This window comes from Sulfurimonas sp. (assembly GCF_034005705.1).
Classification (GTDB): Bacteria; Campylobacterota; Campylobacteria; order Campylobacterales; family Sulfurimonadaceae; genus Sulfurimonas.
Window position 1 is genome coordinate 1 of record NZ_JAVEUF010000003.1, and the last position, 56,514, is coordinate 56,514.

66 protein-coding genes (1 of these 66 only partly in view) are annotated in these 56,514 nt (G+C 40.0%); 34 read left to right on the forward strand and 32 right to left on the reverse strand.

All coding sequences use genetic code 11. The features are described 5' to 3' along the window. The 14 genes from atpD to RBR61_RS02710 all read left to right on the forward strand — a co-directional run. Nucleotides 1–1,148 (forward strand): F0F1 ATP synthase subunit beta (gene atpD / locus RBR61_RS02645; protein WP_320341958.1); only part of this gene is annotated, 1,148 nt, incomplete at its 5' end. A 16-nt stretch (nt 1,149–1,164) separates the two neighbouring features. After that, nucleotides 1,165–1,557, forward strand: coding sequence for an ATP synthase F1 subunit epsilon (atpC, locus tag RBR61_RS02650; RefSeq protein WP_320341959.1), 393 nt, complete (start codon nt 1,165–1,167; stop codon nt 1,555–1,557). Nucleotides 1,558–1,560: 3 nt separating this feature from the next. Beyond that, the gene (locus RBR61_RS02655) at nt 1,561–2,127 is read left to right on the forward strand and encodes a MotA/TolQ/ExbB proton channel family protein (RefSeq protein WP_320341960.1); all 567 of its coding nucleotides are present in this window, start codon (nt 1,561–1,563) and stop codon (nt 2,125–2,127) included. 2 nt (nt 2,128–2,129) lie between these two features. Then, complete coding sequence (locus RBR61_RS02660; protein ID WP_137013522.1) at nt 2,130–2,522, forward strand: biopolymer transporter ExbD; 393 nt, start codon at nt 2,130–2,132, stop codon at nt 2,520–2,522. Further along, nucleotides 2,515–3,282: a TonB C-terminal domain-containing protein gene (locus tag RBR61_RS02665; protein ID WP_320341961.1), complete on the forward strand. Its 768-nt coding sequence runs from the start codon at nt 2,515–2,517 to the stop codon at nt 3,280–3,282. Before RBR61_RS02660 ends, RBR61_RS02665 begins: the two co-directional genes overlap by 8 nt. A gap of 3 nt (nt 3,283–3,285) precedes the next feature. Next, entirely contained in the window at nt 3,286–4,536 is a 1,251-nt protein-coding gene (tolB, locus tag RBR61_RS02670) for a Tol-Pal system protein TolB (RefSeq protein ID WP_320341962.1), read from the forward strand. Nucleotides 4,537–4,608: 72 nt separating this feature from the next. Further along, the gene (locus tag RBR61_RS02675; protein ID WP_320341963.1) at nt 4,609–5,184 is read left to right on the forward strand and encodes an OmpA family protein; all 576 of its coding nucleotides are present in this window, start codon (nt 4,609–4,611) and stop codon (nt 5,182–5,184) included. A 6-nt stretch (nt 5,185–5,190) separates the two neighbouring features. Beyond that, a complete protein-coding gene (locus RBR61_RS02680; RefSeq protein WP_320341964.1) occupies nt 5,191–6,141 on the forward strand; it encodes a tetratricopeptide repeat protein in 951 nt (316 codons plus the stop codon). A gap of 57 nt (nt 6,142–6,198) precedes the next feature. Continuing rightward, nucleotides 6,199–6,711, forward strand: coding sequence for a peptidylprolyl isomerase (locus RBR61_RS02685; protein WP_320341965.1), 513 nt, complete (start codon nt 6,199–6,201; stop codon nt 6,709–6,711). Continuing rightward, nucleotides 6,686–7,465, forward strand: coding sequence for a helix-turn-helix domain-containing protein (locus RBR61_RS02690; RefSeq protein ID WP_320341966.1), 780 nt, complete (start codon nt 6,686–6,688; stop codon nt 7,463–7,465). Before RBR61_RS02685 ends, RBR61_RS02690 begins: the two co-directional genes overlap by 26 nt. Next, on the forward strand, nt 7,462–8,400 hold the full coding sequence (gene fabD / locus RBR61_RS02695) for an ACP S-malonyltransferase (RefSeq protein WP_320341967.1): 939 nt from the start codon (nt 7,462–7,464) through the stop codon (nt 8,398–8,400). Before RBR61_RS02690 ends, fabD begins: the two co-directional genes overlap by 4 nt. Then, entirely contained in the window at nt 8,381–9,118 is a 738-nt protein-coding gene (locus tag RBR61_RS02700) for a nitrilase-related carbon-nitrogen hydrolase (protein ID WP_320341968.1), read from the forward strand. Before fabD ends, RBR61_RS02700 begins: the two co-directional genes overlap by 20 nt. A gap of 8 nt (nt 9,119–9,126) precedes the next feature. After that, nucleotides 9,127–9,828 (forward strand): 5'-methylthioadenosine/adenosylhomocysteine nucleosidase, encoded by a 702-nt coding sequence (locus tag RBR61_RS02705; RefSeq protein WP_320341969.1) that lies wholly within the window; start codon nt 9,127–9,129, stop codon nt 9,826–9,828. Between the two features lie 7 nt (nt 9,829–9,835). Beyond that, entirely contained in the window at nt 9,836–10,567 is a 732-nt protein-coding gene (locus RBR61_RS02710; RefSeq protein ID WP_320341970.1) for an ATP-binding protein, read from the forward strand. Here the strand turns inward: RBR61_RS02710 and RBR61_RS02715 are convergent. Continuing rightward, complete coding sequence (locus tag RBR61_RS02715; RefSeq protein ID WP_320341971.1) at nt 10,557–11,048, reverse strand: hypothetical protein; 492 nt, start codon at nt 11,046–11,048, stop codon at nt 10,557–10,559. The two genes, RBR61_RS02710 and RBR61_RS02715, sit on opposite strands and share 11 nt — an antisense overlap. A 152-nt stretch (nt 11,049–11,200) precedes the next feature. On the opposite strand from RBR61_RS02715, the gene RBR61_RS02720 reads away from it, so the two are divergent. Further along, complete coding sequence (locus RBR61_RS02720; protein ID WP_320341972.1) at nt 11,201–11,911, forward strand: YebC/PmpR family DNA-binding transcriptional regulator; 711 nt, start codon at nt 11,201–11,203, stop codon at nt 11,909–11,911. 38 nt (nt 11,912–11,949) lie between these two features. Here RBR61_RS02720 and RBR61_RS02725 read toward each other — a convergent pair whose 3' ends face one another. The 18 genes from RBR61_RS02725 to RBR61_RS02810 form a co-directional block, all read right to left on the reverse strand. Then, nucleotides 11,950–13,194 (reverse strand): type II secretion system F family protein, encoded by a 1,245-nt coding sequence (locus RBR61_RS02725; RefSeq protein WP_320341973.1) that lies wholly within the window; start codon nt 13,192–13,194, stop codon nt 11,950–11,952. Continuing rightward, nucleotides 13,194–14,927 carry a GspE/PulE family protein gene (locus RBR61_RS02730; RefSeq protein ID WP_320341974.1) on the reverse strand — a complete coding sequence of 578 codons (1,734 nt, stop codon included), beginning with the start codon at nt 14,925–14,927 and terminating at the stop codon, nt 13,194–13,196. Before RBR61_RS02730 ends, RBR61_RS02725 begins: the two co-directional genes overlap by 1 nt. Nucleotides 14,928–14,935: 8 nt before the next feature. Then, entirely contained in the window at nt 14,936–15,481 is a 546-nt protein-coding gene (locus tag RBR61_RS02735; RefSeq protein WP_320341975.1) for a hypothetical protein, read from the reverse strand. Beyond that, nucleotides 15,478–16,368: a CDC27 family protein gene (locus RBR61_RS02740; RefSeq protein WP_320341976.1), complete on the reverse strand. Its 891-nt coding sequence runs from the start codon at nt 16,366–16,368 to the stop codon at nt 15,478–15,480. The genes RBR61_RS02735 and RBR61_RS02740 overlap by 4 nt, the downstream gene beginning before the upstream one ends. After that, nucleotides 16,361–17,176, reverse strand: a complete 816-nt coding sequence (locus RBR61_RS02745) for an ATP-binding protein (protein WP_320341977.1) — start codon at nt 17,174–17,176, stop codon at nt 16,361–16,363. Before RBR61_RS02745 ends, RBR61_RS02740 begins: the two co-directional genes overlap by 8 nt. Beyond that, on the reverse strand, nt 17,173–18,756 hold the full coding sequence (gene mshL / locus RBR61_RS02750; protein WP_320341978.1) for a pilus (MSHA type) biogenesis protein MshL: 1,584 nt from the start codon (nt 18,754–18,756) through the stop codon (nt 17,173–17,175). Before mshL ends, RBR61_RS02745 begins: the two co-directional genes overlap by 4 nt. A 9-nt stretch (nt 18,757–18,765) precedes the next feature. Continuing rightward, complete coding sequence (locus RBR61_RS02755) at nt 18,766–19,248, reverse strand: hypothetical protein (protein ID WP_320341979.1); 483 nt, start codon at nt 19,246–19,248, stop codon at nt 18,766–18,768. Further along, complete coding sequence (gene pilO, locus RBR61_RS02760) at nt 19,248–19,886, reverse strand: type 4a pilus biogenesis protein PilO (RefSeq protein ID WP_320341980.1); 639 nt, start codon at nt 19,884–19,886, stop codon at nt 19,248–19,250. The genes RBR61_RS02755 and pilO overlap by 1 nt, the downstream gene beginning before the upstream one ends. Next, nucleotides 19,883–21,439, reverse strand: coding sequence for a hypothetical protein (locus tag RBR61_RS02765; protein ID WP_320341981.1), 1,557 nt, complete (start codon nt 21,437–21,439; stop codon nt 19,883–19,885). Before RBR61_RS02765 ends, pilO begins: the two co-directional genes overlap by 4 nt. Next, the gene (locus RBR61_RS02770; protein WP_320341982.1) at nt 21,432–22,748 is read right to left on the reverse strand and encodes a M99 family carboxypeptidase catalytic domain-containing protein; all 1,317 of its coding nucleotides are present in this window, start codon (nt 22,746–22,748) and stop codon (nt 21,432–21,434) included. The genes RBR61_RS02765 and RBR61_RS02770 overlap by 8 nt, the downstream gene beginning before the upstream one ends. 12 nt (nt 22,749–22,760) lie before the next feature. Further along, a complete protein-coding gene (locus RBR61_RS02775) occupies nt 22,761–23,726 on the reverse strand; it encodes a L,D-transpeptidase family protein (protein ID WP_320341983.1) in 966 nt (321 codons plus the stop codon). Beyond that, nucleotides 23,723–24,601 (reverse strand): GTPase Era, encoded by an 879-nt coding sequence (gene era, locus RBR61_RS02780; RefSeq protein ID WP_320341984.1) that lies wholly within the window; start codon nt 24,599–24,601, stop codon nt 23,723–23,725. Before era ends, RBR61_RS02775 begins: the two co-directional genes overlap by 4 nt. A gap of 8 nt (nt 24,602–24,609) precedes the next feature. Then, entirely contained in the window at nt 24,610–25,938 is a 1,329-nt protein-coding gene (gene hslU, locus RBR61_RS02785; RefSeq protein ID WP_320341985.1) for an HslU--HslV peptidase ATPase subunit, read from the reverse strand. Beyond that, entirely contained in the window at nt 25,935–26,480 is a 546-nt protein-coding gene (gene hslV, locus RBR61_RS02790) for an ATP-dependent protease subunit HslV (protein ID WP_320341986.1), read from the reverse strand. The genes hslU and hslV overlap by 4 nt, the downstream gene beginning before the upstream one ends. Continuing rightward, on the reverse strand, nt 26,480–26,926 hold the full coding sequence (gene rplI, locus RBR61_RS02795) for a 50S ribosomal protein L9 (RefSeq protein ID WP_320341987.1): 447 nt from the start codon (nt 26,924–26,926) through the stop codon (nt 26,480–26,482). The genes hslV and rplI overlap by 1 nt, the downstream gene beginning before the upstream one ends. An 8-nt stretch (nt 26,927–26,934) precedes the next feature. Continuing rightward, nucleotides 26,935–27,672: a ferredoxin-thioredoxin reductase catalytic domain-containing protein gene (locus RBR61_RS02800; RefSeq protein ID WP_320341988.1), complete on the reverse strand. Its 738-nt coding sequence runs from the start codon at nt 27,670–27,672 to the stop codon at nt 26,935–26,937. An 18-nt stretch (nt 27,673–27,690) separates the two neighbouring features. Continuing rightward, on the reverse strand, nt 27,691–28,926 hold the full coding sequence (locus tag RBR61_RS02805) for an argininosuccinate synthase (RefSeq protein WP_320341989.1): 1,236 nt from the start codon (nt 28,924–28,926) through the stop codon (nt 27,691–27,693). A 140-nt stretch (nt 28,927–29,066) separates the two neighbouring features. Then, a complete protein-coding gene (locus RBR61_RS02810; RefSeq protein WP_320341990.1) occupies nt 29,067–29,453 on the reverse strand; it encodes a flagellar protein FlaG in 387 nt (128 codons plus the stop codon). Between the two features lie 125 nt (nt 29,454–29,578). Here RBR61_RS02810 and RBR61_RS02815 point away from each other — a divergent pair, with 125 nt between their 5' ends. Together RBR61_RS02815 and RBR61_RS02820 are read left to right on the forward strand one after the other, a co-directional pair. Next, nucleotides 29,579–30,784 (forward strand): MFS transporter, encoded by a 1,206-nt coding sequence (locus RBR61_RS02815; RefSeq protein WP_320341991.1) that lies wholly within the window; start codon nt 29,579–29,581, stop codon nt 30,782–30,784. A gap of 5 nt (nt 30,785–30,789) precedes the next feature. Further along, nucleotides 30,790–31,644, forward strand: a complete 855-nt coding sequence (locus RBR61_RS02820) for a DUF808 domain-containing protein (RefSeq protein WP_320341992.1) — start codon at nt 30,790–30,792, stop codon at nt 31,642–31,644. Here RBR61_RS02820 and RBR61_RS02825 read toward each other — a convergent pair. Genes RBR61_RS02825 through RBR61_RS02855 form a run of 7 tightly spaced genes read right to left on the reverse strand, consistent with a single transcriptional unit; the run spans nt 31,631 to nt 38,016 of the window. After that, nucleotides 31,631–31,957, reverse strand: a complete 327-nt coding sequence (locus RBR61_RS02825) for a hypothetical protein (RefSeq protein ID WP_320341993.1) — start codon at nt 31,955–31,957, stop codon at nt 31,631–31,633. The two genes, RBR61_RS02820 and RBR61_RS02825, sit on opposite strands and share 14 nt — an antisense overlap. After that, the gene (locus RBR61_RS02830) at nt 31,951–33,099 is read right to left on the reverse strand and encodes a HAMP domain-containing sensor histidine kinase (RefSeq protein ID WP_320341994.1); all 1,149 of its coding nucleotides are present in this window, start codon (nt 33,097–33,099) and stop codon (nt 31,951–31,953) included. Before RBR61_RS02830 ends, RBR61_RS02825 begins: the two co-directional genes overlap by 7 nt. Continuing rightward, the gene (locus RBR61_RS02835) at nt 33,092–33,748 is read right to left on the reverse strand and encodes a response regulator transcription factor (protein ID WP_320341995.1); all 657 of its coding nucleotides are present in this window, start codon (nt 33,746–33,748) and stop codon (nt 33,092–33,094) included. The genes RBR61_RS02830 and RBR61_RS02835 overlap by 8 nt, the downstream gene beginning before the upstream one ends. Before the next feature lie 18 nt (nt 33,749–33,766). Continuing rightward, entirely contained in the window at nt 33,767–34,480 is a 714-nt protein-coding gene (locus tag RBR61_RS02840; protein ID WP_320341996.1) for an ABC transporter ATP-binding protein, read from the reverse strand. Between the two features lies 1 nt (nt 34,481). Next, complete coding sequence (locus tag RBR61_RS02845; RefSeq protein ID WP_320341997.1) at nt 34,482–35,627, reverse strand: ABC transporter permease; 1,146 nt, start codon at nt 35,625–35,627, stop codon at nt 34,482–34,484. Beyond that, a complete protein-coding gene (locus tag RBR61_RS02850; protein ID WP_320341998.1) occupies nt 35,624–36,769 on the reverse strand; it encodes an efflux RND transporter periplasmic adaptor subunit in 1,146 nt (381 codons plus the stop codon). The genes RBR61_RS02845 and RBR61_RS02850 overlap by 4 nt, the downstream gene beginning before the upstream one ends. Further along, nucleotides 36,766–38,016, reverse strand: coding sequence for a TolC family protein (locus tag RBR61_RS02855; RefSeq protein ID WP_320341999.1), 1,251 nt, complete (start codon nt 38,014–38,016; stop codon nt 36,766–36,768). Before RBR61_RS02855 ends, RBR61_RS02850 begins: the two co-directional genes overlap by 4 nt. A gap of 161 nt (nt 38,017–38,177) precedes the next feature. Here RBR61_RS02855 and RBR61_RS02860 point away from each other — a divergent pair, with 161 nt between their 5' ends. Both RBR61_RS02860 and RBR61_RS02865 read left to right on the forward strand, forming a co-directional pair. Continuing rightward, nucleotides 38,178–38,459, forward strand: a complete 282-nt coding sequence (locus RBR61_RS02860; protein ID WP_320342000.1) for a hypothetical protein — start codon at nt 38,178–38,180, stop codon at nt 38,457–38,459. Nucleotides 38,460–38,479: 20 nt separating this feature from the next. Continuing rightward, nucleotides 38,480–39,772 (forward strand): MATE family efflux transporter, encoded by a 1,293-nt coding sequence (locus tag RBR61_RS02865; protein ID WP_320342001.1) that lies wholly within the window; start codon nt 38,480–38,482, stop codon nt 39,770–39,772. 12 nt (nt 39,773–39,784) lie between these two features. On the opposite strand, the gene RBR61_RS02870 is transcribed toward RBR61_RS02865, so the two are convergent. Next, a complete protein-coding gene (locus tag RBR61_RS02870) occupies nt 39,785–40,066 on the reverse strand; it encodes a hypothetical protein (protein ID WP_320342002.1) in 282 nt (93 codons plus the stop codon). 134 nt (nt 40,067–40,200) lie between these two features. Between RBR61_RS02870 and RBR61_RS02875 the strand changes: the two genes are divergently transcribed. Further along, a complete protein-coding gene (locus RBR61_RS02875) occupies nt 40,201–42,408 on the forward strand; it encodes an EAL domain-containing protein (RefSeq protein WP_320342003.1) in 2,208 nt (735 codons plus the stop codon). Here the strand turns inward: RBR61_RS02875 and RBR61_RS02880 are convergent. The 5 genes from RBR61_RS02880 to RBR61_RS02900 all read right to left on the reverse strand — a co-directional run bounded on the left by RBR61_RS02880 (nt 42,365) and on the right by RBR61_RS02900 (nt 47,129). Next, the gene (locus tag RBR61_RS02880) at nt 42,365–43,612 is read right to left on the reverse strand and encodes an NnrS family protein (RefSeq protein WP_320342004.1); all 1,248 of its coding nucleotides are present in this window, start codon (nt 43,610–43,612) and stop codon (nt 42,365–42,367) included. The genes RBR61_RS02875 and RBR61_RS02880 overlap by 44 nt on opposite strands. Continuing rightward, nucleotides 43,612–44,349 carry an ATP-binding cassette domain-containing protein gene (locus RBR61_RS02885; protein WP_320342005.1) on the reverse strand — a complete coding sequence of 246 codons (738 nt, stop codon included), beginning with the start codon at nt 44,347–44,349 and terminating at the stop codon, nt 43,612–43,614. Before RBR61_RS02885 ends, RBR61_RS02880 begins: the two co-directional genes overlap by 1 nt. Next, on the reverse strand, nt 44,337–45,119 hold the full coding sequence (locus tag RBR61_RS02890) for an ABC transporter permease (protein ID WP_320342006.1): 783 nt from the start codon (nt 45,117–45,119) through the stop codon (nt 44,337–44,339). The genes RBR61_RS02885 and RBR61_RS02890 overlap by 13 nt, the downstream gene beginning before the upstream one ends. Nucleotides 45,120–45,122: 3 nt before the next feature. After that, nucleotides 45,123–46,109, reverse strand: coding sequence for a PhnD/SsuA/transferrin family substrate-binding protein (locus tag RBR61_RS02895; protein WP_320342007.1), 987 nt, complete (start codon nt 46,107–46,109; stop codon nt 45,123–45,125). 72 nt (nt 46,110–46,181) lie between these two features. Beyond that, nucleotides 46,182–47,129 (reverse strand): transporter, encoded by a 948-nt coding sequence (locus RBR61_RS02900; protein WP_320342008.1) that lies wholly within the window; start codon nt 47,127–47,129, stop codon nt 46,182–46,184. A 133-nt stretch (nt 47,130–47,262) separates the two neighbouring features. Between RBR61_RS02900 and ligA the strand changes: the two genes are divergently transcribed. The 14 genes from ligA to gatB all read left to right on the forward strand — a co-directional run. Then, complete coding sequence (gene ligA / locus RBR61_RS02905) at nt 47,263–49,221, forward strand: NAD-dependent DNA ligase LigA (protein ID WP_320342009.1); 1,959 nt, start codon at nt 47,263–47,265, stop codon at nt 49,219–49,221. Then, entirely contained in the window at nt 49,208–49,930 is a 723-nt protein-coding gene (locus RBR61_RS02910; protein ID WP_320342010.1) for a TlyA family RNA methyltransferase, read from the forward strand. Before ligA ends, RBR61_RS02910 begins: the two co-directional genes overlap by 14 nt. Further along, nucleotides 49,927–50,496 carry a class I SAM-dependent methyltransferase gene (locus RBR61_RS02915; RefSeq protein WP_320342011.1) on the forward strand — a complete coding sequence of 190 codons (570 nt, stop codon included), beginning with the start codon at nt 49,927–49,929 and terminating at the stop codon, nt 50,494–50,496. The genes RBR61_RS02910 and RBR61_RS02915 overlap by 4 nt, the downstream gene beginning before the upstream one ends. A gap of 119 nt (nt 50,497–50,615) precedes the next feature. After that, entirely contained in the window at nt 50,616–51,185 is a 570-nt protein-coding gene (locus RBR61_RS02920; protein WP_320342012.1) for a hypothetical protein, read from the forward strand. Nucleotides 51,186–51,403: 218 nt separating this feature from the next. After that, on the forward strand, nt 51,404–51,634 hold the full coding sequence (locus tag RBR61_RS02925) for an addiction module protein (RefSeq protein ID WP_320342013.1): 231 nt from the start codon (nt 51,404–51,406) through the stop codon (nt 51,632–51,634). A gap of 3 nt (nt 51,635–51,637) precedes the next feature. Continuing rightward, nucleotides 51,638–51,928 (forward strand): type II toxin-antitoxin system RelE/ParE family toxin, encoded by a 291-nt coding sequence (locus RBR61_RS02930; protein WP_320342014.1) that lies wholly within the window; start codon nt 51,638–51,640, stop codon nt 51,926–51,928. A gap of 15 nt (nt 51,929–51,943) precedes the next feature. Further along, nucleotides 51,944–52,207, forward strand: a complete 264-nt coding sequence (locus RBR61_RS02935; RefSeq protein ID WP_320342015.1) for a hypothetical protein — start codon at nt 51,944–51,946, stop codon at nt 52,205–52,207. A 111-nt stretch (nt 52,208–52,318) separates the two neighbouring features. After that, nucleotides 52,319–52,576, forward strand: a complete 258-nt coding sequence (locus RBR61_RS02940; RefSeq protein WP_320342016.1) for a hypothetical protein — start codon at nt 52,319–52,321, stop codon at nt 52,574–52,576. Next, a complete protein-coding gene (locus RBR61_RS02945) occupies nt 52,573–53,394 on the forward strand; it encodes a bifunctional riboflavin kinase/FAD synthetase (protein WP_320342017.1) in 822 nt (273 codons plus the stop codon). The genes RBR61_RS02940 and RBR61_RS02945 overlap by 4 nt, the downstream gene beginning before the upstream one ends. 5 nt (nt 53,395–53,399) lie before the next feature. Continuing rightward, nucleotides 53,400–54,434, forward strand: a complete 1,035-nt coding sequence (locus tag RBR61_RS02950; protein ID WP_320342155.1) for a tRNA pseudouridine(13) synthase TruD — start codon at nt 53,400–53,402, stop codon at nt 54,432–54,434. 79 nt (nt 54,435–54,513) lie between these two features. Further along, entirely contained in the window at nt 54,514–55,188 is a 675-nt protein-coding gene (locus RBR61_RS02955; protein WP_320342018.1) for a F0F1 ATP synthase subunit A, read from the forward strand. Nucleotides 55,189–55,201: 13 nt separating this feature from the next. Beyond that, nucleotides 55,202–55,465 carry a hypothetical protein gene (locus tag RBR61_RS02960; RefSeq protein WP_320342019.1) on the forward strand — a complete coding sequence of 88 codons (264 nt, stop codon included), beginning with the start codon at nt 55,202–55,204 and terminating at the stop codon, nt 55,463–55,465. A 5-nt stretch (nt 55,466–55,470) separates the two neighbouring features. Continuing rightward, entirely contained in the window at nt 55,471–55,863 is a 393-nt protein-coding gene (locus RBR61_RS02965) for a hypothetical protein (protein WP_320342020.1), read from the forward strand. A 97-nt stretch (nt 55,864–55,960) separates the two neighbouring features. Then, a protein-coding gene (gene gatB, locus RBR61_RS02970; RefSeq protein ID WP_320342021.1) for an Asp-tRNA(Asn)/Glu-tRNA(Gln) amidotransferase subunit GatB crosses the window boundary here: on the forward strand, nt 55,961–56,514 show its beginning. It continues 871 nt past the right edge of the window; the window shows 554 of its 1,425 coding nt (coding positions 1–554); its start codon is at nt 55,961–55,963; its stop codon lies off the right edge, out of view.

Consider the following 56,514-nt stretch of genomic DNA (forward strand, 5'->3'; position numbering starts at 1 on the left):
GTGAAAAAGTACTTGGACGTATCTTCAACGTTATCGGTGAGACTATAGATGAAGGTGAGCAGGTAACTGACGCTCCTATGTGGTCAATTCACCGTCAGCCGCCTGCACTGGTTGAGCAGTCGACTACAACAGAGATGTTTGAGACAGGTATTAAAGTTGTTGACCTTTTAGCGCCTTACTCTAAGGGTGGTAAAGTTGGATTGTTCGGTGGTGCCGGTGTTGGTAAAACAGTTATCATCATGGAGCTTATCCACAACGTTGCAATGGGTCATGACGGTCTATCTGTATTCGCAGGTGTCGGTGAGAGAACACGTGAAGGTAATGACCTTTACCACGAGATGAAGGACTCGAACGTACTTGACAAAGTTGCACTGTGCTATGGTCAGATGAGTGAGCCTCCGGGAGCACGTAACCGTATCGCTTTAACAGGTCTTACAATGGCTGAGTACTTCAGAGATGAAAAAGGTCTTGACGTATTGATGTTCATCGACAACATCTTCCGTTTCGCACAGTCTGGTTCAGAGATGTCTGCTCTTCTTGGTCGTATTCCATCAGCTGTTGGTTACCAACCGACATTGGCTCGTGAGATGGGTGCCCTTCAAGATCGTATTACATCTACTAAGAACGGTTCGATCACATCTGTTCAAGCTGTTTACGTTCCTGCGGATGACTTGACCGACCCGGCTCCGGCTTCCGTTTTTGCTCACTTGGATGCGACAACGGTTCTTAACCGTAAAATTGCTGAAAAAGGTATCTACCCTGCTGTTGATCCACTGGATTCATCTTCAAGATTACTTGATCCGCAAATCTTAGGTGAAGAGCACTACAGTGTAGCTCGCGGTGTACAGCAGACACTTCAGAAATATAAAGATTTGCAAGATATTATTGCGATTCTTGGTATGGATGAACTTAGCGAAGATGATAAAAATGTTGTTGAACGTGCTCGTAAGATAGAGAAGTTCTTGTCACAACCGTTCTTCGTTGCTGAAGTATTTACAGGTTCTCCGGGTAAATATGTTTCTTTAGATGACACTATTAAAGGATTTAAAATGATTCTTAATGGTGAATGTGACCACATGCCGGAAGGTTCTTTCTACATGGTTGGTGGTATAGATGAGGCGATTGAAAAAGCTGAAAAAATGAAGTAATTCATAAAGGACTGACATGGATAAGTTTAAACTTGAAATCCTGACTCCTAACGGCGTTATCTACAACGATGAAGCTGTTAGCGTGACTCTTCCCGGTGAAGAGGGCGAGTTTGGAGTTCTAGCACAACACTCTTGTTTGACCACACTGCTTGAAGCGGGTGTGATCGATATAGAGAAAGAGGATAAATCAGTCGAATCAATTCTTATTAATTGGGGCGTAGTTCAAGTTGATGAGGAAAAAGTTATTGTTTTGGTCGAGGGTGCCGTAGCAATTCGCGGAGAGACAGAGAGTGCTGTTTCTAAAGCGCTTGAAGATGCTAAGGAACTTATTGAATCTATTAAGGATAACAATCCTGCAATTGCTACCGTTACTGCAAGGCTTGAGTCTGCAGCGCAAAATTTACTCTAGATTATGATTAACGAAATAATTGATTTTTATATAAAAAGCCACCCTGTAACACTCGCTGTCTTGGCGATCTTGGCACTATACTTTATAGTGCTCAACTGGGTGTTCTTCTACCGATATTTTTCTCTAAACAGTTGGCATGAAATTGAGAGTCGCTCCTTAGAGTCTCTTCTTATGGGTGCAACAACTGTAGATACACAATCTTTTTTAAGCAATTTTTTAAAAACAAGCTCAAACAGTTCAAGAGATATTTTAACACTTGCCGCATCAGCAGCAACAAAAGATGCAACAAAGGGCCTTTCTGTATTATCGGTATTTGCTTCTACAACTCCTTTTATTGGACTATTCGGTACCGTTGTCTCAATATTGGATACGTTTACTCATATAGGGCAGAGCAGCGGGGGAATGTCCGTTATTGCAAGCGGAGTCTCTGATGCACTGGTTGCAACAGCAGCGGGTATTTTCGTTGCAATATTTGCTTATACGTACCATCAGATACTAAAGAGAAAATCATTTGAGCTAATTAGCTTTATAGAGATGCAAAGCGATGCAATAATAGCTAGAAAAGTGTAAAAATGGCTTATAACTGGGATGAAAAACCTGAACTAAATATTACGCCGTTAGTGGATGTAATGTTGGTTCTATTGGCTATTATGATGGTTATAGCGCCAAATATGATCTATGAGGAGAAGATTAATCTTCCTCAGAGCTCAAAAACAAAATCACTCTCTAAAATACCACCTGTTCATATTACGATAGATAAAGATTTGAATCTTAAGGTCAATAAAGACAACTACCAGCTAAATGCGTTTTTGGATAATTTTTTTCTATACTCAAAGAAGCTTGACTTAAAGGCAACTGTGCTTATCAGTGCTGATAAAAGTTTGGACTACGGTGTTGTTATGTCTGTTCTGGCTGCTGTCAAACAAGCCGGTTTTACAGAGGTATCATTAGCTACTAATGGATAATAAAAACTCCTACTTCTATGTTAGCGGTGCTATATCGCTCTCTCTCTTTCTATTTTTCTCTATCCTCTTTTTGCTATTTATAACTTCATCAAAAGAGATAAAGAGCTTTGCTATGAAAAAAGAGAACTATATATCCATATCTATGGATGTTCCCAAGATAGAATCCAGTGCCAAAAAAACTAAAGAGGCTCCTGTAAAAAAAGAGCAGGAGATAGAGCCTGTCGTAAAAGAAGAATCAAAACCGAATAGTACAACAGAGGTTCAAAAAAAAGTAAGAAGTGTTGAAGAACTATTTAGTGATGTTTGGACACAGGATATCAAAAAAACACAAGAGGTCAAAAAACCGCAAACCGACAAGAGGGTTTTAGACGAGATCCAAAGAAAGATCCAAAAAGCAGATGCAAACAGAGCCGAATCCATCTCTCAGAAAATCCAGAGCTTGGATACGCCAAAAACAGATGATGAGAGTTCAAAGAGCTCGACGGCAACAGAGGTTAATGAATATTTGGCTAAAATTCAAGCTTTGGTATATGAGCAGTTTTATCCTCCGAAAAACTCACAAGGCAACGCAGTAACTGCTGTTATAGAGCTTAGTGCAATGGGTAAGGTAATAGATTTTAGAATTCTTGCCTATTCGGACAATGAAGCTCTAAACAGAGAGTGCGATAAGATAAAAGATAGGCTCAGCGGTATACTTTTTCCAAAAAACCCTGACAATAGTTCGGGAAGATATAAAATAACACTAATTTCCAAGGAGTAATGTTTGAGATTTTTGATTTCATTTTTTATTACACTCACTTTTATGTTTGCAAGTGATGCCACTATAGAGGTCATAAAAAAGGTTGATTCACTTCCATCCCTGGCAATTGAGGATTCATCTGTTAGTTATGATGAGACTTTTAGAAACAGATTTTTTAAATCTTTGGTAGCCGATTTAAACGTTCTCTCTATATTCAATGTAGACAGATATCATCGTAAAGTAAGTTATGACGAAAGCACTGTGTTGGTAGAGAATAAAGATATGAACTACGTGCTTAGATACAAACTGAGCGAAGATGACAGCCGCGCACTTAATCTAGAGCTTAAGTTGATAAGTCAAGACAAAGTGATATTTAACAAAAACTATAAAGTCGGCAACACTAACGTATATATGTTTGTATCTCACACCATCGCGTATGATATAAACAAGTTTATGGGTGAAGCGCCTGTGGAGTGGATGAAGAGAAAAGTTATCTTCTCAAGAATGGTAGATGCTCAAAAAAGCGAGCTGGTGATCGCAGATTATACCCTTACATATCAGCATGTTGTTGTTAAAGGCGGCTTTAATATATTTCCAAAGTGGGCGAATAAAGAGCAGAGTGCATTTTATTACAGCTCTTTAGATGAGAAGGTGCCTACGCTGAAGTATGTTGATATTAAAACAGGTCAGAGCAGGGTCATAAAATCTTCTGATGGAATGATGATATGTTCGGATGTCAGTGATGACGGCAGCAAGCTTCTTTTGACAATGGCGCCGCAGGGCCAGCCGGATATATTTCTATATGATGTAAGAACCAAAGGCATGAAAAAACTGACCACTTTTGGCGGTATTGACGTAGGCGCTCAGTTTCTTGGCAACGATAGCATAGTGTTTGTCTCGGACCGTTTAGGATATCCGAATATCTTTTCAAAGAACTTGAATACAGGAAGTGTTGAGCAGATGGTCTACTACGGCAAAAGCAATGCTGCCTGTAGTGTCTTTGGTCAGTATATAGTCTATAAGGCAAGAGAGAGTTCCGAATCTTTCGGCGATAACACCTTTAATCTTCATCTGATCTCCATGGAGACTGATTTTATAAGAAGATTGACAGCAGTCGGTGTGAATGAGTTTCCTAGGTTTTCCGTGGACGGTGATGCGATAATCTTTATTAAAAACTATAAGGCTCAAAGCTCTATAGGTATAATTAGACTAAACCATAACAAAAATTATCTCTTTCCTCTAAAGTACGGAAAAGTCCAATCTATGGATTGGTAAAATTGTGATTATAAAAATATATTAATTTTATTTTGGTACAATCACAACAACTAAAATTGAAGGTAGAAAAAGATGAAAAGCATTTTAATCTCTAGTGCTATAGCGGCACTTTTAATGTTAAGCGGATGTGGTGACAAGGATCCAAAGATTGATGAGTCAGCGGTTGACAGTAGTGCTCAAGAAGTTGTACAAGACCCTTCAGCTCAAGAAGTTGCTCCTGTTCAAACAGAGACTGTATCTTCTAGCGAAGCATCGGTTATGAGTGACGGCACTTCACAAGAGACAGACGGTCAGGCAATGATGAGAATAGAGAAAGAGTTGTTGACTATCTATTTTGATTTTGACAAGTTTAACATAAGAAACGATATGCAAGGCAATCTTTCGACAGACGCAACTATTGCAAAGAATCAGGCAAAAGATTTTTCTATTAAACTAGAGGGCAATTGTGATGAGTGGGGAAGTGATGAGTATAACTTTGCTCTTGGATTAAAAAGATCTAACACAGTTAAAAAAGCTCTTGTTGCAGAGGGTGTTGATGAAAGCCGTATAACAATGGTAAGTTTTGGCGAGAGCAATCCGGTTTGTAACGATAAGACTAAAGAGTGCTGGGCTAAAAATCGTAGAGTTGACTTTAAACTTCTACCATAACACTATATGAACATGGTTAAATCAATTGCCTTTCTGGCAGTTACCCTCCCTTGTTATCTCTTGAGTGCCGAACCTTCAGCGTTTGGCGCAGGAGATCTAAATAATCCCAATCCATACGGCTTAACCTCGACAGAGGCTGTTTTACTTGAGACTAAAAAAAATCTCAATAAAGTTGTCGTAAAAAGCAATAATCAGGCAAATGAAGTAGAGTCTCTCAGACAGAGAGTCGACGGGCTGCAGAGCATCATCGAGAGCATTAGCACATCGTCGCATGAAAACAGACTAAAGATCAAATCTTTAGTTGATGAGAGTATGGCTAAAGATCAAAGCGGTGTTGAGTATGAGAAAAGAGTATCTAAAGCTATAGAGGATAATACGAACTCTATAGTTGTAAATACTAAAGAGATAGAGAAGATTAATCAATTGATCATCGAGATTTCTAAGATCGTCGACTCTATCAACGAGTCATACGTTACAAAAAGTGAGTTTAACTCACTCGTAAACGATGTCAACAACTTTAAAGATCTGGTAGCAAAAGAGCTAAAAGCAAAAGAGAAACAAGCTCCAAAACAGTCCACTTACGAGGGAATGAGCAATGGAGAAGTTGAGACAAAGGCAAAAGACCTTTATGACAAAAAGAGCTATAGCGAATCGATCAAATATTATAAGTATTTAATTGACAAAAACTATAAACCTGCTCGTTCCCACTATATGGTTGGAGAGATAGAATATTACAGAAAAAATTATGCTGAGGCAATAGCATACTTTAAAAAAAGCGCATCACTCTACTCAAAGGCTGATTATATGCCTCTTTTGATGTTGCATACTGCAATCTCAATGGATGAGACAGGTGATAAAAAAAATGCGGCAACTTTTTATGATGCCGTAATTTCACAATTTCCAAACAGCGACTCTGCAAAAACGGCTAAAAGCAGACTAAGCAAGATCCAACAGTAATAGATTTAGTAATTACTGTAATTATGATAAAATCACAAAAAATAAAAGGCATATAAAATGGCAATAGAGACAAATCAAATCGTATCGATAGAGTATGAAGTCAATGACGGAGAAAAAGTCGTAGATAGCAACATCGGCGGCGAGCCGCTTGTATTTATGTTTGGAAAAGGTCAGATCATTCCAGGGCTTGAGAATGCTATAGCAGATATGAGCATAGGTCAAAAGGCTGAAGTAACCGTAAAGGCAAAAGATGCATACGGCGAGTATAACTCTGAGGCTATTCAAGAGGTTCCTAAAGATCAATTCTCGGGCATTGATCTAGAAGAGGGAATGACTCTTTATGGTCAAGGCGAAGATGGCGGCACTGTTCAGGTCACTGTTAAAGAGATAGGCGATGAGAGTGTTATTATTGACTTTAACCATCCATTGGCTGGCAAAGATTTGGCTTTCGTAGTATCTATAAACAATATCAGAGAAGCTTCTGCTGATGAGATCATGAGTGGTATTCCTGTAGAGAACCAGCACGACGACTGCTGTGGCACAGGTGGCGGCACTGGTTGTGGATGCTAGTTATATAACTGCATGTCCATCTTCGGCACAAGCATTTAAAACAGCCACTCTCTTAAAATCACTAAACGTAAACGCTCTCATAACAGGAGAGGTCGGGGTGGGCAAGAGAAGTTTGGCTCACTACATACTTCCTGATGCTCCTATTTTTGATGCATCGAATTATGATGAGCTTTTAGCTGCTCTTGAGAGCATAAAGAGCGTGATTATCACGAATATAGAAAACTCACCTAATATAAAAAAAGTACTAGACGCTTTAAGCGCTAAGAACATAAGAGTGGTGGCAACTGCCAAAAGTTCATATTATAATAAAGATGCAGATAAATTTTTCAGTGTTAAGTTCGAGATACCTCCGCTTAGAGAGAGACCAGAAGATGTTGATGCGTTAATAGAAAAATTCATCAAAGAAGCGTCTCTGCTCTTTTGTTCAAAAGATGAGTTTAAAGTAAAATCTTTCAAGCCTGATTTGAGCCAAAACTCAAACTCTCTAAGAAGACAGGTTATGATAAATTATCTTCTGCAGGATATTCAAGAAGATGAGATAATGGAGATAGTTCAAAACTATTTAGTTGAACGTCTAGGTTCCAATAATGACTATAAAAAGTTTTTACATCTTTATGAGGTTCCAATTATCAGGGCGGGACTTAAGAGATTCAGATCTCAGCTCCAGCTTGCAGACAAACTTGGATTAAACAGAAATACTCTTAGAAAAAAGATGGCTGACAATATAAACTACTTAGAAAAAGGGATAAAATGAAAAAAATAGCGATGATTTTTGCAGGACAGGGTTCTCAGGCTACAGGGATGGGAAAGGATTTTTACGATAATTCGGAAGTCGCACGTGAGATGTTTGAAGAGGCAGGAAAAAGAGCAGGGCTTAAATTTGAAGAGTTGATTTTCGCTGAACACGACTTGTTGAATCAGACTGCATATACACAGCCTGCAATTCTTTTGGTTCAAATGGTAGCATATCGTCTTTTTAAGGAGAAGTGTCCAAATATAAAAGCTGAACTTTTCTTGGGGCACTCATTGGGTGAGTTTTCAGCTCTGTGTGCCAGCGGTGCGATAGATTATACCGACGCGGTAGAACTTGTTCACAGACGCGGACAGCTTATGCAGGATGCTTGTACCGATATTGAGGCAGGCATGATGGTGGTTATGGGTCTTGATGATGAGAGCGTTGAGAAGATATGTGCAGATGCACAAAGTCAGGGGAAAAAAGTTTGGCCGGCAAACTATAATCAGGATGGGCAGCTTGTTGTTGCAGGAATGAAGAGTGATCTGGAATCTTTGGAACAGACTTTTAAAGATGCGGGTGCAAAAAGAGCACTTCTTTTAAATATGTCTGTAGCGAGCCACTGTGAGCTGCTTTCACCTGCTCAGATCCCGCTTAAGAGTTTGATGGAGGGGATGATCGAGGATAGTTTTGAAGCACCTGTTATCTCAAATGTGACTACTGGGGGATATGCGACTAAAAATGAAGCAGTAGAGCTTTTAACAGAACAGCTTATAAAACCTGTTAAATACAAACAGTCTATATTGGCAATAGCAGACAAGGTAGATATTGCGATCGAGTTTGGAAACGGAGCAACTTTAAAAGGTTTGAACAAAAGAATCGCTCCAAATCTAGAGACTTACAATGTCTCAGATATGAAATCACTACAAGAAGTCATTGAGAAAATTTGCAACTAAGATGAGAATAACATTAGCTCAGACATCGCCAAGACTTAATCGCTCAAACTTAGAGGAAGTTGCATCCATCATTGATGCCCATAAAGATGATAGTGATTTAATTGTATTTGGTGAGTTGTCTTTAAACGGCTATCTACTTCAAGATAAGCTCTATGAAGATGCGTGGGAGATTGATGAGCTTGATCTCTTAAAAGAGCTGAGCCTTAAGACGGATATAGTTATAGGTGCTGCTATAAGAGACAAAGAGAGCTTTAGAAATACGGCACTCTATTTTTCAAATGGGAGGCTTCTCTCTAAACACTATAAAGTGCATCTTCCAAACTACGGGATGTTTGAAGAGGCTAGATATTTTAAAGCGGGAACTCTTTTTGAGAGTTTTTCAACACAGTTTGGAAAAGTCTCAATGGTTGTGTGTGAAGATCTTTGGCATAAGGATGTTCATGAAAAGCTGATGGCAGAGAACCCGGATTATATAGTGGCACTTGTCGCATCTCCTGCAAGAGGTTTTAGTGACAGGGGACTGGATATAGAAGATAAGTGGTACGAGATAATCAGAACAGTTGCCGCGGAGTGCAGAGCTAAACTTATCTTTGTAAACAGGGTTGGTTTTGAGGATGGGCTTGGTTTTTGGGGCGGAAGCTGTATAGTTGATGAAAATGCAGAAATATTACACAAGTTGCCGCGTTACAAAAAAGAAGTAAAAACATTTAAAATATAGGGGAGTTTATGAAAATAGCAATAATGGGGGCAATGCCAGAAGAGGTTGCTCCGATACTCGAAAAAGTCGGCTCGTATAAAACGGTAGAGTATGCCCAAAACAGATATTACGAGGCAAACTATAGAGGAGTTGAACTGGTAATTGCCTACTCGAAGATAGGCAAGGTATTCTCTACTCTTACCGCTACGACTATGATCGAGCATTTTGGAGCAACCAAACTTCTGTTTTCAGGGGTTGCGGGAGCAATATCCTCTACATTAAAGGTAGGTGATCTGATAGTTGCTACAAAGCTCTCCCAGCACGATCTGGATATTACCGCATTTGGTCACCCTTTTGGCTATGTTCCCGAAGGAGCGGTCTTTGTGGAGGCCGATAAAGATATGATTGAGATGAGTAAAGATGTTGCTGCAAGCATGGGCAAGAAAGTACAAGAGGGAATTATTGCGACAGGAGATCAGTTTGTGGCAAACGAAGAGAGAAAGAACTGGATAGGCTCTACGTTTGGCGCGGATGCGCTTGAGATGGAGGGCGGGAGTGTTGCTGTGGTTTGCAGTGCATTAAACGTGCCGTTCTTTATACTTCGTGCGATCAGTGATGCGGCTGATATGGATGCTAGCTTTAGTTTTGACGAATTTTTAGAGACTAGTGCTAAAGAGAGCGCTGAGTTTGTTATGAAAATGGTGGACAAAGTTGTCGATAAAAATATCTAAAAAAATCATGTCTAAGCTCGGAAAGACAAATGCCGAGTTCGGTTTGATAGAAGAGGGTGACAAGATCTTAGTAGGTCTTAGCGGCGGAAAAGATTCGCTTACATTGGTCCATGCGCTAAAAGAGCAGCAACGCCGAGCACCTTTTAAGTTTGAGTTTATTGCGGTGACTGTCTCATACGGGATGGGTGAAAATTTTAATAAATTGATCGCACACTGCAGAGAGCATGAGATACCGCATGCTATTCATGATACGCAGATATATGAGTTGGCAGAGGAAAAAATAAGAAAAAACTCGTCGTTTTGCAGTTTTTTTTCACGTATGAGAAGGGGCTCGCTCTACAGCGCAGCACAGCAGCACGGCTGTAATAAAGTTGCATTGGGCCATCATATGGATGACGCAGCGGAGAGCTTCTTTATGAACTTTATCTATAACGGGCAACTTCGCTCTCTTGCACCGAAATACAGAGCGGATAACGGATTGATTGTCATACGTCCATTGATCCAGATGAGAGAGCGCCAGCTTGCGGCTTTTGCTCTTGATAATGGTATTCCTACCATTGGTGATGAAGCTTGTCCGGCAATGAGATTTGATGTCAAGATGCCTTATGCAAGAGCAAACACAAAAGAGATGCTCTCTAAAATGGAGAAGGAGTTTCCATCACTCTTTACAAGCTTGAACGCTGCATTTAAAAATATCTCAGTAGAGACCTTTTTTGATAAAGAGAGGTTTAATATTTAGACTCTATCTTCTCTTCATCTTTTTCGATTTGTGATCTTCTCTCATGAAGAGTCTCCTCTTTTGTTTTTTGCAAGAACTCTATCATATTCTCTTGATATGAGATTGTATCTCTGTCGTGCGAGAGCAAAAGAAGCTCCTTGAGCGAGTCAATATCTATTTTTTTTGCATATCTTGGCATGAGTTTTAGCTCTTTTTGAATATTTGAGACGAGCGTATCAATATCAAGCCCATTGTTTTCTTTTACTTTTTTTACAAGCTCTTTGGTATTTAGCATAAGAAGATTTGCTCTTTCATCATCATTTTTATATATATTCATGCCGATCTTTTTAATAATTAAGAAGTCGTCTGCTTTTATATTTTCATTTGCACTTAGAATTAGAGCAAAGAGTTTGGCACGAAACTCAAGAGAGCTGTGATTGTATACGAAGAGTTCGCGAAAAGCATTGAATAGATAGTGTTTGATCTTAGAGGCAAGCTGCATTTAAATACCTTGAATAATCTAATGCGATATTATACCAAATAGAGTTATTAATGGCTACGCAAAACTCTATTTAAGAGCGCAGATTTGGTATAATACGATTTTAATTTTGCATAAGCATAATAAACAGAGAATACTAAAATGAGGATATATCTATGGGAAGAGCCTTTGAGTACAGAAAAGCATCAAAGCTAAAAAGATGGGGGGCAATGTCAAAACTGTTTCCTAAACTTGGAAAAATTATTACTATGGCCGCAAAAGAGGGCGGAACTGATCCTGATATGAATCCAAGACTGCGTACGGCTATCTTGAACGCGAAAGCTGAAAATATGCCAAAAGACAATATTGAAGCGGCTATAAAAAGAGCGACCGCAAAAGATACGGCAAGCATGATGGAAGTTAGTTTTGAAGGAAAAGCTCCACATGGCGTACAGCTTTTTATAGAGTGTATGACCGACAATAATACAAGAACAGTAGCTAATGTAAAAAATATACTTACAAAGCATGGCGGCGAGATGCTTACAAAGGGCTCTTTGGAGTTTATGTTCGACAGAAAAGCTCTTTTTGAATTTCCTTTAAAGGATGGTATGGATTTAGAGGAGCTTGAGCTGGAGTTGATAGATGCAGGCCTCGAAGATATAGAAGAAGAGGACGGAGTTGTGATACTCACGGGTGATTATACAAGCTTTGGCGCATTAAACAGCGCATTAGAAGATATGGGCATAGAGATCACAAAAGCAAATCTGGAGAGAATGGCGAACGCACCTATCACGATAACAGAAGCACAGCAAGCAGATATAGATAAAATATTAGATAGACTAGAAGATGACGAGGATGTCCAAAAAGTATTTACGAATTTGGCATAGAGGTGTTAAGATATAGGAGTTCTCCTATATCTTCTTGTCTATTTTCCCATCACCGCATTACCCATATCCCACATTGGCAAGAATATACCAAGAGCAAGAAGAAGAACCATTGCAGCAATGATAAAGAGCATAATAGGTTCAATCGCCTCATTTAGCCCGTCTATTATCGCATCAAATCTCATTTTATAGTACTCTGCCACCTTTTTTATCATGGTATCAAGCGTACCGCTATCCTCGCCGGCACTGATCATCTGGATGATCATGTTCTCAAAGAGTTTTGTGTCTTCTAAACCCTCATTTAAAGCTGCACCTTTTTCAACAGACGCTCTTACCGAGGAAAGCTTTGCCTTAAGAGGCAGATTGTCGATCATTGATATAGAGGTGTCAAGTGCTTCGGCAATAGGAATACCTGCACGGATAAGCTCTGAGAAAACAAGCGTAAAACGGCTTAGTGTCGCATACATGACAATATCTTTTATTAGATAGGTTTTAAGAAGAAACTGATGCCAGCCAAACCTTATGTCCTTATAGTTATTTATGAGATATTTAAATATTGCAAAGATTATGATCAGAGAAGCTAAAAGGTAGAGACCGTAATTATTAAAGAGATATTCTAATTTTAACAGTATTAGTGTAGGAAGAGGAAGCTCGGCATTAAATTTTTCAAACATAGTTTTAAAATTAGGAACAACATAAGATATAAGAATTGTAAAAGCGATAGCCATTGCGATCATAACGTTTCTTGGATATGCCATCGCTTTTTTAAACTTAACAATGTTTGCACGTATCTCTTCTAGCATGTCGGCCAAAGAGTAGAGGGCATCATCCAGATTACCGGTTTTCTCTCCAAGCTGGACCATGGCGATTGCAAGATTTCCAAGCTCAAAACGGAAGTTCTCCATCGATTTTGAGAGAGAGTGTCCTGAATTTATGTCTTCTGCAAGTTTTCCGAATACTAGTTTTAGATTCTCTTCTTGTGTAGATTTTGCTATCTCGCTTAGTGAGTCATAGATCGAGATCCCGGCATTTGTCATAACCGCTAACTGCCTAATAGCAGCTATCAGAGAGTCGGGCTTTATCTTTCTTTTTTTAACATTGCTAAGTAGATTAGCTTTGAATCTTTTAAATTGAGCTTCGAGCGGCTCAGTCTCTTCTGCAATCTTAATGATAATTCCGGAATGCTTGAGTTTTGTAAGCTCGTTAGCATGCTTTCTATTTTCGGCATACAGTCCAATCTGCTCTTTTTTACCCTTTGAAAGGATAGTTGCTACATAGTATTTCATTATTTTGCCACCCTTAAAATTTCTTCTAAACTTGTAACACCTTCTAAAGCCTTATTCACACCGTTTTCAAACAATCCGACAAATCCGTCCTCAACTGCTTGAGCATGTAAAGCCTCAAGTGATGCACCTTTTGCAATTAGAGATGTTATTTTTTCGTTAACAACCAAAACTTCACAGATCATCTCTCTTCCCATGTATCCTGTTCCGTTACACTCTTTACAGCCGGCTCCCGTATAAAATTTGGCATTTTCAGGTACCAGATGGCTTATCTCCTCTATGGTTGCCGCTGAGATCCTCTCCTCCGTTTTACAGTTTTTACATATCTTTCTTACAAGTCTTTGAGCCTGTATCGCAACCAAAGAACCACTGATAAGATAAGAGGGCACGCCCATATCCACCATACGTGTAATAGCGCTTATGGAGTCGTTTGTGTGGAGCGTCGATATTACCAAGTGACCTGTAAGAGCAGCTTTAATAGCTATCTCCAGAGTCTCTGAGTCACGAATCTCACCGATCATGATCTTATCAGGATCCTGTCTTAAGATAGACCTAAGAGCCGCTGCAAATGTTAATCCCACTTTAGGATTTACCTGAACCTGCTGAATAAGGTTCATCCTGTACTCAACAGGGTCTTCAACGGTGATTACTTTGTCCTCAACATTTCTAAGCTCGTTAAGCGCTCCGTAGAGAGTTGTCGTCTTACCACTTCCTGTAGGACCCGTTACAAGAATGATACCGTAAGGTGTTTTTAGAGCCTTTATGAACTTGTTGTAGCTCTCTGTATCCATACCTGCTTCTTCAAGTTTTACTAGTGCCTTTTGTTTGTCAAGAACCCTCATAACGATAGACTCGCCGTAGAGAATAGGAAGCGTGGATATACGGAAATCGTACTCTCTAGAGCCTACTAACGTTGAGAAACGTCCGTCTTGAGGTTTTCTTTTTTCCGCAATATCAAGATTTGACAATAATTTTAGTCTTGAGGCAAGAGGAGGATAGATATCCTTTTCAAAAATAAATACCTCTATCAGTTTTCCGTCTATTCTTGTACGGACAACACAGTTTTTTTCTGTAGGCTCAATATGCACGTCACTGGCACGGCTTTTAATACAAGAGTTTAATATAACGTCGATCAGAAGCAGTATTGAAGATGCTTCTTGCTGTTCATCTATTGAGTTTATAGAGTTAAGTTCATCTCTTATTTTTTTGACAAGCCCTTTTACGCTATCTTTAATTTCAACTTTAAAAAGATATGACTCGATCTGTTTTTTTGTAGCAACTGCAATTTTTATAGGTTTCGTTGGAAAGAGCCTCTGTACCGCTTCATGGGCTTCAATGTCAAGAGGATCACAAAAAGCGACAGTTATACTTAGATCATCTTCCGATACAGGAAGAGCATTGTACTTTTTTAGCTGTGCAAGAGATACTTTCTCAGTAAGCCTGTAATCCATATCTATTGAGTCTAGATCAAGAAAAAGAAGGTTCTGTTTTTGGGCAAGTTTAAGAAGAACATCTTTTTCTTGGATATAGTCGTAGTTGTCAATAATAGATAGATCGTACTCACCGCTCTGTATCTTATCGACAATAAATCTGACCAGTCTATCCATGGTCATAAAACCAGAAATAGTAATATCTCTAAGTATTAGGTTACTGTCAAGTCCTTTAGCTATAAGCCTGTCAACCTGACTCTTCATTATGGAGCCATTAGCCAGTAAATCAGATGTTATTCTATCCATAATGCCTCCTACCAGTAGATATGTTTTTTTGTACTTATTGAGTTATAAAATTCTTCGATTACCATTTTGTCTATTTTACCATCTTTTAAAATATAAAGCTTGTATTTTAGATTCTTATCTTCTTCATCTTCAAATATATAGAACTCTTTTGGTTCATGTTCGCCTTGTTTTGTGTAGTGATCAAAGACTTTTGAAAGTATATAGTCCGTTGTGGGCATATTTAGTGATGAGATGTCATAATTATCAAGCAAAGCGTGGTAAAGAAGCTTTTTTTGCATAAGTATAATAGAAAAATATGCAGCATTTGCTCGTGATTCAGGTGTTAATTTCAGTATTGTGATTGGAACGGACAATCTGTCCACATAATCAACATTAAGACAAGCGAATCCATAAAGAGATACAAACTCTTCATCTTTTGAGTATTGTGAAAAGTTTTTAAAACCTATGGTACACGCTTCTTTATACTCTTTGTTTTGAAACAGTTCAAGCATTTCACGCTTTACATCTGCGAATAGAGCAATTGAGAAGAGTGCCGTTAATAGTAGTAGTCTCATTTAAATTTTCCTGACATGATCTCATCCAAAAGCTGTCTTGCCTGTGATGAATCCGAATGTTTTATGTATTTTTTTAGCGTCTCAACAGCTTTGTCTTTTTTACCGAGTTTTACAAGTGATTTTGAAAAGATAAGCCAGCTCGCTTCGATATTGTTGTTGATATCGTTTGTTATAAGCGAGTAGTTATATGCTTGTTCGTAATCACCCAGCTGATAATATTTTTTTGCAACAAAAAGGCTAAGTGCAGGACTATGATTGACATTAAATCTTTTGATTACATGTTTAATGTCCTCTTCGTCGTCTCTTCTTTTTATATCAATAGTGCTTGTTGTTTCTGAAGCAGATCTTTCAATCACAGGTTTTTCTACTATGGCAATGGACTCTTTTACTTCCTCAACAACGGGAAGAGCTACCTCTTCTTTTACGATTACACTATCATTTTTAGTAGGTTTTTCAACTTTTTTCTCAATGACTGGAGCAGGTTTGGCACCGGCTTCTTTTTTGTATATAGGTGCTTCAGCCTCAAGCTTTTTTATGAAGTTTAGAGACGGAGAGAGCTGAACCCTCTCTTTTGTCTCTGCGTCTTGAACCTCAGGCTCTTCTTTTTGTTTTTCATCATCATTTGCAACAACTTTATAAACTTCTTCGTTTTTCGAATCAGCTCTGCTTTTATCAACTACAGAACTCTCTTTCTCTTCATTTATATTTTGAGTTATTGGTGCAATAGGCTCTCTTATTGTCTCTTGTTTTGAACCAAAGTCATACATAATGAAAAAAGATATTGATAAAATAGCCGCACTGACACCCAATGAAATTGCCAAGTAGGGAGTATATGACTTTAGCTTATATTTTTTATGTTTTCTTTCTAGTTCGTCAACATTAAGCATTAATTAATCCTGTATGAATCGCAGCCATCTCAATGATATTTTTTGAAATCTCATTTCCTTTTATCTTTTTTGGACTGTTTTGCGCGTAATAGTGATATATGTCAAAAAGAGTATATACCAACTTATTTGTATCTCTATAGTTCCCATCTGTTAACTTGTGAATAAGATTGATTGATTTTGGCATAAACATACTTGCAGTATCCACACAATTTACTTTCATAAGCTTTTTTTGAATATATATCTTAAGTTCCATAGGAGATGCATTTTCAAGTTTTATGCTCTCCCAAATCCTTGTTTGAAAATGCTCTTTTGCTATAATGTCCTCTTTTTCTGTTTTATGAAGAGCAATTACGAATTTTACTTTTCTGGTATCCGATAAAAGCCTGATCTTCTCCATCATAGCGGTTGTGTAGAGCTGAGCTTCATCGAGCATAATTACAGGCACTACAGCCTCTATTAGTTCTCTGTTCTCTACGACTTTCATAAATTGTGTAAAGTTTAACTCGCCGTCATATCTGATACCGTAGAGGTCCTGAGCAAGTGTTTTAAAAAACTCGCTCTCATCTAAAATGGGAGTCTTGTAGAGATAAGCTTTTTGTGCAGGAGCAATATCTTCATGCAGCTTTGATAAAAACATGCTCTTTCCGGTTCCCGGTTTTCCATATAGAAGAACCATCTTCAGAGGCTTCTCTATAGAGTCTCTAAGGGACTGGTAGATAATAGAGATCTTCTCAAGCTGGATGTAATCTTTTACATTGACCGTATCTAAAAAAACATCCCTTGAGTTTTCATAGATACTTGGTTTCAATCTTCCTCTCTTGTTTCGCTTGTAGTTACTTTTATCGCCTCTTTTGCATTTATCATAATGCTCTCAGATAACCCTTCATAGCCCAGATCAGATAGTGATAGGCTATCCTCGCCTTTGCGAATGATATGAGGCTCGATAACGATAACAAGCTCTTGAGTTATCTTCTGTTTGTTCTCATACCTAAATAGATAGTTAAGTACCGGAATGTCACCTAGTATCGGAACTTTATTGATGTCGATCATATTGCTTGTATTAATAAGACCGCCAAGAATGATACGATTGCCATCTTTTACAGTAACTACAGACGAGAGTTGACGACGGCGAAGATCCGGCGGCATAGTTCTGTCTTGTCCCTCAATTGCAGATATGTCGGTCGCTGTTTCAGAGACAGAAGGGTTTATTTTTAAAGTGATCATATCATCATCAGAGATCTCAGGAGTAATATCAAGTAAGACACCTGCAAATACAGACTGAAGATCTTCACTTGTGCTTTGAGTCCCGCTCGTAGTTCCTGAAAGTGTCTCAGTGCTTATGATCTTGTAAAAATACTCGGTACCGGCAGTAATAAGTGCTGCTTGGTTATTAAGCGTTAATACTTTAGGGTTTGAAATAGAGGTTACGTCACCCTGAGTCTTAAGAAACTTTATGACCTCGTTCAGGTTTCCGCTCGCGCTTATTTTTATAAGGTGAGAGTTCTCGCTTGCTCCACCGCCAGCAATTGCGGTAGTAATCTTGTCATCCTCAAATTCAGAGATGTTCTTGTGAAACAGCTTGTCTATGCTAAGATCTATATCTTGAAGCTTATATAGCTGAGACCAGTCAACACCGGTTGTTTTGCCGTCACTTAGCGTTACAGAAAGAAGCTGAACATCTATAAGTACCTGAAGCTGTACTTTCTCTTGTAGTTTTTGAAGATATTTTTCAAGTCTATCCATCTGTTTAACTGTAGCAGTAACCGTAATAATCCCCGCATTTTTATTGATGATCGGAGGTTGTGCAAGATATACATCCTGAGGTCTGTTAAGAACCTCTTGAAGCTCTAGATCAAGCTGATGCCAGAACTGTACTTCATCTGTACTGTCTATTTTCATGCCTGATTTACCTGCGCTTCCTCCACCTATTTCCTCATTTTGAGATGTCGTAGAGGTTCCTCCCGTTTGAGAAGCGACGCCTGCGCCCTCAGAAGATAGAGTGATGTTGGTTTTAGATTCACTTTTTCTTTGTGACAAGATATAGTCTATGTTAAACATTTTTGTTTCTAAATATGAAACCTTTAAAATGTTGTTTTCAAGAGTATAAGTAAGATTATTCTCTCTTAGCACAAGATCTAAAACTTCATTTATTGTCAAGTTGTTTAGATTTGTCTTATTTAGGTTCGTATCTAAGAACTTCTGTGCATTTGGATCCGTTACTATGATACTGAATTCACATTCATCACTAAGCTGCTCTATAAAATCGATTATCTTAGTGTTTTTTGTCGAACTAATGCTAAAGAGTTCATATGAACAATCAGCTAAAGCGTTAGCCGACAATAGAAGCGTTAGAAGAGTTGAGTACATTGTTGTTTTTATAAGTTTCATGAATCTGCCCTACTTATTTTTGAATTTTAAATTTGGATTTGTGATAACGGTTGATAAAAGAAGCTCTTTGCCGCCTTGCTTTAGAGTTACAGACGTTTTGGTTATGTCCGCAACCGTATAGCTGCCGATCTTATCGCTTACTTTATACCAGTTCCCATCAATCATAGCTGACGAGTTTATTATCGCGCTTAAGACAAAACCGCTCTTTTTTGGAGTGGTATCAGCAGTAGCGCTTGCTTGTGTGGAAGCAGTGCTCTTTGTAGAAGATGCTCTTCTTGTAGGAGTTGCAGCTGTTCTGGAACCTTTTTTTACACCTTCTGCCTCAGGCTTGTTTTTCTCTAAAAAGACAAACGGACTTCCGAGTGCAGATATGTTCACACCTTTTCTTGGAGGTTTGATCGCTTCTATCTGTTCATCTACCCACTCAAGCTCGTTAGCGTACAGAGAGTTACTAAGAAGCACCGCGAGCAGTATAGTTAATATTGTTTTCATTAGTAAGTAATCCCCCATACTGAGATATCAAGAGTTGTATTTAACGCATCTTGAGCTTTTATACTAAAGTCATGCACATCTACAACAAGCTCGCTCTGCTCAAGAGAGTTCATAAACTTTACAGTGTCTAAGTAGTTGCCTTTGACATCAAGAGCAATATCCAGAACATGACCAAAAGCGGACTCGTTGTTTTCTGAGTAGCTGTTAGCAAAGTTGATTATCTTGATATTGTGCTTTTTTGCATTTATAGAAATAGAGTTTAGGTACTCTCCCCAAGCTCTTTCATCATAAATTAGTGAAGATATAGCTTCTATCTTCTCTTTTATATAGGCATTTCTCTCTTTTTGTGCTTCAAGTTCAACTTCAAGACCTTTGATCTCTTGGACCAGCATTGCAACTTTTGCCTCAGTGTTCACCTTTAGGTAAAGTTTGTCTGATTCTATTTTTGCAGTTATGTCTTGAACTTTTTTCTTTGCGCTCTCAAACTCATTCATGGATAAATCATAAAATGGGTAAGCTAAAGAGAAAAAAACAATAACTATCATAGCGTATACTACATAGACATCTTTTTGAGATTTTTCCTTAAAGAAATTATCAATTCTCTGTAAGGTCTCTTCTATCATTAATTTAAAATTCATAATAAATTCACCTTTAATTCACCAAAATATAATTTGGTTTCCTTTTCAAAAGATATTTCATCTATCTCAAAGTGGAACTTTCCTTCGTAAACTCTTGTAAGATACTTGATAAGATCTGTGATCTTCTTATCATTGCTAGATACAAGCCCAAGCTTAAGCTCTTTGATCTGGCTACTGCTTTTTTTACTCTCCTGGGCTTCAGAATAGAGTGCTGACTCAAGTCTTACGTTGTATCTGTTTAGATCTTTTGTCAGTTTATGAAGCAACTCGGCTTTCATCGGGTAGTTTACTTTAACGTCATGAATTTTAATAAGCGTATTTTTCTTATCAATATACTCCTGCTGTTCTGCAGCAAGAAGCATTGAGACCTTTGCTTTATCGGCTTCTCTGTTTTTAATTGTAGCTTCTCTTGTGATCTTGATATTGTGAACACTTCTGTATTCATCTTCTAGAAGTTTATACTGCAGTGATTGTGCATAGGTAAGCGTCCAGTATGAAGCCGGGTACAAGAAAGCAAGTACAAGTGAAGCAGCTGAGAGCATAATCGCGCGGCCGCTCTCCCTCTTTGTGAACTTCGGAGGGCGGTGGTAAGTCGTGAAGTTACACTCATATTTGTCTTTCTCAGAGAGCGTGGTATAGATATACATAAGCGAGTGCAGGTGGTCTATATGTGCCTCGCCCATCTCAAGCCCGTAGTCAAAATTAAAACTGCTGCTTTTAATGCTGAGCTCAACTTCAGCCATCTCATCAAGCTTAGTTATAGACTTAAGCTGTGTATCTATATATATACACTCAATTTTATCTATATCTAGAGCCCTTTTTACATAGGTCAAAATATCATTGATATTTGAAAAAATCTCTTTGTATAGTTTGATAACATGAGTTTTGTAAACGCTCTCAGTAGTCTTAAGGTCCTCGTTTGATAGGAAGTTTATAAAATCTTCATACTCTACCAGCTCTCCGTAAATCTCGCAGAATCTCTCATGCATCTGTATAAATGAGTAGTTTATAGACTTTGTATATATGAAGTTCTTCTCATTATATATTGTAATAAAAGTATCATTTTCTTGAAAGTATACAAAACAGTGAACCCCGCCGCTCTCAATAAGATCTTTAGAGTATAGCGACTTTAAAAGAAGAGGAGATGGCAGAATATAGTCAATATATTTTACTTTCTCTACTGCATTTTTAAATACATCATCAACGACCATCGGGTCTATTATAAAGACATGGAAGTTTCTGTTGTCCTCATCTAGGGCATTAAAAGTCTCAATATACTGTATCTGATACATAACGGCTTGATCAAGCCCTAGTTCGTCATACGCTTTATTGTAGATAGCGTCATATAGATCTTCTTCCGGAATATTCTTACTAACTGCAATATGGCTGTTTATAAAACTTTTTGTGTTTAGATATGAGATAACATATTGCTCCTTGGAGTACACAGCGGTAGTGGTTTCATTTAAAAAGTTTGAAACGGCACTTACATATGTACCTTTGTAAGGATTGATAGAAAGCACGCTGGAGAAAGAGTGTTGTTCTTTTTTACTCATTTTCATGATCCTGTATGAAATGAACTTTGGACATATGGCAAAATTCATTGTTTTTATAAAACTCAACCCTGTAAACTCTGTTGTCTACATCTATGGAGAACCTTTTGTCGAAATCCTTAAGCTTTATGCTTACACCGCTTTCGTCAACTAAACCCTCCGATGTGAAACCAATTACGTTTACACGGTAACCACTTTGTTCAATAACGTTAAAATCGTCATTTACAATAATATCTGAAGTTTTGTTTAAAGTTACTTTAACTCCGTCAACAAGAACGTCAAAGGTATCTGTACATGACTCACCAATTTTGAAATATTGCGGACTTAAGGTCACGATCCTTTTGTTGCCTACATAAGCAACGAAGTTACGACCCTCTCTCGTGATACTTCCCAGCGGGTTAGAGAACCTAAATACATTACTCTCTGATTTTATCGGAATAAAGCTTAAAGATTTTTTTGTATTAGTTAAATTAATAGAAATGTTGTCGTTAATGCTTAAATCACCGTATTCTTGAAGAAGTTTGGCTATGTTTTCTTCATCTAGCTCAAACTCTCTTTCAAAGCCGATCTCCATAATATTCATAAACTCCTCTATCGCAAGAAGGTGATAAAAGACTTTTTGTGATAAGGATGGAAGATTTTTACTGCTCTCAATTGCAAAAGCCGGCTTATTGTGAGTAACTGCATAGTAGGTAAGGGAGAGCTGCATCGCTTCATCATCGAATTTCGTATTTGTGTTTTTTACATCAAATGTATGATGATCTTCAATGAGTCTTCTGTTTATTCTATCTTTTATATCAAGGGCTATCGTGTTCAAATTGCCAAAAGGTTGCGTCTGGTTTAAGTCGCACTGATCAATTACGCACGTCTGACCCCATGCATTCGGGTTAAATATATTTCCTTTATCTGTTTTTCTGTAAAATCCGTTGCCATCATGCAGATTAAGAACCAAGGAGACATTTTTTTGTGTGATGATCTTTTTGATCTCTTCAACTATCTTCTTGTCTTTGTCACCGTTTTTTATTATGGCGAACTTTCTATTCATGTCTCCGTTGATGCCTCTGGAGTTTTTTTGAATGCTTTTTTGATTTAAATTTGGTACTATCCACAGATTTTTTGAGTTTATTTTATAGTGGGTAGCCAAGATCGACGCAGAGAAGTATCCGCCCGGTTCATCGCCGTGAATGCCTGCTATAACAAGAAGCGTGGTATCAGAATCACTGTTCTCTTTTTTGATAAGTTGAACATCCGCGTTTAAAAAATGCGGGTACAGTAGGAAGAGAAAGATAGATTTTATTAAAAGATATTTCATCTATATGCTCTTCTATTTTTCTGTTAAGATTTTGATCTTATTATCTTCGCCAAGCTCTATAACAAGTGTCTTGTCTCCGGTAAATTTAAATGTGTCGGATTTGTAAAACTCTTTAAAGTTTATTTGGTATATATTTGACGTATTTGGATACGGCAGCACATTTATGTCATTAAATATAATTGTCTTTTTTTCAACTTTTTTGAAAACTCTGGTCTTATATTTTCTAAACTCTTCTATGTTCATTCCGTCGCTTCTGACAAACTCAGGAGAGTAGAAGCTCAAATACCCCTCAATATCGTCATATATCCAGCTGTATCTCCATGAGTATAGCTGCGCTAATATTGACGAGAGAGTATCTTTTGATATGTTTTGTTTTACCTTTGCGTCATCTATTATTAAGACGGTCTTATCAATGTCTATATTTCTGTCTAAACACTCAATGCTGGAGTTGTTTATTGCTATGCAACCCCTTGTAAACTCGTCTCTATCCTCCGAAGGAAGACCGTGTATCCATATTCCGGAGCCGTTTTTGCCTCTGTATGAGTCATAAATATTCGGGTATGAGGTCACAAATGCCAAGGGTCCGTAAAACGGGTCCAGCTTGGTCTCTTTTGAGAGTTTTTGAGTTATCTGGTATATTCCTATCGGTGTTTTCAGGTCTCCCTCTCTAACTTTGTCACCCTTTAGTTTGCCTGTAAATGCGTCATAAGTTTTTCTATAGTTGAAACTTTGGTTCTCATCAAGCGAGTATAGCTCTAAGGTAGAGACAGATTTGTCGCATGCAAGGATGTTATTATATGACTCTATATAGCCGAATGTCGTATCTTTGTTCTCTACTATTTTGTCCCAATACTCTTTTTTGCTTAGCTCAAGGTCCATCTCTTTTTCGATTTGGGCGATGCCATTCAACCTATAACTTGTCAATATATCGCCTGCGTAGATATTTAGACTTAAAAATATAATCAACAGTAATTTCATGAACTATAACCAACCTCTTTTAAATATGATTTATCTTTGCTCCAGCCTTTTTTTACGACGACCTGTAAGTCTAAAAAGGCTTTTTTGCCGCTAAGGGATTCTATTTTTTCTCTGGCGTATTTGCCGATCCTCTTGATAGACTCTCCGCCTCTGCCGATGATTATCCCTTTTTGCGACTCTTTTTCTACTATTATTGTTGCGATGATCTTATCTATGTTCTTCTCTTCGTATATCTTCTCGATTGTTACATCGGATTCGTACGGGATCTCATCACTTACGTTTTGAAACACGCCCTCTCTTATAAATCCTGCATAGATGTCGCGTACAAGCTCACTGGTCAGATCTTCGGGATCATACAGATATGGAGACTCCGGGAGAAGTTTTGATATGGTCTCTAGCAGGTCTTTGTGGCCAGTTTTTTTTGGTATCGCTACAGGAATAAGTGCTTCAAAATGGTCTGAGAACTGACTGTACTGGCTTATCTTTTTAAAGAGTTTTTCTTGAGATACCTGGTCAATCTTGCTAAGAGCTATAATATGTTTTACTTTGGAGTTGTTTAGTTTTAAAAATTTCTCATAGTTTTCAATGTTGTCGGTAACGGGAGCAAGGTAGACTATTAGGTCGCAATCTCCCATCGCTTTTAGAGCTTCATCAAGCATAAACTGGTTTAATATCTTCTCTCTCTCATGAAGCCCCGGAGTATCGACAAAAATAATTTGTGTATCTTCATGCATGACAATAGCGTTTGATCTTTTTCTGGTCGCATTTGCCTTTTGGCTGACCATTGCAATATTTTCGCCCAGTAGGGAGTTCATAAGTGTGCTTTTTCCTGCATTTGGACGGCCGATCAATGAGACGAATCCCGCTTTAGTCATATTTTTTCCTATAAGATATATCTGGAGAGGTCATCGTTTTCAACGACGACATCTAATTTTTCATGCACTAGCTCTTTAGTAACAATAAACTCTTTATCTCTGTACTCGTCGGCATTAAAACTTATGTCTTCTAAGACTCTCTCAAGAACTGTATGAAGTCTTCTTGCACCGATATCTTCAGTTATTTCGTTTGCACGGTGAGCCAGTTTTGCTATTGCTCTTACGGCCTCATCTTCAAAAACAAGTCTCATGCCTTCCGTACTAAGAAGCGCCTCATACTGTCTTAGAAGCGAATTTTTTGTCTGCGTCAGTATCTGGTAAAGCGTCTCTTCAGTTAAAGATTCTAGTTCGACTCTCAGAGGGAATCTTCCCTGAAGCTCGGGTATAAGATCGCTTGGTTTGCAGAGGTGAAACGCGCCTGCTGCGATAAAGAGGATATGGTCTGTATTGATAACACCGTACTTTGTGCTCACACTGCTTCCCTCTACTATAGGAAGAAGGTCTCTTTGCACCCCCTCTTTGCTCGGGTCGTTTCTTCCCTGAGACTTTTCACTGATAGCTATCTTGTCGATCTCGTCAAGAAAGATGATCCCGCCGTCTTGGGCACGTCTGAGTGCTTCGGCGTTGATACTTGCAGAATCGATAAGCTTTGCGCTTGCTTCGCTTCTAAGTATTGATTTGGCCTCTTTAACGCTTACCTCTTTTTTATTGTCTTCTCTGTTCATTTGTGAGAATACTTTTGAGAAGGACTCTTGGACTTTTGCCATCTCGGGTGGAAGATTTGTGTCGTTAAACTCTATATGGATCTTCTCAAGCTCTATCTCTATGGTTTTATCATCCATCTCTCCTGAGAGGACTCTTTTTTCGGTAGCTTCAAGCAGCCTGTGGTAGTCATCTTTTTTGCTCTCGCTTGCACTCGCAGGAAGAGGGGGGATCAGTTTTTCAACTATCTTGTTTACAACATAGTTCTCTATCTTCTCTCTGTTCTCTTCCTCTTTTTCGGCTTTGACGATCGAGATAGATGCTACGACAAGGTCTCTTATCATAGATTCAACGTCACGTCCTACAAAACCTACCTCTGTATATTTGCTTGCTTCAACCTTTATAAAAGGGACTTTCATCATAGTTGCCAAGCGTCTTGAGATCTCGGTTTTACCTACACCCGTAGAGCCGATCATAAGGATGTTTTTGGGCATAATGTCTTTTTGAAGTTCGGGAGAGAGCTGCATTCTTCTATATCTGGTTCTAAGTGCCAATGCAATTGTTTTCTTTGCGTTGTGCTGAGAGATGACATATTTGTCCAGATATTCGACTATCTCTTTTGGCGTTAGGTTCACTTAGTTTCTCCATCTAGTGTAAGAGTTTTTATGTTGTGGTTAGTGTAGATGCACAGATCTGCAGCAATGCTCAGACTCTCACGTACAAGTGCTTCTTCGTCCATATCCGCATGTTTTTTCAGCGCACGTGCCGCTGATATTGCAAAGTTTCCGCCGCTGCCAATGGATGCTATCTCTCCGTCTTCAGGCTCAACTACATCACCGTTGCCTGTTAGGATGAAAATATGCTCATTGTTTAGAACTATCATCATCGCTTCAAGACGGCGAAGAACCTTATCTTTTCTCCACGCTTTTGAAAACTCTATGACCGATTTTAGGATATCGCCTTTTTTGGCTTCTAAAAAATCTTCAAACATATCAAAGAGGTTAAAAGCGTCAGCAGTACTTCCCGCAAAACCTGCTAAGATCTTTCCGTTGTGAAGCGTGCGTATCTTTGTTGCATTTCCTTTTAGGACGCTGTTACCGAAAGTGACCTGACCGTCACCGCCGATCACCGCCTTGTTCTTGCCCTTGTACGCAAGTATGGTAGTGGCATCAAACATTATTCGCCCTGAACATCCACATGCAGCGTTGCATGGATCGCGTGACCAAGCTTAAGGTCTAGGTCGTGCTCACCTACTGTTTTGATGGCAACTTTATCTGTAATATGCTTTTTGTCTATCTCTATATTATGCTGTTCTTGAAGCGCTTGGGCTACATCATCTTTTGTGATTGAACCAAAGAGGTGACCGTTTTGTCCAAGCTTCTTTATTATGATGATCTCAAGCTTGTCAAGTTTTTTTGCAAGCTCTTTTAACTCTGCGATCTCTTTTGCAAGATTTTCCGCAGCAATTCTCTCATCTTCGGCATGTTGAGCCAATATCTCCGGCGTGGCATGTTTGGCGAACCCTTTTTTGATTAAAAAGTTTTGACCGTAGCCGTCTTTTACCTCTTTTACTTCGCCTGCTTTGCCTAAGCTTTTTACCTCTTTTATCAGTAGAACTTTCATATTTTTCCCTATCTCTCTATTTCGCCGCCGTAAGAGACGATCCCATAAGTCAGATTTCCTATTTTTGTATATCCCATATCGCCCAGTATTCTTGCACAGTGTGCACTTCTGCTTCCGACGTGGCAGTATAGAATAATGTTCTCATCTTTGTTAAGTTTTGCATCCTCAAGAGCTGCAAAGAAACTGCTTGTAGGAACAAGCTTGTCCGCACCTTTGATGTGGCCCATCTGCCACTCCATATGTTCGCGAACGTCAACGAGTTTAAAATCTACCATCCCAAGCTCTCTTGCTTCAAGAAGAGAAGTAACTTCATCTCCGTCAAGCTCTCTTTGTTCTAAGAGAGCTTGCGCTTCTGCTTTTGTCAGACCGCGGGAGTGAGTGTGAACTGCCTCTTCCATACCCATCTCTGCCGCTTTTTTTGCAGCATATTCAGGTGTACAGTAGATTCCGCAGTGACATAGGCCATCCTCCGGGATCTCTTTTTCGATAGCAGGCTTACAAGGGCATATTCTGTCCTCTACGCTTCTTGGCTTGTCATCTACTACTTCGACCATAAAGCATGGGCAGAAACGCTTGCCGTACATCATCTTGTTTCTTGCAAGACCCATTTGTACGCCTTCGTTTACTTCCGCCTGCGGATTGTAGACCCAGCCGAACTGCTTATTTACTTTATCCGTAAAGGCAACAGTTTTTTCAAGTTCAGCTTGAAACTCAGGTGAATTTATATCTATCTTGACAATGCTCATTATGTTCCTTTAGTATTGTTATTTATTTCTTGCTTTACCGGCGATAATTCTTCTTAGCGCATTTAAGCGGATGAAGCCCTCAGCATCTTTTTGATTATAGACTTCGTCCTCTTCAAATGTTGAGTGCGCCTCCGAGTATAAAGACATGTCAGACTCTCTGCCGACCACCTCTACGTTACCTTTGTAAAGTTTTAATTTCACAGTTCCCTGCACGTACTTTTGAGTTGCATCAATAGCAGCTTGAAGCATTTCGCGCTCCGGCGTGAACCAGAAACCGTTATAGATAAGTTTTGCATAGCGAGGCATCAACTCATCTTTTAGATGTGCTTCTTCACGGTCAAGCGTGATGGACTCGATAGCACGGTGAGCTTTTAGCATGATAGTTCCGCCCGGAGTTTCATAGCACCCGCGTGCTTTCATTCCGACAAATCTGTTTTCAACTATATCAACTCTTCCTATACCGTGCTTGTTGCCATACTCATTTAGTTTTTTAAGAAGTGTAGCAGGTGACATCTCTTCTCCGTTGATGGAGATTGGGTCGCCGTTTTTGTAACCGATAGTAATATACTCTTTTTCGTCAGGAGCTTTTTCCGGAGAAGTGGTCCATAGCCACATAGACTCTTCGGGCTCGTTCATAGGATTTTCAAGATGAAGCCCCTCATACGATATATGAAGCAGGTTCGCGTCCATTGAGTATGGGCTTACAGTAGGATTGCCGTCTTTGTCCAGATGTTTGGCATCGATTTTTATTCCATGTTTTCTCGCATAAGAGAGCAGTTTTTCTCTGGAGTTCAAGTCCCACTCTCTCCAAGGTGCGATCACAGTAACGTCAGGCTTCAAACCTAAGTATCCAAGCTCAAATCTGACCTGATCGTTTCCTTTGCCGGTTGCTCCGTGAGAGACCGCATCTGCGCCCATCTTGTTTGCTATCTCAATCTGTTTTTTCGCTATGAGCGGTCTTGCTATGGAAGTGCCAAGCAGATACTCGCCTTCGTATATCGTATTTGCTCTGAACATAGGGAATACATAATCTTTTACAAACTCTTCTCTAACGTCAAGGATAAAAATATTTTCAGGCTTGATCCCGTTATCAAGTGCCTTTTGGCGTGCAGGCTCGACCTCTTCGCCCTGGCCCAGATCGGCAGTAAAAGTGATTACTTCTGCGTTATACTCCTCTTGCAGCCACTTTAAAATAACACTTGTATCCAATCCGCCTGAATACGCTAGAACAACTTTTTTAACTTCTTTTTTCATTTAAAAACCCTTGCAAGCAAAATAATTACCGCGATTTTACAACAAAAAGTATTAAAGAATGGTTAGTAGAATTATCTGTTTGGGTAACTGTGAGTTACTGCAAGGTTAATAAAGAGGAGAGAGAGTCAAAAGGGCGCGAATCACCCTTTTGAGTCAAAAAGAATTCCGGAAACTTCTTTCATTTTTGGAAGAAAGCCTACTGCTTCTTCAGCAGGGAATCTTCTTATCATCTTACTTGTCTCAGACTCAATAACAGATACGTAAAAAACATCTTGTTGGTCAACGCCAAATTTTATATTTGTTGACATCGGTGCAAGTGCTTTATTTAGTTGATCGACCAGATCCTGTACCTGCTCCTTAGAGTCAATTCTCTGAGAACTTTCTACATTTTCTCTCTGTATCTCTTTGACAACATTTGCCTGTTTCGGCTGTTCTACTGCTCTGACTTGCGTCTCTTTAACGCCTTGAGCTTCTTGCTGACCCATTTGTGACTGCTGCTGTCTTGCAACATTTGCTATGCCATCCATGACTTACTCCTTTTTCTAAGTAAAGAATATTATTAGAAACCAAATCGACACAAAAAAAAATAACTTTAGAAAAATAGGTAAAAAAAAAGATTTTTTTGTTTTTAAATTATGATAATATTCCATTTATGAATCAATATATACAACTACTAAAGTCCCAAACTGTTCTTAGAAGGCTCTCTTTTATACAGCTAATCGCATATTTTGGGGCATGGTTTAGCAACGTGGCGATCTATACTCTTCTTTTGCAGATGAAAGTCTCTGCCGAGGTCGTAGCATTTACGGCAATGCTTCATTTCCTCTCAGGAATAGTACAAGCACCATTTTCAGGCTCTATAATAGATAATATGAGACCAAAAAAGCTTATGCTGATATTAATCGCAGTTGAGATATTCGCTACGCTTTTTTTGGTTTTTGTCAATGAACTATCTGATCTGTGGCTTCTTTATACGCTTGTGTTTATTAAGATGGCGGCAGCTAGTTTTTACTTCACAACAGAGATGTCACTTTTGCCGAAACTCTTAGGAGGAGAGAAACTTCAAAAGGCAAACGAGCTTCACTCCATCATCTGGTCGCTCTCTTACACTTTGGGCATGGCTATTAGCGGTTTTGTTGTTTTTTTGCTTGGAGTAAAGATAGCCTTTATCCTTGATGCTATGATGTTTGTCGTTGCTTTTTTTCTGCTTTACAGAGTTGAGATCGAAGTGGAGTTTATAAAGAGCAAAGAGAGTCTAAAAGAGATGATGCGTGATAGTTTCAGATACTTTAAGAGAAACCCGCACGCCGTACATCTTATGCTTATGCACTCATTTGTGGGACTTACCGCTTTTGATGCGCTTGTTGCACTTATGGTAGATAAATATTATGCTTCCATTATCGCAACATCACTTGCACTTGGGCTTCTGCACGCTTCAAGAGCGGTAGGTCTTGTTATTGGGCCTGTTATTCTTGGGAACTGGATAAACAACAAAAGATTGGTAAATGTTTTTATCTTTCAGGCATTTGCCATCTGGCTATGGGCATATTTGATGGAGGATTTTTATATGTCTCTATTTGCAAGTGTGATCGTGGGGCTCTTTACTACGACTCTATGGTCCTATACATATACGCTTTTGCAAAAGAACATAGAGAAAAAATATTACGGTCGTATCGTTGCATATAACGATATGCTGTTTCTTACATCGGCTACAATTACATCTTTTATGATAGGTTTTTTGGCAACAAAAGGCTTCTCTTTGGAGTTTATAACATTTCTTATAGGCTTTGGGTTTATTGTAGGCGCAGTTTACTTTAGATGGGTTTTAAGAACCCAAAATATTAAAGAGGTAGGATAGAGAAGATGGCATCAGGAATTTTTTTACTTTTAGACGATATTGCAATGCTTGCGGATGATGTGGCGGTCGCAAGCAAGATGGCAACGCAAAAGACGGCGGCTATTCTTGGGGATGATCTGGCGGTAAACGCGCAAAAAGCTACGGGGTTTGACCAGTCAAGAGAGCTCAAAGTTATCTGGGCGATTACAAAAGGCTCTTTGAAAAACAAGGTTATCATATTGCCGGTAGCTTTTCTTCTAACTGCCTTTGCCCCTTTGCTGATTACGATAATCCTTGTTTTTGGTGCGCTTTTTCTTCTTTATGAGGGTGTAGAGAAGATAGAGGAGTACCTTTTTCATAAAAAAGAGGAAGTTAAAGATGAGGAGCTTTTAAACTCAACAAAAGAGAACATCTTGGAGATAGAAAAGGAGAAGATAAAGTCAGCCGTACTTACCGATTTTATACTCTCCATAGAGATAGTGGTTATTGCTCTTGCCGCAGTAGCAGACAAACCGTTTATGGTTCAGGTCTCCTCGACCGTTTTTGTAGCATTAATAGCCACTTTTGGAGTTTACGGGCTTGTTGCATTGATAGTAAGAATGGATAATGTAGGCTTCTGGCTTATAGAGAAAAAACAGGCAAAAAGCGGCAATTTTCTAATTGGCGCCATGCCCAAACTTATAAAAACTCTGGCATTTGTCGGAACTTTTGCGATGATCTTGGTGGGCGGGGGAATACTCTCTCATAAAATAGAGTTCTTTCACAACTTCTACATAGAGGCACTACCGGCTCTTGTTAATGATCTACTTATAGGTTTAGTCATAGGAGCAGTAGTCCTGCCTGTCGTAAATATCATCAAAAAGATGTTCAGTAAAGCTTAGAGGGCAGGTTAAACTCTTTGTAGTATATATCTATCATCCTCTTTAGCGTCTTATCGTCAAGAGTGCTTTTCTCTTTGACCCCAAATCTATTTATGTATTCTGGTGGGAGGATGGACCTCTCGGGAGCAGGCTCTTTTAGATACTCGTAAATAGCCTCTTTGATTCTTCTTTCACTGCTGTATCTGAGAGTATATTTCTTCATAATTATGTGAAATTTAAAATCTTCTCCATGACAGTTTAGACAGTTTTTATCAAACTCTGAAGCATTCAAAAAAGCACAAAAGAGGATGAAAATAGCAGCTTTTTTTACCATGAGAGAGTCACCTTTGTCCCTATGTTCGGTTTTGAGTCTATATCTATCTTCATTTGATACTCCTGTGTTATCGACTTTACAATGCTGTAACCGATCCCAAATCCTCCTTGGGATTTGTCAAACCTGATATATCGTGTAAAAATTTTCTCTAACTCCTCTTTGCTCATTCCTCTGCCCTCATCCTCTATGCTTAGGTGCGCCTCATCCAGAGTGATTCTTATTTTGGTTGACTTATTTGTATATTTAATTGCATTTGAGAGTATATTGTCTATAAGACGCTCCATCTTTTGTCTGTCTGCTGTAAAATGTACATCCTCTTTTATATCCAAGATGAACTCTATTTTTTTCATATTTGCCATATTTACAAAGTATTCCACTCTCTGAAGAACTATCTGGGAGAGATCTAGATCTATGTTTTGAAGCGATGTTTTGTGATTTAAAAGCAGATATACCAAATCTTCGTAGAGATTTGAGATGCTCATTGAAGCGATCTTTATGCGCTCCAACTTTCTTAATGTCTTTTCGTCACAGTTCGAGGAGTCTATGGTCTCTATGTTCGTAAGTATAGCCGTTATCGGGGTGTTTAGCTCATGAGTGGTATCTTTTATGAAGTTATCAAGAAGTTTTATATTCTCTCTAATTGGTTTTAAAACAAGATTTACGAGAAAAAACGAGGTAATAATTGTAATAAATACAACGATAACCGCAATATAGATCAGATCGCTAAGTATATCTATATCTTTCGTCTCCTTTTGCACTACAATATATGCAGCACCCATGTAGTAGGGTGAGAGAGGCGAGATGAGGTATGATTTTGAATTCTTTGTAAAAAAATTATCGCCTAAGTTCTTTATATCTTCATCAAGAGTGCTGAAGAGAAGATTGTTATCTATGTCGTAAATGGCGCTTTTGAAATTCTCAAATCTGGGATATTGCAGTTTTTCGCCGTTTTCTTCATGTAGGAGAGAGAGCTTCTCTTCTACTTTTGCGGCATAACTTTTTAAAATCTCCTTTTCGTCATGCATCAGCTGGTCTTGCTCATAAAAATAGTACCCTGCAAACAGAGTGATGATTAAGAGCAGCGTGGAGCTAAGGTAGAGCCCCAAGACATAGGCGATGCTTTTTCTCTCTCCGCTATACAAGTTTGTATCCGAAATTTTTGATGCTTAGTATATGCTCTTTGCCTATATTTTTACGCAGGTTTTTTATATAGGTTCTAAGACTCATATAGCTGTGGCTCTCGTTGAACTGCCAGACGTTTTCATATATTTCCTCAAAGCTGACGCACTCGTTTTTATGTTTTAAAAGCAGTTTTAGCAACAAAAACTCTTTGTGACCGAGGGGTATCTTTTCTCCCTCTTTTATAAGCTCGTTTGCGTAGAGGTTGAAATTTACGGAGTCGTTTATTTTGATAAGCTGTTGATGTGTTTTATACTCCCGCTTTAGCAGAGCGTTTATCCTAAGAAGAAGCTCTTTTAGCGCAAACGGCTTTTTTATATAGTCGTCCGCGCCGCTCTCATAGCCCAAAGATAGATCGTTTATGCCCTTTAGTGATGTTATGAAGATCGTGGGGGTAGAGATGTCTGCGCCTCTGAGCTCTTTTAAGAGCTGAAATCCGTCGATTTGCGGAACATTGACATCTAGCAAGAAGAGGTCGAACTTTTGGGCATAGACAGTTTCGAGAGCCTCATCTCCGTCATAGACGCAAACCACGTCAAATCCCTCATCTTTGAGAAACTCTTCAACGGTTTGCGATAGATTGAGATCATCTTCCAAGTATAAAATTTTCATAAAAAATTATATCCAAATCTACAAAATTTCATCTTCGCCTACGTCGTGAAAAACGATGCCTCTGTTTTCTATCTTCATGATCCTGTCGCAGTATGGAAGGATCCTCTCATCGTGAGTGACGGTAATGATCGCCACGTTCTGCTCTCTTGCGATTTTTTTGAGCATCTTAATAACGCTCACAGACCTCTCTCCATCAAGTGCGGCTGTCGGCTCATCTGCCAGAATGATCTCAGGGTTGTTTGCTAACGCCCTTGCGATGGCGACTCTTTGATTCTGTCCGCCTGAGAGCTGAGATGACATATTGTATGCCTTGTCCGCGATCTCAAGATACTCCAAGAGCTCCATCGCCTTTTTTTTCGCATCCGCTTCGCTTACTTTGTTGGCTTGCGGAAGAAGCGTAATGTTCTCTATGACATTTAAAAAAGGTATGAGGTAGTGGGCTTGAAAGATAAAACCGATCTTCTCTCTTCGTATGCGGCGGGTATCTTTTGCCATCCACCTCTCTTTATATACCATCTCTTCGCCAAGCCATATCTCTCCGCTTGTGGGCTCTAACACGCACCCTATCATCATTAGAAGTGTAGTTTTCCCCGCACCGCTTGGAGCTATGAGGGCTACTACTTCGCCTTTTTGTATCTCAAAGGATGCATTCTCTATGACTTTGACAAGGTTTTCCTCTTTGCCGAAATTCTTGATTAGGTTTTTAACTTTTATTGCGCTCTGTTCGCTCATATCATCCTCCGATCGCCGCTGCAGGGTCGGCGCTTATAACTTTTTTGACACCCACGAAAGAGGCAAGGATAGAAGCAATGATGACAACTCCAAATAGCGTCCAGGCATCAGGTATCTGAAGCACTACAAGTTTGGGAAACTTATCATAAACGAGGTGTGAGAAAATATTTCCAAAGACAAATGCAAATACTCCAAGCAAAATAGTCTCTTTTACGATCATGGAGATAATGAGTGAGTTTGGCAATCCCATAAGCTTCATAATGGCTATCTCCTTCATCTTCTCCAGTGTCATAGTGTAGATGATAAGTGCTATGATTATGGTCGAGACCACAACGAGAATGACGGTAAAGAGTCCTATCTGTTTTGAGGATTTCTCAATAAGGTTTTTGGTGAGTATCTCTTTTTGCTGTGCGGCTGTGTAGACGCTTTTATGCTGCCATTTTCGTATATCACGGGCAACTTCATTTATATTATAACCGCTCTTTACCGTCGCAACAATTGTATTTACCAGAAAAGATTCGGAGTTTTGAACTCCTCTGGCGATATTGTTCTGTATCTCTTTGTTCGAGTATAAGAACTGCAGCTCCTGCGCATCTTTAAGACTTATGTAGACAAGTGGATCGCCGCTGTTTGAGACTGTGTTGTGCGTAATACCCACAACGGTGTAAAAGTTGCGCCCGAGCTCTATTTTTTCGCCAAGCTCAAAGCCTGTTTTGTCAGTCACGACTATCTCATAGTGGTCGCTCTTTAACTCCCGCCCCTTTAACAATCTTTTTGGGTTTATGGGGTTTATGTCTCCGTAGATGTCATACCCCACAGCTACGACTCGAACGGGTTTTTCGCGGTGAGGAAGCTGGATATTTTGAAAGGTCATCGCTTCGCTTTTATCGATCCCTTGCATAACATAGATGATGTTTTTTAGGTCTTCATGTACTCTTGAAGACTCTGCAAAGGGTCCCATGGTATTTTCCTGAACTATCCACAGATCCGCGCTTATGTCATCAAGCAGTATCTCGGCTTCGACCATCATGCCGCGGTAAACTCCGATCATGATAAGAACGATACCAAGCAGCATTCCCACTCCCATGGCTGTGACTATGAACTTGCCAAGAGTGTGTTTTATATCTCTAGCGGCTAAATTTATCATCTATATATCTTCATCCCTTCACTTAGGGGTTTATTGCCGCCGTTATAGAGCAGCAATTGGCTCTCTTTGTCTAGGCCGGAAGATACGGCAGCCTCTTCGTCGTTTTGAACCAAGATAGATATCTCTTTGAAACGGGCATTGTCGCTATTTGCCACCCAGACCCCTTTTTTTCCATCTTTTGTAACTACCAGACCAAGAGGGATCTTGAGGGCGTTTTCATACTTTGCCACTTCAATCTCTACTTCAGCCTGCTCATTTATATAAAATGGAGTTGGGAGCGTCTCAAAACCTATTGCGATCTCTCTCTCAAGGGTCACAAGATCACTCACGGCAACGATTCTTTCTACGGTTCCTAATAGCTCACTATTCGGCTTTGAGCGGAGTTTTATAGAGGCTTTTTGCCCAAGCTCTATTTTGCCGGCAACTCTTTCGTCTATATTTGTTTTTACCCAGAGTGTTTTTGGGTCAACTATTTTAAATACAGGCGTTGATGGGAGTATATATTGCGCCGCTTCCGCCTCTTTGGTGATTATGTAACCGTCCACAGGCGAGTATACATTAAGCCGCGCTATCTTCTCTTCAAGAGCCTCTATGCTCTTTTTTATGCGTGACCTTTCGGACGTTGCAGAAGCAATCTGTGCTTTTGAAGCGTTGATCTGTGCATTGATATTTTCTAAGTCGCTCTTTGCTTTGTCATACTCCGCTTGCGTGGCAAAGTTTTGCTCCATAAGCTTTTTGTAGCGCTCATACGTTGTTTGTAGAAGCACTTTTTGCGCTTCAAGACTTTTCAGGGTACTTTTAGCGGCATCTACTTCATGTCTTGCTTTTTGCTCGGAGAGTTTTGCTTCATCAAGAAGCATAGGAAGCTCAACGGGATCGATGCTTAAGAGAAGAGAGCCTTTTTTTACCCACATCCCCTCATCAAAGTAGATATTTTCTATCTTCCCGCCGCTTTGCGCCGTGATGGTATATATGTTTTTGGCATCCACGTTTCCGATGCCGCGAATGGTTACATGGAGGTCTCCAAGAGTCGGTTTTATCGTCGCAAAAGTTGATTTTACAACATATACTTTGTTGTAAAAAATAGCCGCTCCAATGGCTACTAAAATAGTGATAAGAGCATATTTAATATATCTGTTCATTGAAGTTCTCCTTGTAGATACTCAAGTCTGTTTATTGTGTTGTTGATGGCAAATTTGGCTTCAAGAAGTCCAAGCTCGGCGTAGAGATGCACAGATGCGGCATCGAGGAGTTCTATGTAGGTGGATAGCCCCTCTTTGTATCTTCCCTCGACTATACTCTTGGTAGCCATTGCTGAGGCTATAAGTGCCTCTTTTGCTTTAATAGTGTGTCTGTATCTCTCCAGATCGATAAGCAGAGCGGATACTTCCTCCTCTAAAAGAAGTTTTTGCGCATTGTAGGACTCTTTTGCCATCTCTTTTGAGATCTTAGCCTGCTGTGATTGTGCGCTGATCCTTCCGCCGCTGTAAATAGGGATGTTTAGCATTACACCGACAAGCGAAGTGTCGTATTCGTTAAGAGTATCCTGATGCGTATAAGATGCAACGGCATCTATCGAGCCGTAGTTCTGGGCTTTTGATGCCTCATATAGCAGAGCATCTCTTTGTATCTCCTCTTTTGAACCTTTAAGCGAAAAGTTCTTTTCTAAAATGTTTTGGGTAAGTGTTCTTCCGTTTTGCTCTTTTGGCGGAGTGCTCTCTTTTAAAACACTCTTCTCATCTATCTCTTCTCCTGTGTAAAGAGAGAGTGAAGAGAGCGCTTTTTTTAGCTCTGAGTATGTTATGGCAAGGTCATCTTGGGCAATATAGAGAGCGCTTTGTATGCTTGATGCGTCCGCCTCCGTTTTCAATCCCTCTTTTACAAGTGCGAGGGATTGTTTGTAGAGCTCCTCTTTTGTCTGAATATCTTTTTGTCTTGCTTTTAGAGCTTTGCTCTGAAGAAGTGCCAAGTTGTAGTAGTTTTTCACGTTGTATACAAGAAGAGCTTTTGCATCTTGCAGTGTCATGTCTGCTCTGTTTTGCTCTTTTTCGTACGCTTTTACGGTTGATGCCGTTTTGTCAAAATCATATATTTTTTGATTCAGTTGCGCACTGACTTTCCAACTCTCATCTTCTATGGTATTAAACTGAGAGTTTTGCGGCATTACAAAGGTGTTGATGGGGTTATACTCCGCACTTAGGTTTATCTGCGGCAGATAGTCCGCTTTTGCGATATCTACAAAACTTTTGCTTTTTACAACACTCAAAGAGAGCCTTTTAATATCGGGATGGTTTTTTAAGGCTTTTTCAATACACGCATCAAGTGTAAGCTCTGCCGCACTTAAGGCAGAGAGAAAAAGATAAAAAGAGAGAAACAGAATTTTTTTCATAATTAAAGATACTTCTTTCTTAAAATATTTTAAATTGTAATAACTATTATAAATTAGGCATGTGAAATCAATGTGAAATACCATTCTAGCGTTCATTAAAAAGCGAATTATCAACCTTCATAGGTTACTATAACAGAAATATATTGCAAAAAGTTTAGTTTATGAAAAATATGATCTATAAATCAAGTGCCGGAGATCTCGATCTAAGTAAAATAACAAGGCTATATCCTGCCGTAGTAGTCGATTTGAACGGCGAGGTCGCAGAGATGAGTCTGGAGTGGGCAGAGCTTTACGGTGATAAGGTAAAGCTAAACTCCTATGTTCTTGTTTTTGACTTTACTCCCGCAAACGAAGAGAAAAAAAATAGAACGATTTTAGAGTTTAAGACAAAAGATGAGCTGATGTCGGCCATGCAAGAGGTGTCACAATTTTTTCAAAACTGATTTCGCGTGATACGCACAAGGTGTTCTCAATCGCAATTCCTGCGGCATTAAAGCATCTTGTAGATATTCTTCAGATCCTTGTAGATATGCTTATGATCGGGATGGTAAGCGTCTCGGCACTTGCCGCTGTGGGTATGAGCATGCAGTTCATGATGATCATCAACGTACTGATGACGCTCTATGTCGTAGGCGGAAATGCTCTGATATCTCGTTTTATAGGAGAGGGGAGAAAAAGACGCGCCTCGGCACTGCTTTACTCGCTTGCTATCTTTGCCGCGGTGCTCTCTGTTTTTGTAACTATCGGCGGTTACGCAGGGAGTGAGAGCATATACAGATTAATGGGTGCGCAAGAGGATGTCGTGGAGCAGGGCGCGCTATACTTTAAGATAATCTCTCTTGGAATAGTCGTTATATTTATAGACACGCTTCTCTACAATGCCCTCTCGGCGGCGGGAGATACGAAAAACTCTCTCTACATCAAGCTTGTCTCTACCGCAATAAACGCTTTTTTAAACTATGTCCTTATCTTCGGTCATTACGGTTTTGAGGCGATGGGAATAGAAGGAGCAGCATACGCGACCGTAATATCTTACTGTTTTAACGTCGTTGCCTACTACATCCTTATTAAAAAGCCGCACTCAAAGCTCAATATCATTCCCATTATAAGGGTAAAAGATCTTATCAGAGTTTGGCATGTAGGATGGAGTGCGGCGCTTGATCGTGGAGTCTCAAGCATGTCGTTTCTTGTTTTTGTAGCCATAATCGCCGCTTACGGAACAGAGGAGCTGGCAGGGTATCAGGTTGCTCTTCGTATAGAGGGGATAGCCTTTATGCCAGGTTTTGGCTTTGCTATAGCGGCTATGGCGCTTGTCGGGCAGAGCATTGGTGCAAAAAATGTAGATAGAGCCTACAATATGGGCGTGATAAGCGGACGCATAGCCTATATATTTATGGGAAGTGTGGGTGTTTTTCTCATACTTTTTCCTGAGTTTCTTGTTAGTTTTTTCACAAAAGATAGTGCGACAATTGCAGTGGCTTCATACTACCTTATACTGGTGGGGCTTACTCAGATACCGCTAGCCATTATGTTCGTCTATTCCGGTGCTCTACGTGGGGCTGGAGCTACAAAAACTACGCTAAAGGTCAACGTGCTATCGCTTTGGATATTTAGAGTGATACCCTCATATATAGCCTACAAAATGGGGTACGGGATCATTGCCATATTTGTGATAATGAATATTGAGACGCTTATAAAAGGGTTGATATATGTCTATATTTATCAAAAGAGGAGCTGGCTCTACACCAAGGTGTAGATGGCAGAAGGGTTATCTTCTGCCTCCGCCGCCTCTGCCGCCCATTGAACCGTTGTTCATAGAACCTCCATTTTTCATGTTAGAGCCGTCCTGCTCGCCGTTTTTGTACTGATTTTCATAACGGTATTTGTTTTTGTTCTCCTGCTTCTCTTTGTTTCTGTTTCTCTCCTGGTTCATCTCGCCCGAACCGGTCTCTTTTTGCATCTGCTGCATCTTCTGCTCATGAGCCTGAAGTGTCTCATCTGCAATGGAGAGTGTTGCAAGAACTGCGACTGCCAATAATATCTTTTTCATTTTTAATCCTTTGGTTTTTGGTACTGAAAGTATTATATAAAAGTGTTAGTGATATATAAGTAAAATAAATCAAAACTTTAGAATGAAAAGGGTACAATTGAGACTAAACTATCATAGAGTAGAGTGAGAACTGCATGGGTATCCCTAACCAGACAAGACGAAATACGTTAATATTGACTTCGATCGTACTTGCAGCGGCGTGGGTCGTCGTTTATCTTTTTTTAAACTATCAAATAAGCAGTTCTGTAGAGAAGCAGTTTCAACGGGTTGCGGCGTCTGCCAAAAATCTTTTTGAAGTAAATCTTGAACATGACAAAATAGAGCTTGAACTGAGGCTTGATGAACTTATAGCTTCAAAAGGCCTCTCAAAAGCAGTATCAAGCAAAGATCATGAAAGCATAGCTTCGATAGTCTCCCCACTTTACAATGAGTTAAAACTCATTCAAAACTCCGTAAACATACTTACGTTTCGCACAAATGACGGTACAACTCTATTTCGTGCGCATAAACCTGAGTATTTCGGCGATAAGCTCAACGAAAAAAGAACCCTTATAACAGATACGAACACTATGCAGCGCTCATTCAGCGGTTTTGAAGTCGGCAATCTTGAGATGACATACCGCATAACAAAGCCTATCTTTTACAATGATGTTTATGTAGGAAACGTAGAGCTTGGAATATCTCCCGAGAATTTTTTGAAAAATCTAAACTCCATATTTGAAGCCGATATAGGTGTCGCCGTAAACAGATCTTTGATGGATGTTTTTATAAACAAAGGCGGAGTGGCAATAGGCGAGAACTACATCTATATAGGCGGAAGCGAAAATTTAAAAAGACACCTAAAGCATGAGCATAACGAGGACGTAGAGCTCTACAAAATAGATATGAGCATTCCTCTAAACAACCATCTATCCAAAACATTGGGATATCTAGTTGTTGGGTTCGATATGTCGGCAGTTGCAAAAAAAGATAGAGAGTTTATGCAGCATCTCTTCTTTATGATTGTCGTGATCATGCTAATTTTGGGGGCAATTCACCATATCGGTTTTAACAAGATGCTTGAATACTTCTCCAAACAGGTCTACACAGACCATTTGACAACTCTTTTGAACAGGCATGCGCTCAACGACAATCTGCTCTCTTTAGAAAACAAGGTGCTTATCCTCAGCAATATAAAAGAGTTCAGCCTTATTAACGAAATATACGGCGTTGATGTTGGTAACGAGATACTTGTCAGAGTTGCGGAAGCGTTTGACGATTTTGCGAAGAAGTATGGCTTTGATGCATACAGGATATCTTCGGATGAGTTCGTTCTGCTTAAAAAAGAGGATAGTTTTGAGGGGGATGAGTACTGTAAGATCATCGAGGAGCTTCACAACAAGCTAAACTCTCTAAAAATATTTGTAGTAGGGGTGGATGAGGCTATTACCATTGAGATATATTCGGGTATAGCGTTTAACGACAAGCACCCGCTTGAAGATGCTCAGATGGCTATTAAAAAGGCTAAAAAACAGTCTCTGCCTTATCTGATGTATTCACAGAAAGTCGATACAAAAGAGTATTCACAAAACGTTATGAGGGTTAAGCGGTGCGTAAAATATGCGCTGGAGCACAAAAACGTCATTCCCTTTTTTCAGCCCATAACAAACAGGGACGGAGTAGTTATAAAGTACGAAGCTCTGGTTAGAATAGTGGAGTTTGACGGCGGCGAGAAAAAGATACTGCCACCGTGCGACTTTTTGGACATATCTATGAACAGCGGCCTATATATACAGATAGCAAAAGAGATGCTGGTTCAGAGCCTCTCGTTTTTTGCAAAAAGAGGCGAGAAGATATCAATAAACTTCCTGCCTAACGACTTTTTTAATACTTCTATGATGGATACTTTGATGGAGCAGATAAAACAGTTTGACTCTCCAAGCAGAGTGGTTGTAGAGATAACCGAACAAGAGGGTGTAGAGAACTTCAAGATGCTTAGAAGAGTAGTTGAAAAGCTTCGTGAGATGGGTGTGCAGATTGCCATAGATGATTTTGGAAGCGGCTATGCAAACTATGCGCATATTTTGGAGATCAAGCCCGATTATCTAAAGATCGACGGTTCTTTGATACAAAATATATTGACAGAGAGTGATTCTCAAATCTTGGTAAAGAGCATAATCCGCTTTGCACGGGAGTTAAATATAACTACCGTCGCGGAGTTTGTTGAAAATGAAGAGATATTTGAACTCCTCAAAGAGTACGGCGTAGATGAGTTTCAGGGATACTATTTTGGACGTCCGACCGACCTCTGTTCTATCGTCACCCCTTTACCCCGTCAGCCCGAGGAGCTGTTAAAAATTTGAAAAATAGCTTTATATAGATGATAAACGGAAGCGTCCATATAAGCGATGAGTAAAGATAGAGCTCACCTGAATAGCTCTCAAGAAACGGTATAGATCCTCTCATAAGAGTTGCAACAACCACTGCTGCGACCATAGAGTGCGTATAGATGTTTGACGTCAGATGGCGTCCCGTATGTATCCAGCTAATGATCATCATGACCATAACGTATGAGAGACCGATGCCACCGCTTGTTATAAAGTGTCTGAAGTGGCTTAGATTATGCGTCTCTTCGGCTAAAATAGCCCACCCCATTAAAGCGTAACCAGCTGCGATCAAGATGAAAATCAGAGCCAGATAGATAACGTACGGCTGACCAAGTATAAATTTATCTTTTAAGATATAGTCGTTTGTTACCGCCAAAACAGCAGCTCCCACGGCAAGCCCGATCCACCCCAGAGCGGAGTTTGCAGGGTATAAAAACTCTGCGACGCTAAAGAGGATGACACTAAAGACGGCGAGGTTTGTCAGCGGAGGACGTGAAACATACACGTCATCTATTCCCTTATCCTCCATCAGCTCATTTACTGCCTCCATATTGACACGTCTAAGTGCCAGAAGTATCAGCACAACGTGTCCCCCAAGAGCTATTTTGAGTATATCCATCGGTGGAGTGGAAGCGTGACCTGCCATAGAAGCGAAGAACCAAGCCTCTATGATCAAAAGAGCCAATAACGTATATCCCAGAGAGGCGTGTCTTTGAAGCTTGTCCAGAACCGCTCTTCTGCCAAACCAGATAAGCCAGCCAAGCATGGATAGGTTCAAGATAGCGGTCAAATAAACTCCCGTGACGTCGATGAGCCAGAAGCTTATGCGGCCTGCCACCCATAACAGTACCACATACTTCAACCTTTTGCCTATAAGCGGAACTAGCCCCGGAAAAAGCTCTGGAAGTCCTGTGCTTAAAAACGCTAATGCCCCTATGGTAAGTATTCCAAAGAGCATCTCGTAAACGTGCCAGACTAAAACATTGTCCATAAAGGGTATGTTTATGGCTCCGCTCCAGACAAGCCCCCAAAGAAGCATGGAGATTATCATATATGGAGCAAGAAGCAGAAATACCGGTCTGAAACCATATGCCAAGTACGCAGGCACATCCTTCTCGTCAGGGTAGTATAGATAGTGGTTCGTCGCGTGCAGTATCTGCGGTTTTTCTTCTTGGTTCATTATTTCAGCTCCAGCTCAAACGTGCTTATTATCTCTTCATCTTGGAGTATCTCGGCACTCTTTCCATATACATACTTGTCGTCTCTTTGATTTTGGATAAGGTCAAACCTGAATTTTTTCACTATATGTCCAGGATCGGCTTTAAGAAGAAGCATCTCATCGCTTAAGCGAATCGCCTCCATAAGATCGTGGGTTATAAATAGTATACTTATCTCTTTTTTGCTTATCATCTCAATAAGCACGCTTTGAAGCTCTTTTTTAAGACCTATATCAAGAGCTGAAAATGGCTCGTCCAAAAAGAGCAGGGAGGGTTTGACGACAAGCGCTCTTGCAAAAGAGACTCTCTGCTTCATACCGCCGCTGAGGTCTTTTGGAAACTTCTCAAAATCATCCTCTTCAAGTCCGAAGCGAAGCGCAATTTCTTGCGATCTTTTAACAGCGATCTCTTTTTTCTCGCCTTTGGCGATGAGTGCCAGAGCGATATTGTCTATGACGTTTTTCCACGGAAGAAGCCTAGCTTCCTGAAAAGCGAACGCACTGCTTGAGAAGGTGTTTGTCACACTTCCCTTTTGAACATCCAGAAGATCGGCGCATAAATGCAGAAGCGTTGTCTTTCCGCCCCCGCTGGGGCCTACTATCGAGAGGACTTCGCCTTTTTCGAGTGTAAAGTTTATATCTCTTAAGATCTCACTAAAACCAAAGTGGTGGTTTAGTTTTTTTACCTCTAGTCTCTCCACAGTTCAACCTCTCTTTTTATCGGCTCTAATATTATGTACTCGATGAACATAAGCGAAGCTATCATAATTACGACGATTGAGAGAGCCGTAGGGGTGTCAAGCTGGCTTCTCGCCACTGCCAAAGATGCGCCGATGCCATCACTAGTAGCTAAAAGCTCCGCCATGATGACTATCTTCCAAGCCATCCCAAGACCGCTTACCCATGCGGGAAAGACGTATGAGAAGATATGCGGAAAATAGACGTCAAAAAATCTCATATGCCACGGAAAATGAAAGCTCTGCGCCATCTCTTTTAAATCACCGTCAAGCGTGCGGGTTCCCTGAAGAGCCCCGACAAAGATGATAGGAAAAGAGGCGACGATAACCGTAAAAATAACGGTCTCATCACCCATACCGAACCAGATCATCGCCAAAACTATCCAGGCAATAGGAGGCATGCCAACAAGTATAGTTACTATCGGGCGGCTCATCATGGAAGCCGTTGCGAAAAAACCTGCAATAAGTCCAAGAGCGGTTCCTAAAAGAAGTGAGATGCCAAAGCCAATGCTCGAACGGTAAAGCGTCGTTTTTATCTCTGCTATGACAGCCTCGTCTTGAAGCATCAAATCCAGAGTTTTAAAGGTCTCAAGCGGAGACGGCAGAACCAGATCGCCGTAGAGTTGATTTCCCACATCCCAAAGTGCGATAAATAGGAGTATTGAGGCGAGCGCTCCCCATCCGCTCCAAAGAAACGCGGGAAAGTCTTTGAGAATTTTTAGAGCAAATTTCATCTGTTACAAGCCGTAGTAAAAACTGTTTTGGGGCAGTTTGTCGCCGATACTCTTAGGCTCTTCCTCTTTTAAGACGTTAAAGAAAAATTCCAAATCTTTTTTTGCTTCCGCTGCGCTTACGTTTTTAAGCCTTACATGGGAGATGGAGTCGCTTACTCCTTCGGCGTTTAACATATCAAGAGTTTTTACGACAAGTTCTCCAGCCTCTTTTGGGTTAGCCTTGTACCACTCAAGTGATTTTGCATACTCCTCTTTAAATCTTTTGATGAGATGCTCATCTTTAACGTGCCCCATAACTGCAATACCCGCTTCAGGAACATCGCCGGAAGTACCAAAGAGTCTGCCCCATTCATCTTGCAGATCGACGCTTCTGAACAAGTCAGGCGCGACCAGACTTACGGGAAACGATTTTGTTTTGCGTAGAGCTATGGAGATGGCAGGTTCAGCCAAAAGTGCATGGTCTACTCTTCTCATGATAAGCATCTGCATAGCATCCACTGGACTTGCCACATATAGAAGCTCAAAATCCTCTTTAGGGTTCAGCCCCTCTTTTTTTAGAAGCTGTTTAAAGACGATGTCGGGCATATCGGCGCGAAAAGGAACCGCTATTTTTTTGCCTTTAAACTCTTTAAGGCTTTTTAGCGAATCATCACGGCTTATCATTCCTAAAATACCCCAAACGGAGACGTTAAGAAGCCTTATGTCAACGCCTTTATTGTTCAGTATTGCCGCGGTGTTCGTAGGGATGGCTACGAAGTCAACATCCCCTTTAATGGTCATTGCACGAAGTTCGTCTGGATTTTTCCAAAGTTTGAACTCTACCTTGTCTGCAACATCGCTTAGCGCGTTTGTCTCTATCATATGCAAGATCGGGTGTGAAACGGAAGCAAAAGGACCGGAGACCACGATCTTGTCCAGTTTCTCGCCCGCAATAAGTGAGTTCGAGCCAAGTAGCAGCAGTGTAAAAACTGTAGAGATAAAACTTTTCATAATAAAAAATCCTCGTAAAATTATTTTGTATATTACTAACTATAATATTAATTATCATTGACTATAATCAAGTCAAAACATATAACCAAGTCTGACCATAAATCTCTCTTTTTCAAGAGGCTGATACTCTTTTAGATCATAATGCGCCAAAAATGAGAGACCTACGCCTACGTGAATCTTCGGTTTACCAAATGGCAAAAATTCAATCTGCGGCGTAATGTAAGCTGCCGTTCCGCTAAACGCCTTAAAAGGGAGCATTGAGCGAAGCGGTGCATTTGTGTCATCCCCCATGTCCGTCTTTGTATTGTACTTAATATTATACTCAACACCAATATTTAGTTTGCTTGTAACAGCTTTTGTCGTTGAGAGGTTCAGAGCGATCTCATCGCCGAAATCGTAGTTGTTGTGCGCTTTTGGTCTGTGCGTGTACATAGCGTGCGCATCCACTTCCCAGCTCTCATCCAGCATCTTTGTAGCTCCAAGCCCGAGCATATACTCAAACTCTCCCGTTCCCATCTGTGTAGGCATAGGAGTGTTTACGTCGTTTGCAATAGCAGGTGCTGTTTTAAATGAGCCGTTTGTAGAACCTGTTGGGAGTTTTACACCTGCATCAAAAGAGAGCTGATACGCAGCATCGCTCATAGGTACTAAAACGTGTCTTGCGGCCAAAACTATATCGCCTAGACCTTTGTTCTCTATGGCTACGTCATTTACACCGAGTCTAGCAGTAGCTTCGATATTTTTGTAAGGAATGATCGCGCTTATGGTCGTTTTGTTAGATAGCCCGTAGCTTAAAGCCACAGTGGTTATATTTGCAGTCGCATCAAGATTCTCTCTGTTTTGAACCTCGCTTGTCCCATCAAACATACTGTTTCTATCAAAATTTATATGCGTCATCGTCATCTTTAACTTCCCCTCAGGCAGAACTAAAGCGCCGCCTTTTGAGTTAATGGCAGGTATTACATCCGCACTTATAAGTATTGGGGCTAGTAAAAGTGATCCTATAAACAATTTTTTCATTTTTGTTTCCTTGTTTTATAATGATATTCATTCTCAATACGAAAGTGTATAGGAAGTTGCCTTAATCTAATATAAATATTGATAATTATTATCAAAGTAATTATTTTAAGAAGATTTCGATAAAATTTTGCCCATGAACAAAGAGCAATATATAAAAGCAGTAGAGCTTCTTAACCTCTACTCATACCACTACTACGTACTTGATGACCCGATGACTACCGATGAGGTTTACGACAAGCTTTACCATGAGGTTTTGGAGTATGAAGAGCGCCACTGTGAGGATATTCTGGCAAACTCTCCCACGCAAAGAGTGGGCGATGTCATCTCGGAAGGATTTTCAAAAGCTCCCCATCTTAGCCGAATGTGGAGTCTTGAGGATGTTTTTGACTCTGATGGACTGCAAAAGTGGCTCACTAAAACATACAAACTAGACAGCAACATCTCATTTTACTGCGAGCCGAAGTATGACGGTGCAAGCCTAAATCTTATCTATGAAGATGGCAAGCTCTCTCAAGGCATCACACGCGGAGATGGAAGTGTGGGTGAGCTTATAACCCAAAACGTAAAAACTATCCGCTCAATCCCGCTAACCATAGAGCATAAAGAGCGCATCGAGATTCGCGGTGAGGTTGTGCTTTACAAAGATGAGTTTGAGCGCATAAATCACGAGAGAGCCGCAAAGGGCGAGGCAGTTTTTGCAAACCCTAGAAATGCCGCGGCAGGTAGCCTAAGACAGCTTGATTCAAGTATAACCGCTTCAAGAAATTTGGTCTTTTTGCCTTACGGTGTCGGAGAGAACACTCTGGAGCATAAACTGCTCAGCGAAAAGATGGAGTACATCTACTCTCTTGGCTTTAAAAAACCGCCGCTTCGGGCTACATGTAAAGATTTTGACGAGATAGAAGCCGTATATGAAGAGATGAACCAAAACCGTGAGAGCTACGCGATGATGCTTGATGGTATGGTTATAAAAGTCAATGAAATTGCCGCTCAGATAGATATGGGTTACACTGTTAAAAACCCGCGTTTTTCTGTTGCTTACAAGTTTCCCGCAGTCGAGAAGATAACTACGCTAAAAGAGATAATCCTTCAGGTAGGACGTACGGGCGTGGTTACTCCTGTGGCCATTGTCGAGCCGACAAATATTGATGGTGTTATAGTCGAGCGCGCAACTCTGCACAATTTTGACGAGATAGATAGAAAAGATATCCGCATAAACGACAAGGTCATCATCCTTAGAAGCGGAGACGTTATACCAAAGATCATTAAGGTTTTAACTCACGAGAGAGACGGTAGCGAAGTTGAGGTTCAAAGACCTACAAATTGCCCCGTTTGCGGCAGCGAACTTTTGGATGAGGGCGTGCTTCTGAAGTGTCAAAACCTTACATGTGAAGCCAGAGTTACCAACTCTATCATCTATTTTGCCTCAAAACCGTGCTTAAATATCGACGGTTTGGGCAATAAAATAGTAGAGGCTCTCTTTGAATCGGGTTTGGTGAAGAGCGTAATCGATCTGTTTGATCTGACTCTAGAGAAGCTCTTAACGTTAGAGGGTTTCAAAGAGAAAAAAGCGCAAAATCTGCTTGCCTCACTTGAAGCCGCAAAAGGGTGTGACTACTGGCGGTTTGTAAACTCTTTGGGTATCGAGCATATCGGAGAGGTGGCGTCTAAAACTCTAAGTGCCCGTTTTGGAAGCTCTTTTATAGATGCCTCAAAAGATGAACTGGTAGCGTTAGAGGGTTTTGGTGAGGAGATGGCGGAGTCCGTTTTGGAGTTTGTTCGAGTAAACAGAGAGACTATCTTAGAGCTTCAAGAGATTTTGCGTCCTCTTGAACCAAAGCAGAGAGAAGAAGCAAAAGAGAACCCGTTTAAAGGCAAAAGTGTAGTTCTTACCGGAAGCATGAGCGAGTCAAGAGACGCCATAAAAGAGATGCTGCAAGCTCTGGGCGCAAAGGTGGTGAGTTCGGTATCTAAAAAGACGGACTTTGTCATCTACGGCGAAGATGCGGGAAGCAAATATGACAAAGCTGTGGATTTGGGTGTCGCGGTTCTTAGCGAGCAAGAGATGAGAGAAAAAATTGAGCAGGCTTGATAACTATCTGGTAGAAAACTCTCTGTGCGAGAGCAGAAACAAAGCGCAGACACTCATAAAAGAGGGGCTTGTAAGCGTAAACGGCGAACAGATCATTAAGGCATCGCATAAACTAAAAGAGAGTGACAAAGTGAGCGTAAAAGAGCATAAAGAGTATGTCTCACGCGCGGCTTTTAAACTGAGCGCTTTTTTGGAGGAGCTCTCTCTTGACGTAAATGGGATGAGCGCACTTGATATCGGCTCTTCAACAGGCGGTTTCACTCAGGTGTTGTTAGAGGGCGGAGCTGCAGAAGTAACGGCTGTGGATGTCGGACGAGATCAGCTGCATGCAAGCCTGAAAAACGATGAGAGAGTCCACTCATACGAGGGTTGCGACATAAGAGAGTTTGAGAGTGAGAAAGAGTTTGACATAGTGGTAAGTGATGTCGCTTTTATCTCTCTGCTTTACATTTTGGATGCAGTCGATAGACTCGCAAAAGATAAGATCATCCTGCTTTTCAAACCGCAGTTCGAGGTAGGGCGTGAGGCAAAGAGAGACAGAAACGGTGTCGTTACCGATGAAAAAGCGATACTTAACGCCATGATAAAGTTTGAGGATGCCTGCAGACTAAAAGGGTGGAAGCTTGTTCTGAAATCGCCTTCAAAACTCACGGGCAAAGAGGGCAATCTGGAGTACTGCTACTTTTTTGAGAAAGAAAACAGAGCATGATGCCCTTTAACAATCTTGGATTTGTCTTTAAACATTTCGGCTCCATTATATATTCCAAACCCATTTTAGAAGATCTGTGTCTGTTTTTGCAGGAATTTACCGATAAAGAGAGTGTTTTGGACATAGGTGCGGGTACAGGAGTGATGAGCGAGTTCGCCTACAGATGTAACGACAGATTGAAGTTTGTAGCCGTAGACCCAGCAGAGGGGATGCTCAAATACGCTCCGCCGTATCTGGAGACCCACATAGGAGCAGCAGAGGCTATGCCGTTTGAAGATGGCAGTTTTGATGCCGTCTTTATGGGAGAGTCGCTGCATCACTTTGACGATATAGATGCCGCACTTGGTGAAATTGTACGGGTGCTAAAAGAGGGCGGAAAGCTTTTTATATATGATTTTGACAGAGGCACCTTATTGGGCAAATGCGTCTGTTTTATGGAGAGAGTCTTCGGAGAACCTGCCAACTTCTATGAGCCTGCCGTACTCAAAGAGGAGCTTGAAAGTTACGGTTTTAGCGTAACTGTCATGAAACACGGATGGAGATATACCGTTAGCGCTAACCTATAAAAACATCAACTAATCTCCTCATTGAAATGAACATTTTTCGTGTTCGTTTATTTAGCAAATAACAAGTTAATCTATATATAATGTTCGTTAAATGAATAGTTATGACTTTGAGGGATCGGATGAAATTATTTAGCTACGTAATAACCCATGATTATGGTTTTGCACCCAATCCATTTGGTGGGGTTTTAACTCTGGCAACGTGCAAACCGGATATAAGAAAAAGTGCTTCTGTTGGCGATTGGATAATTGGTACAGGGTCATTAGTTGGGGTAGGAAATAATAGACTCATCTATGCAGGTTTAATTAGTGAGGTTACTACTATTGAGTCGTATGGCTCAGATTATAGGTATGAAATAAAGATCCCTAACAGTGAAACTTCTAATGGGCGTAAGGGAGATAATATCTATTTCATTACTGAGGAAGGTGGATGGGAGCAAAGAAGAAACCCATTTCATGGTGAGGACGAAATAGATAGGGATTTGAAAGGCAAAAACGTATTAGTTTGTGAGTCATTTTGGTATTTTGGTGATAATGCACCATTAATTCCAGATGAGTTTTCTATCCTTGTTAAAAAGGGACCCAAGCACAAAATCAATGAAGACAGTGAAATTGTTTCAAAATTTATTGAATGGGTTTTCCAGTTTAGAATGGGCATACAAGGTCAGCCATCGAGTAGAAAAATGGCATAACACCCGCAGTGAGTGGCACACCGCTCTGACCTGCCGCTCAACGCGGGCGTTATATCCAAGAAACCACATTTTTGGAAATTTGAATATGCCTATTTATGAAAGTTAATCGGTAAATTTAAATTAAGGACTATTAAGGAAATTATTGAATAGTTTTATTTAATCATAAAATATACATCATTTTGCTAGAATGGTGTATATTTTAAATATTGGAGTTTATTATGTTGGCTTTAAAACAGGAACAACTTTTTGAAGAGATAGATATTTTACCAATAGATTTAAAGACTGAAATCGTAGATAAAATATTGGCTAGTATTACACCGTTAAATAGTGAAGTAGATAAGCTATGGGTTAAAGAAGCCAACAAAAGAAAAGAAGAAATTGAATCAGATTCCGTTACATTAGTTGATGGAGATGAAGTTTTCAAAAAAATATCTAAAAGACTCCACTAATAAATGACCTACTCTTTCCACCCGGATGCTGAACTTGAATTAAATGCTTCGGTTGATTATTATCAAGAGTGCAAAGATGGACTCGGAGCAGAATTTGCGTATGAAGTTCAAAAAACAATCCAAAGAATTTTAGAATTTCCAACTGCTTGGCAAAAGCTAGATGGAGAGATAAGAAGATGTTTAACAAATAGATTTCCGTTTGGGATAATCTACTATAAAAGAGATAATGAAGTTATTATTTTAGCTGTTATGCAGCTTCATAGAAAACCAAACTACTGGAAAGACAGAAGCTAACCACGGAGAGAAAAAATGAACAGTTTTGCAGTAGATGTCGTCGGTATCGTAGGTGTGGCAATGGTTTTGGCAACATATTTTTTACTGCAGAGTGAAAAAATAGACGCCAAAGGCTTTTTGTACTCGTTTCTTAACTTTTTAGGCGCGCTGCTTATTGTCTATTCACTCTTGTATAACTGGAATCTTGCCTCTTTTATCATAGAGATTGTTTGGGTTTTGATAAGTCTTTACGGGCTTCGTAAGTGGTATAGAAGCAAAAGACAGCAAAGCGATAACTAAGTATATATTACTAGAAAGATGGAACAAGAGTTGAGTACTTTTCTTTAATGATAAAATATATGGCATTTTGATAGAATACCGCATATTTAAAATAAAAGTGAAATTTGTGTAATGAGTTACTGGAATTATAGAATTATCTTAAAAGAAGATAAGAGATTAAAAGCAAAATTATATCAGATACATGAAGTTTATTACTCAAAAAAAGGGAAAATAAAAGGCTGGACTGAAAATCCAGTGGCTCCATACGGCGAAACTAAAAAAGAACTAAAAAAAGAGCTTAAATATTTTCAAAATGCTTTAAAGCATCCAATTTTAAAAGAAAAGAAAAAAGGTAAAAAAACTATCTTGGTGGAAAAGAAAAAGATATGAAAAACAGCACATCCATAGCCATAGGCGGTTTTGACGGGATGCACATCGGACATCAGCAGCTTTTTGGAGCGTTGGATGAGAATAGCACTATTGTCGTTATTGAGACTGGTTATGCAAACCTTACTCCAAAAAAGGAGCGCGAGCACTTTTCGCATCATCCTATCATCTACCTTGAACTTGACGATATCCGTCACTTGAGCGGGGAGGAGTTTATACTCTTTTTAAAAGAGAAGTTCCCAAAACTACAAAAGATAGTCGTCGGGTATGACTTTCACTTTGGAAAAAATAGAAAATACTCCTTCAATGACCTAAAAACTTTATTCGACGGAGAGGTAGTAGTTATCGATGAGGTGACTCTGCACGGAGATTCCGTTCATTCGCATAAGATAAGAGCAAAACTTCAGATCGGAGATATTGAGGGAGCCAACGCTTTTTTAGGGCATAATTACACTATCAAAGGCAGAGTGGTTTCAGGTCAGGGTATAGGCAAAAAAGAGCTCGTTGCTACTATAAACATAGAGGCAAAAGAGTTTTTGATGCCAAAAGAGGGCGTTTACGCAACACTCACACGCATAGACGATGAGGAGCATTTTCATCCATCTGTCTCGTTTGTAGGGCACAGAGTGACAACGGACGGAAGTTTTGCCGTAGAGAGCCACATACTTGACGGCGAAGTCTCATGCAAAGAGCGCGCACGCATCAGTTTTGTTAACTTTATCAGAGAGAACAAAAAATTCGACTCGCTAGACGAGTTAAGAAAAGCTATAAAAAAAGATATAGCGATCGCTTCAAAGGAGCTAAAATTTCTACAATTATAAAAGAACTGGACAGAGAGTATCTCTACTCCACGCAGGATATCGACTTTAAATTTTACCAAAACGAGAAGGATTTCGTAGTCGATGAGATCCCTATGGGCGAGTTTTTAGGCAGAGGAAACTACCTCATACTAAAGGTGCAAAAAGTTGAACTTACAACTTGGGATATGATAGCAATCTTCGCGGAGTATTTGGCCATTCCCGCTCAAAAGATAGGTTACGCAGGACTTAAGGACAAACATGCGACGACGACGCAGTATCTCTCGGTTGAGACAAAATATGAGGCTCTGCTTAAGAAGTTTCATCACAATCAGATAAAGATACTAAGCACCACAAGGCACTCTCACTCCATAAGAATGGGAGATCTTGCAGGAAACAGATTTAGCATAAATCTTTACGAGCTTGATGCGATCGATGCGGGCAAGATAGAAAAAGTTGCCAGAAAAATAGCTAAAAGCGGACTTCCGAACTATTTTGGCTACCAAAGGTTCGGGCGCGATGCAGGAAGCATAGAGCAGGCCAGAGAGATGATAAAAGGCGAGCTCTTTATAGAGGATGCAAAGCTTAAGAGCTTTTTGATCTCTGTTTATCAGAGCTACTACTTCAACGAGTGGTTAAGAGAGAGGGTGATTCTTAGCAAAGAGAGCGGTTCTTCAGAGTTCGTGCTTCTAAGCGGTGACGTATTCGTATCAAAAGATGGCAAGCTCTCAACTCCAAAGCTGATCCCTTCAAAGGAGTTTGCGGCAAAGAAGATCGTCCCAACCGGACTTCTTTGCGGCAGAGACACATTCCGCGCTAAATATGATGCGGCAGAGATAGAAAAAAAATATGACGATGAGTTTTTGCAGGAGAAGGGTCAAAGGCGCGAAGCCCTTGTTTATCCAAGTGATATCGACTGCAAATACGTTAAAAAAGAGACAATGCTAAATATATCTTTTACGATGCCAAAAGGCTCTTACGCAACAGTTTTTCTAGAGAGCATCGCAGGGAAAAACTATAGTGCTAAAGATGTAAAAAGAGACAAAAAGAGCAAAAAAAGGTAGAGATTTTTTTTAATATTATAAAAGTTTAATTAAATCTTTACTATAATCACACAATTTTTACGAGACAGGGAGTACACCTATGGGTGAATTGTTCACATTTTTCGGTCTAATTTCTCACGATAAGACTTTTATCTATATGACGCACATGCTGCTTTCGGCAGGTATCGCTTTAGTGCTTGTCAAGATGGCTATGTCAAACTTAAAAATGGTTCCGACTGGAACTCAAAACGTAATGGAAGCGTATATCTCAGGCGTTCTTAAAATGGGAACGGACGTAATGGGTCAAGAGAATGCACGCCGTTATCTTCCTCTTGTTGCGACTATCGGTCTGTTCGTAGGTATCGCAAACTTAATAGGTGTTATACCTGGTTTTGAAGCTCCTACGGCATTTTTGGAGTTTGCATTTACACTTGCTCTTTCGGTATTTATCTACTATAACTATGAGGGTATTCGCCGTCAAGGTGTTATCAAGTACTTCAAGCACTTCCTTGGTCCTGTTTGGTGGTTATACTGGTTGATGTTCCCGATCGAGATCGTTTCTCACTTCTCTCGTCTGGTATCTCTTAGCTTCCGTCTTTTTGGTAACGTTAAGGGTGACGATATGTTCTTGATGGTAATCCTTATGCTTGCTCCATGGGTTCTTCCATTGATCCCTTTTGCTCTTCTTACATTTATGGCGTTCCTTCAAGCATTCATCTTCATGATGCTTACGTACGTTTACCTAGGCGGAGCGATAGCTGTTGACGATCACTAACGGCTAAACAACCATGCAAAAAGAGAAATTCGACAGAATTATTAGCTTTTTGCTTGGAGCATCGTGGGCGGTTGTCATCTTCGGTGCTCTTATAACTTTTCAACTCTTCTCTTTTTTAGGCTTTTCACTCGCTCTTTTTATCACTATAACCTTTATAGTTATCTCATTTTTCCTCATCTTGACATTAGATGCTTTTGTCGTGAACAGAGACAGGCTTGAAGAGGCAAAAAAACAGACTAAGCTTTTAGAAAAACTCTACTCTAAACATACAAAATAGCTTCTATGAACAAGCAGCTCTCTCTTATATTTACACTGGTTTTAGTACTTCTGTACCTCTTTTTTGAGAGTGATCTGACCATCGATCAGGAGCCGCAAAGTGTTAAAAAAGACGAAAAATATTACCAGAGTAAAATGTGCAGCGAGTTCGGCGGCGAAACTGAGTACGTTTTGTTTGACAGGACAAGGGTAGACTGCCTGAGCGGCGAGTATGCAATAGAGGTAGATTTTGCCAAAAAATGGGCAGAGGGAGTAGGGCAGTCGCTCTACTACGCCGATGTTACAGGCAAAAAACCCGCTATCGGGCTTATTGTCGGAGAGGGTGATGAGAAGTACCTCAAAAGAGTTCAGAGAGTTGCTGATAAGTTTGATATTAAGATCATTGTTTTAGAGAAGTAGTAGGACAATTTTTAGGAGTCACCGCAGTTTATAAAACTTCAAAGCATTAATTGGGTAAAATCCAAGACAATATTATAATTTTTTATCAAGGAAAACTATGTTCGAAGTAGTTATCGGTCTAGAAGTCCACGTCCAGCTAAATACAAAAACTAAACTTTTTTGCTCATGTCCTACGAGCTTTAATCACAGGCAAAACACAAACACATGTCCGACGTGCCTTGCACTTCCGGGAGCGCTTCCGGTTCTTAACAAAGAGGTGCTTCACAAGTCGGTTATGTTTGGCACGGCGATAGAGGCGACAATAAATCAGACATCATATTTTGACAGAAAAAGCTACTTTTACCCCGACAGCCCATCTGCTTACCAGATCACACAGCTCTACACTCCGATAGTCGAACACGGAAAACTCCGCATAGATTTCGAAGACGGCACGCATAAGATCATACGCATAAACCGCGCGCATATTGAAGCGGACGCAGGGAAGAATATTCATGACGGTCCTATATCAAAGGTTGATTTGAATCGTGCGGGAACGCCGCTTTTGGAGATAGTAAGCGAGCCTGATCTAAGAAGCGCTGAAGAGGTTACCCTCTATCTTAAAAAGCTCCACTCCATTATCCGCTACCTTGATATCGGCGATGCAAATATGCA

Bases quoted from the DNA above. Each gene is read 5' to 3' on its own strand.
- atpC (WP_320341959.1), top strand. From the start codon at position 1,165: ATGGATAAGTTTAAACTTGAAATCCTGACTCCTAACGGCGTTATCTAC.
- RBR61_RS02655 (WP_320341960.1), top strand. From the start codon at position 1,561: ATGATTAACGAAATAATTGATTTTTATATAAAAAGCCACCCTGTAACA.
- RBR61_RS02660 (WP_137013522.1), top strand. From the start codon at position 2,130: ATGGCTTATAACTGGGATGAAAAACCTGAACTAAATATTACGCCGTTA.
- RBR61_RS02665 (WP_320341961.1), top strand. From the start codon at position 2,515: ATGGATAATAAAAACTCCTACTTCTATGTTAGCGGTGCTATATCGCTC.
- RBR61_RS02675 (WP_320341963.1), top strand. From the start codon at position 4,609: ATGAAAAGCATTTTAATCTCTAGTGCTATAGCGGCACTTTTAATGTTA.
- RBR61_RS02680 (WP_320341964.1), top strand. From the start codon at position 5,191: ATGAACATGGTTAAATCAATTGCCTTTCTGGCAGTTACCCTCCCTTGT.
- RBR61_RS02685 (WP_320341965.1), top strand. From the start codon at position 6,199: ATGGCAATAGAGACAAATCAAATCGTATCGATAGAGTATGAAGTCAAT.
- fabD (WP_320341967.1), top strand. From the start codon at position 7,462: ATGAAAAAAATAGCGATGATTTTTGCAGGACAGGGTTCTCAGGCTACA.
- RBR61_RS02705 (WP_320341969.1), top strand. From the start codon at position 9,127: ATGAAAATAGCAATAATGGGGGCAATGCCAGAAGAGGTTGCTCCGATA.
- RBR61_RS02710 (WP_320341970.1), top strand. From the start codon at position 9,836: ATGTCTAAGCTCGGAAAGACAAATGCCGAGTTCGGTTTGATAGAAGAG.
- RBR61_RS02715 (WP_320341971.1), bottom strand. From the start codon at position 11,048: ATGCAGCTTGCCTCTAAGATCAAACACTATCTATTCAATGCTTTTCGC.
- RBR61_RS02720 (WP_320341972.1), top strand. From the start codon at position 11,201: ATGGGAAGAGCCTTTGAGTACAGAAAAGCATCAAAGCTAAAAAGATGG.
- RBR61_RS02725 (WP_320341973.1), bottom strand. From the start codon at position 13,194: ATGAAATACTATGTAGCAACTATCCTTTCAAAGGGTAAAAAAGAGCAG.
- RBR61_RS02730 (WP_320341974.1), bottom strand. From the start codon at position 14,927: ATGGATAGAATAACATCTGATTTACTGGCTAATGGCTCCATAATGAAG.
- RBR61_RS02735 (WP_320341975.1), bottom strand. From the start codon at position 15,481: ATGAGACTACTACTATTAACGGCACTCTTCTCAATTGCTCTATTCGCA.
- RBR61_RS02740 (WP_320341976.1), bottom strand. From the start codon at position 16,368: ATGCTTAATGTTGACGAACTAGAAAGAAAACATAAAAAATATAAGCTA.
- mshL (WP_320341978.1), bottom strand. From the start codon at position 18,756: ATGAAACTTATAAAAACAACAATGTACTCAACTCTTCTAACGCTTCTA.
- RBR61_RS02755 (WP_320341979.1), bottom strand. From the start codon at position 19,248: ATGAAAACAATATTAACTATACTGCTCGCGGTGCTTCTTAGTAACTCT.
- pilO (WP_320341980.1), bottom strand. From the start codon at position 19,886: ATGAATTTTAAATTAATGATAGAAGAGACCTTACAGAGAATTGATAAT.
- RBR61_RS02765 (WP_320341981.1), bottom strand. From the start codon at position 21,439: ATGAGTAAAAAAGAACAACACTCTTTCTCCAGCGTGCTTTCTATCAAT.
- RBR61_RS02770 (WP_320341982.1), bottom strand. From the start codon at position 22,748: ATGAAATATCTTTTAATAAAATCTATCTTTCTCTTCCTACTGTACCCG.
- RBR61_RS02775 (WP_320341983.1), bottom strand. From the start codon at position 23,726: ATGAAATTACTGTTGATTATATTTTTAAGTCTAAATATCTACGCAGGC.
- era (WP_320341984.1), bottom strand. From the start codon at position 24,601: ATGACTAAAGCGGGATTCGTCTCATTGATCGGCCGTCCAAATGCAGGA.
- hslV (WP_320341986.1), bottom strand. From the start codon at position 26,480: ATGTTTGATGCCACTACCATACTTGCGTACAAGGGCAAGAACAAGGCG.
- rplI (WP_320341987.1), bottom strand. From the start codon at position 26,926: ATGAAAGTTCTACTGATAAAAGAGGTAAAAAGCTTAGGCAAAGCAGGC.
- RBR61_RS02800 (WP_320341988.1), bottom strand. From the start codon at position 27,672: ATGAGCATTGTCAAGATAGATATAAATTCACCTGAGTTTCAAGCTGAA.
- RBR61_RS02805 (WP_320341989.1), bottom strand. From the start codon at position 28,926: ATGAAAAAAGAAGTTAAAAAAGTTGTTCTAGCGTATTCAGGCGGATTG.
- RBR61_RS02810 (WP_320341990.1), bottom strand. From the start codon at position 29,453: ATGGATGGCATAGCAAATGTTGCAAGACAGCAGCAGTCACAAATGGGT.
- RBR61_RS02815 (WP_320341991.1), top strand. From the start codon at position 29,579: ATGAATCAATATATACAACTACTAAAGTCCCAAACTGTTCTTAGAAGG.
- RBR61_RS02820 (WP_320341992.1), top strand. From the start codon at position 30,790: ATGGCATCAGGAATTTTTTTACTTTTAGACGATATTGCAATGCTTGCG.
- RBR61_RS02825 (WP_320341993.1), bottom strand. From the start codon at position 31,957: ATGGTAAAAAAAGCTGCTATTTTCATCCTCTTTTGTGCTTTTTTGAAT.
- RBR61_RS02835 (WP_320341995.1), bottom strand. From the start codon at position 33,748: ATGAAAATTTTATACTTGGAAGATGATCTCAATCTATCGCAAACCGTT.
- RBR61_RS02840 (WP_320341996.1), bottom strand. From the start codon at position 34,480: ATGAGCGAACAGAGCGCAATAAAAGTTAAAAACCTAATCAAGAATTTC.
- RBR61_RS02845 (WP_320341997.1), bottom strand. From the start codon at position 35,627: ATGATAAATTTAGCCGCTAGAGATATAAAACACACTCTTGGCAAGTTC.
- RBR61_RS02850 (WP_320341998.1), bottom strand. From the start codon at position 36,769: ATGAACAGATATATTAAATATGCTCTTATCACTATTTTAGTAGCCATT.
- RBR61_RS02855 (WP_320341999.1), bottom strand. From the start codon at position 38,016: ATGAAAAAAATTCTGTTTCTCTCTTTTTATCTTTTTCTCTCTGCCTTA.
- RBR61_RS02860 (WP_320342000.1), top strand. From the start codon at position 38,178: ATGAAAAATATGATCTATAAATCAAGTGCCGGAGATCTCGATCTAAGT.
- RBR61_RS02870 (WP_320342002.1), bottom strand. From the start codon at position 40,066: ATGAAAAAGATATTATTGGCAGTCGCAGTTCTTGCAACACTCTCCATT.
- RBR61_RS02875 (WP_320342003.1), top strand. From the start codon at position 40,201: ATGGGTATCCCTAACCAGACAAGACGAAATACGTTAATATTGACTTCG.
- RBR61_RS02880 (WP_320342004.1), bottom strand. From the start codon at position 43,612: ATGAACCAAGAAGAAAAACCGCAGATACTGCACGCGACGAACCACTAT.
- RBR61_RS02890 (WP_320342006.1), bottom strand. From the start codon at position 45,119: ATGAAATTTGCTCTAAAAATTCTCAAAGACTTTCCCGCGTTTCTTTGG.
- RBR61_RS02895 (WP_320342007.1), bottom strand. From the start codon at position 46,109: ATGAAAAGTTTTATCTCTACAGTTTTTACACTGCTGCTACTTGGCTCG.
- RBR61_RS02900 (WP_320342008.1), bottom strand. From the start codon at position 47,129: ATGAAAAAATTGTTTATAGGATCACTTTTACTAGCCCCAATACTTATA.
- ligA (WP_320342009.1), top strand. From the start codon at position 47,263: ATGAACAAAGAGCAATATATAAAAGCAGTAGAGCTTCTTAACCTCTAC.
- RBR61_RS02915 (WP_320342011.1), top strand. From the start codon at position 49,927: ATGATGCCCTTTAACAATCTTGGATTTGTCTTTAAACATTTCGGCTCC.
- RBR61_RS02920 (WP_320342012.1), top strand. From the start codon at position 50,616: ATGAAATTATTTAGCTACGTAATAACCCATGATTATGGTTTTGCACCC.
- RBR61_RS02925 (WP_320342013.1), top strand. From the start codon at position 51,404: ATGTTGGCTTTAAAACAGGAACAACTTTTTGAAGAGATAGATATTTTA.
- RBR61_RS02930 (WP_320342014.1), top strand. From the start codon at position 51,638: ATGACCTACTCTTTCCACCCGGATGCTGAACTTGAATTAAATGCTTCG.
- RBR61_RS02935 (WP_320342015.1), top strand. From the start codon at position 51,944: ATGAACAGTTTTGCAGTAGATGTCGTCGGTATCGTAGGTGTGGCAATG.
- RBR61_RS02940 (WP_320342016.1), top strand. From the start codon at position 52,319: ATGAGTTACTGGAATTATAGAATTATCTTAAAAGAAGATAAGAGATTA.
- RBR61_RS02945 (WP_320342017.1), top strand. From the start codon at position 52,573: ATGAAAAACAGCACATCCATAGCCATAGGCGGTTTTGACGGGATGCAC.
- RBR61_RS02955 (WP_320342018.1), top strand. From the start codon at position 54,514: ATGGGTGAATTGTTCACATTTTTCGGTCTAATTTCTCACGATAAGACT.
- RBR61_RS02960 (WP_320342019.1), top strand. From the start codon at position 55,202: ATGCAAAAAGAGAAATTCGACAGAATTATTAGCTTTTTGCTTGGAGCA.
- RBR61_RS02965 (WP_320342020.1), top strand. From the start codon at position 55,471: ATGAACAAGCAGCTCTCTCTTATATTTACACTGGTTTTAGTACTTCTG.